52 protein-coding genes, 1 tRNA gene, 1 other RNA gene and 1 riboswitch (1 of these 55 only partly in view) are annotated in these 56197 nt (G+C 67.6%); of the genes, 33 read left to right on the top strand and 21 right to left on the bottom strand.

Annotation, left to right across the window (positions count from 1 at the left end; genetic code table 11):
- From uxaC to AB4089_RS04385, 11 genes are all read left to right on the top strand, one after another.
- Window positions 1-1257: the 3' portion of a glucuronate isomerase gene (gene uxaC / locus AB4089_RS04435; protein ID WP_441408087.1), read on the top strand. Its footprint begins 150 nt before the window's first position; 1257 of the gene's 1407 nt are visible here — the last part of the coding sequence; its start codon lies beyond the left edge, outside the window; it ends in the stop codon at window positions 1255-1257.
- 8 nt (window positions 1258-1265) lie between these two features.
- Window positions 1266-2699, top strand: coding sequence for a mannitol dehydrogenase family protein (locus AB4089_RS04430; protein ID WP_441408086.1), 1434 nt, complete (start codon window positions 1266-1268; stop codon window positions 2697-2699).
- Window positions 2700-2918: 219 nt separating this feature from the next.
- Window positions 2919-4730: a beta-glucuronidase gene (uidA, locus tag AB4089_RS04425; protein WP_441408085.1), complete on the top strand. Its 1812-nt coding sequence runs from the start codon at window positions 2919-2921 to the stop codon at window positions 4728-4730.
- 61 nt (window positions 4731-4791) lie between these two features.
- Window positions 4792-6204, top strand: a complete 1413-nt coding sequence (gene uidB / locus AB4089_RS04420; protein WP_441408084.1) for a glucuronide transporter — start codon at window positions 4792-4794, stop codon at window positions 6202-6204.
- A 31-nt stretch (window positions 6205-6235) separates the two neighbouring features.
- Window positions 6236-7465: a D-mannonate dehydratase ManD gene (manD, locus tag AB4089_RS04415; RefSeq protein WP_441408083.1), complete on the top strand. Its 1230-nt coding sequence runs from the start codon at window positions 6236-6238 to the stop codon at window positions 7463-7465.
- Window positions 7466-7472: 7 nt separating this feature from the next.
- On the top strand, window positions 7473-9806 hold the full coding sequence (locus AB4089_RS04410; RefSeq protein WP_441408361.1) for a gluconokinase, GntK/IdnK-type: 2334 nt from the start codon (window positions 7473-7475) through the stop codon (window positions 9804-9806).
- Window positions 9807-9948: 142 nt separating this feature from the next.
- Window positions 9949-11190: an FAD-dependent oxidoreductase gene (locus AB4089_RS04405; protein ID WP_441408082.1), complete on the top strand. Its 1242-nt coding sequence runs from the start codon at window positions 9949-9951 to the stop codon at window positions 11188-11190.
- 84 nt (window positions 11191-11274) lie between these two features.
- Window positions 11275-11859, top strand: coding sequence for an orotate phosphoribosyltransferase (gene pyrE, locus AB4089_RS04400; RefSeq protein WP_441408081.1), 585 nt, complete (start codon window positions 11275-11277; stop codon window positions 11857-11859).
- A 97-nt stretch (window positions 11860-11956) separates the two neighbouring features.
- Entirely contained in the window at window positions 11957-12766 is an 810-nt protein-coding gene (locus tag AB4089_RS04395; RefSeq protein ID WP_441408080.1) for a GAF and ANTAR domain-containing protein, read from the top strand.
- 95 nt (window positions 12767-12861) lie between these two features.
- Entirely contained in the window at window positions 12862-13407 is a 546-nt protein-coding gene (locus AB4089_RS04390; RefSeq protein WP_441408079.1) for a hypothetical protein, read from the top strand.
- A 120-nt stretch (window positions 13408-13527) separates the two neighbouring features.
- Window positions 13528-14556 carry a thioesterase domain-containing protein gene (locus tag AB4089_RS04385; protein ID WP_441408078.1) on the top strand — a complete coding sequence of 343 codons (1029 nt, stop codon included), beginning with the start codon at window positions 13528-13530 and terminating at the stop codon, window positions 14554-14556.
- Between the two features lie 9 nt (window positions 14557-14565).
- On the opposite strand, the gene AB4089_RS04380 is transcribed toward AB4089_RS04385, so the two are convergent.
- On the bottom strand, window positions 14566-15420 hold the full coding sequence (locus AB4089_RS04380; protein WP_441408077.1) for an HAD-IIA family hydrolase: 855 nt from the start codon (window positions 15418-15420) through the stop codon (window positions 14566-14568).
- A 96-nt stretch (window positions 15421-15516) separates the two neighbouring features.
- On the opposite strand from AB4089_RS04380, the gene AB4089_RS04375 reads away from it, so the two are divergent.
- The 4 genes from AB4089_RS04375 to AB4089_RS04360 all read left to right on the top strand — a co-directional run bounded on the left by AB4089_RS04375 (window position 15517) and on the right by AB4089_RS04360 (window position 18952).
- The gene (locus AB4089_RS04375; protein WP_441408360.1) at window positions 15517-16191 is read left to right on the top strand and encodes a TrmH family RNA methyltransferase; all 675 of its coding nucleotides are present in this window, start codon (window positions 15517-15519) and stop codon (window positions 16189-16191) included.
- Window positions 16192-16338: 147 nt separating this feature from the next.
- Window positions 16339-17271 (top strand): hypothetical protein, encoded by a 933-nt coding sequence (locus AB4089_RS04370; RefSeq protein ID WP_441408076.1) that lies wholly within the window; start codon window positions 16339-16341, stop codon window positions 17269-17271.
- A 233-nt stretch (window positions 17272-17504) separates the two neighbouring features.
- Window positions 17505-18524: a class II fructose-bisphosphate aldolase gene (gene fbaA, locus AB4089_RS04365; RefSeq protein ID WP_441408075.1), complete on the top strand. Its 1020-nt coding sequence runs from the start codon at window positions 17505-17507 to the stop codon at window positions 18522-18524.
- 2 nt (window positions 18525-18526) lie between these two features.
- Window positions 18527-18952: a DUF3151 domain-containing protein gene (locus AB4089_RS04360; protein WP_018776136.1), complete on the top strand. Its 426-nt coding sequence runs from the start codon at window positions 18527-18529 to the stop codon at window positions 18950-18952.
- A gap of 74 nt (window positions 18953-19026) precedes the next feature.
- Here AB4089_RS04360 and AB4089_RS04355 read toward each other — a convergent pair whose 3' ends face one another.
- Complete coding sequence (locus AB4089_RS04355) at window positions 19027-19659, bottom strand: uracil-DNA glycosylase (protein ID WP_441408074.1); 633 nt, start codon at window positions 19657-19659, stop codon at window positions 19027-19029.
- 183 nt (window positions 19660-19842) lie between these two features.
- Complete coding sequence (locus AB4089_RS04350) at window positions 19843-21096, bottom strand: cobalamin-independent methionine synthase II family protein (protein WP_441408073.1); 1254 nt, start codon at window positions 21094-21096, stop codon at window positions 19843-19845.
- A 12-nt stretch (window positions 21097-21108) separates the two neighbouring features.
- A riboswitch (SAM riboswitch) is annotated at window positions 21109-21229 on the bottom strand.
- Window positions 21230-21323: 94 nt separating this feature from the next.
- On the opposite strand from AB4089_RS04350, the gene AB4089_RS04345 reads away from it, so the two are divergent.
- Entirely contained in the window at window positions 21324-21659 is a 336-nt protein-coding gene (locus tag AB4089_RS04345) for a hypothetical protein (protein WP_441408072.1), read from the top strand.
- Between the two features lie 197 nt (window positions 21660-21856).
- The gene (locus AB4089_RS04340; protein WP_441408071.1) at window positions 21857-23146 is read left to right on the top strand and encodes an adenylosuccinate synthase; all 1290 of its coding nucleotides are present in this window, start codon (window positions 21857-21859) and stop codon (window positions 23144-23146) included.
- Between the two features lie 84 nt (window positions 23147-23230).
- Here the strand turns inward: AB4089_RS04340 and AB4089_RS04335 are convergent, their stop codons facing one another.
- Window positions 23231-23884, bottom strand: a complete 654-nt coding sequence (locus AB4089_RS04335; protein WP_441408070.1) for a GntR family transcriptional regulator — start codon at window positions 23882-23884, stop codon at window positions 23231-23233.
- 110 nt (window positions 23885-23994) lie between these two features.
- Between AB4089_RS04335 and AB4089_RS04330 the strand changes: the two genes are divergently transcribed.
- The 4 genes from AB4089_RS04330 to AB4089_RS04315 all read left to right on the top strand — a co-directional run bounded on the left by AB4089_RS04330 (window position 23995) and on the right by AB4089_RS04315 (window position 27485).
- On the top strand, window positions 23995-25005 hold the full coding sequence (locus AB4089_RS04330; RefSeq protein ID WP_441408069.1) for a 1-aminocyclopropane-1-carboxylate deaminase: 1011 nt from the start codon (window positions 23995-23997) through the stop codon (window positions 25003-25005).
- Between the two features lie 402 nt (window positions 25006-25407).
- Window positions 25408-25941, top strand: coding sequence for a hypothetical protein (locus tag AB4089_RS04325; RefSeq protein WP_441408068.1), 534 nt, complete (start codon window positions 25408-25410; stop codon window positions 25939-25941).
- Between the two features lie 129 nt (window positions 25942-26070).
- A complete protein-coding gene (locus AB4089_RS04320) occupies window positions 26071-26619 on the top strand; it encodes an RNA polymerase sigma factor (protein WP_441408067.1) in 549 nt (182 codons plus the stop codon).
- Window positions 26616-27485, top strand: a complete 870-nt coding sequence (locus tag AB4089_RS04315; RefSeq protein ID WP_441408066.1) for a hypothetical protein — start codon at window positions 26616-26618, stop codon at window positions 27483-27485. Before AB4089_RS04320 ends, AB4089_RS04315 begins: the two co-directional genes overlap by 4 nt.
- 67 nt (window positions 27486-27552) lie before the next feature.
- On the opposite strand, the gene AB4089_RS04310 is transcribed toward AB4089_RS04315, so the two are convergent.
- Genes AB4089_RS04310 through acs form a run of 4 tightly spaced genes read right to left on the bottom strand, consistent with a single transcriptional unit; the run spans window position 27553 to window position 32850 of the window.
- On the bottom strand, window positions 27553-28050 hold the full coding sequence (locus tag AB4089_RS04310) for a CoA-binding protein (protein WP_441408065.1): 498 nt from the start codon (window positions 28048-28050) through the stop codon (window positions 27553-27555).
- A complete protein-coding gene (locus AB4089_RS04305; protein ID WP_441408064.1) occupies window positions 28047-29423 on the bottom strand; it encodes an O-acetylhomoserine aminocarboxypropyltransferase/cysteine synthase family protein in 1377 nt (458 codons plus the stop codon). Before AB4089_RS04305 ends, AB4089_RS04310 begins: the two co-directional genes overlap by 4 nt.
- Window positions 29423-30640, bottom strand: coding sequence for a dimethylsulfone monooxygenase SfnG (sfnG, locus tag AB4089_RS04300; RefSeq protein WP_441408063.1), 1218 nt, complete (start codon window positions 30638-30640; stop codon window positions 29423-29425). Before sfnG ends, AB4089_RS04305 begins: the two co-directional genes overlap by 1 nt.
- Window positions 30637-32850, bottom strand: a complete 2214-nt coding sequence (acs, locus tag AB4089_RS04295; protein ID WP_441408062.1) for an acetate--CoA ligase — start codon at window positions 32848-32850, stop codon at window positions 30637-30639. Before acs ends, sfnG begins: the two co-directional genes overlap by 4 nt.
- 313 nt (window positions 32851-33163) lie before the next feature.
- Here acs and AB4089_RS04290 point away from each other — a divergent pair, with 313 nt between their 5' ends.
- The 7 genes from AB4089_RS04290 (at window position 33164) to AB4089_RS04260 (ending at window position 36993) form a co-directional block, all read left to right on the top strand.
- Complete coding sequence (locus tag AB4089_RS04290; RefSeq protein ID WP_441408061.1) at window positions 33164-33589, top strand: CoA-binding protein; 426 nt, start codon at window positions 33164-33166, stop codon at window positions 33587-33589.
- A gap of 157 nt (window positions 33590-33746) precedes the next feature.
- Window positions 33747-34157, top strand: coding sequence for an MmcQ/YjbR family DNA-binding protein (locus AB4089_RS04285; protein WP_441408060.1), 411 nt, complete (start codon window positions 33747-33749; stop codon window positions 34155-34157).
- The gene (locus tag AB4089_RS04280) at window positions 34154-34711 is read left to right on the top strand and encodes a DUF1990 family protein (protein WP_441408059.1); all 558 of its coding nucleotides are present in this window, start codon (window positions 34154-34156) and stop codon (window positions 34709-34711) included. The genes AB4089_RS04285 and AB4089_RS04280 overlap by 4 nt, the downstream gene beginning before the upstream one ends.
- A gap of 14 nt (window positions 34712-34725) precedes the next feature.
- Window positions 34726-35433, top strand: coding sequence for a hypothetical protein (locus AB4089_RS04275; protein WP_441408058.1), 708 nt, complete (start codon window positions 34726-34728; stop codon window positions 35431-35433).
- 30 nt (window positions 35434-35463) lie between these two features.
- Entirely contained in the window at window positions 35464-35781 is a 318-nt protein-coding gene (locus AB4089_RS04270) for a putative quinol monooxygenase (RefSeq protein WP_441408057.1), read from the top strand.
- Window positions 35782-35918: 137 nt separating this feature from the next.
- Window positions 35919-36212 (top strand): DUF503 domain-containing protein, encoded by a 294-nt coding sequence (locus AB4089_RS04265; RefSeq protein ID WP_441408056.1) that lies wholly within the window; start codon window positions 35919-35921, stop codon window positions 36210-36212.
- A 160-nt stretch (window positions 36213-36372) separates the two neighbouring features.
- On the top strand, window positions 36373-36993 hold the full coding sequence (locus tag AB4089_RS04260; RefSeq protein ID WP_441408055.1) for a hypothetical protein: 621 nt from the start codon (window positions 36373-36375) through the stop codon (window positions 36991-36993).
- A gap of 69 nt (window positions 36994-37062) precedes the next feature.
- On the opposite strand, the gene purL is transcribed toward AB4089_RS04260, so the two are convergent.
- Genes purL through purS form a run of 3 tightly spaced genes read right to left on the bottom strand, consistent with a single transcriptional unit; the run spans window position 37063 to window position 40404 of the window.
- Entirely contained in the window at window positions 37063-39396 is a 2334-nt protein-coding gene (purL, locus tag AB4089_RS04255) for a phosphoribosylformylglycinamidine synthase subunit PurL (protein ID WP_441408054.1), read from the bottom strand.
- Window positions 39393-40151 (bottom strand): phosphoribosylformylglycinamidine synthase subunit PurQ, encoded by a 759-nt coding sequence (purQ, locus tag AB4089_RS04250; protein ID WP_441408053.1) that lies wholly within the window; start codon window positions 40149-40151, stop codon window positions 39393-39395. The genes purL and purQ overlap by 4 nt, the downstream gene beginning before the upstream one ends.
- Before the next feature lies 1 nt (window position 40152).
- Window positions 40153-40404: a phosphoribosylformylglycinamidine synthase subunit PurS gene (purS, locus tag AB4089_RS04245; protein ID WP_011690410.1), complete on the bottom strand. Its 252-nt coding sequence runs from the start codon at window positions 40402-40404 to the stop codon at window positions 40153-40155.
- A 351-nt stretch (window positions 40405-40755) separates the two neighbouring features.
- Here purS and AB4089_RS04240 point away from each other — a divergent pair, with 351 nt between their 5' ends.
- Window positions 40756-40941, top strand: coding sequence for a hypothetical protein (locus AB4089_RS04240; protein WP_441408052.1), 186 nt, complete (start codon window positions 40756-40758; stop codon window positions 40939-40941).
- Between the two features lie 271 nt (window positions 40942-41212).
- Window positions 41213-44440 carry a S8 family serine peptidase gene (locus tag AB4089_RS04235; RefSeq protein WP_441408051.1) on the top strand — a complete coding sequence of 1076 codons (3228 nt, stop codon included), beginning with the start codon at window positions 41213-41215 and terminating at the stop codon, window positions 44438-44440.
- 185 nt (window positions 44441-44625) lie between these two features.
- Here AB4089_RS04235 and AB4089_RS04230 read toward each other — a convergent pair whose 3' ends face one another.
- The 4 genes from AB4089_RS04230 to AB4089_RS04215 are packed head-to-tail and all read right to left on the bottom strand — an operon-like array spanning window position 44626 to window position 47109.
- Entirely contained in the window at window positions 44626-45018 is a 393-nt protein-coding gene (locus tag AB4089_RS04230) for a serine protease inhibitor (protein WP_441408050.1), read from the bottom strand.
- On the bottom strand, window positions 45015-45986 hold the full coding sequence (locus tag AB4089_RS04225; RefSeq protein ID WP_441408049.1) for a 3-methyladenine DNA glycosylase: 972 nt from the start codon (window positions 45984-45986) through the stop codon (window positions 45015-45017). The genes AB4089_RS04230 and AB4089_RS04225 overlap by 4 nt, the downstream gene beginning before the upstream one ends.
- Before the next feature lie 4 nt (window positions 45987-45990).
- Window positions 45991-46581 (bottom strand): SSI family serine proteinase inhibitor, encoded by a 591-nt coding sequence (locus AB4089_RS04220; RefSeq protein WP_441408048.1) that lies wholly within the window; start codon window positions 46579-46581, stop codon window positions 45991-45993.
- A gap of 27 nt (window positions 46582-46608) precedes the next feature.
- Window positions 46609-47109 (bottom strand): MarR family winged helix-turn-helix transcriptional regulator, encoded by a 501-nt coding sequence (locus tag AB4089_RS04215; RefSeq protein WP_441408047.1) that lies wholly within the window; start codon window positions 47107-47109, stop codon window positions 46609-46611.
- Window positions 47110-47188: 79 nt separating this feature from the next.
- Here AB4089_RS04215 and AB4089_RS04210 point away from each other — a divergent pair, with 79 nt between their 5' ends.
- Entirely contained in the window at window positions 47189-47413 is a 225-nt protein-coding gene (locus AB4089_RS04210; RefSeq protein WP_441408046.1) for a hypothetical protein, read from the top strand.
- A 143-nt stretch (window positions 47414-47556) separates the two neighbouring features.
- Window positions 47557-47751, top strand: coding sequence for a hypothetical protein (locus AB4089_RS04205; RefSeq protein WP_441408045.1), 195 nt, complete (start codon window positions 47557-47559; stop codon window positions 47749-47751).
- Between the two features lie 140 nt (window positions 47752-47891).
- Here the strand turns inward: AB4089_RS04205 and AB4089_RS04200 are convergent, their stop codons facing one another.
- The 5 genes from AB4089_RS04200 to ffs form a co-directional block, all read right to left on the bottom strand.
- A complete protein-coding gene (locus AB4089_RS04200; protein WP_441408044.1) occupies window positions 47892-49244 on the bottom strand; it encodes an aspartate kinase in 1353 nt (450 codons plus the stop codon).
- A 639-nt stretch (window positions 49245-49883) separates the two neighbouring features.
- Window positions 49884-50462 (bottom strand): GNAT family N-acetyltransferase, encoded by a 579-nt coding sequence (locus AB4089_RS04195; RefSeq protein ID WP_441408043.1) that lies wholly within the window; start codon window positions 50460-50462, stop codon window positions 49884-49886.
- Between the two features lie 7 nt (window positions 50463-50469).
- Window positions 50470-51069 carry a recombination mediator RecR gene (gene recR, locus AB4089_RS04190; RefSeq protein WP_090579574.1) on the bottom strand — a complete coding sequence of 200 codons (600 nt, stop codon included), beginning with the start codon at window positions 51067-51069 and terminating at the stop codon, window positions 50470-50472.
- Window positions 51070-51120: 51 nt separating this feature from the next.
- On the bottom strand, window positions 51121-54189 hold the full coding sequence (locus AB4089_RS04185) for a DNA polymerase III subunit gamma and tau (protein WP_441408042.1): 3069 nt from the start codon (window positions 54187-54189) through the stop codon (window positions 51121-51123).
- 27 nt (window positions 54190-54216) lie between these two features.
- Window positions 54217-54313, bottom strand: an RNA gene (gene ffs / locus AB4089_RS04180) — signal recognition particle sRNA small type.
- Window positions 54314-54909: 596 nt separating this feature from the next.
- On the opposite strand from ffs, the gene AB4089_RS04175 reads away from it, so the two are divergent.
- Window positions 54910-54994, top strand: a tRNA-Ser gene (locus AB4089_RS04175).
- Window positions 54995-55202: 208 nt separating this feature from the next.
- On the opposite strand, the gene AB4089_RS04170 is transcribed toward AB4089_RS04175, so the two are convergent.
- Window positions 55203-56114, bottom strand: a complete 912-nt coding sequence (locus AB4089_RS04170; protein WP_441408041.1) for an oxygenase MpaB family protein — start codon at window positions 56112-56114, stop codon at window positions 55203-55205.
- Window positions 56115-56197: the final 83 nt, after the last annotated feature.

Genomic DNA, 56197 nt, shown 5'->3' with positions numbered 1-56197 from the left:
ACCCCCTTCCCGGACCCGGCAGCGCTGCTGGTCAGCCCGGACCACTACGTCACCCGGCTGATCCACGCCAGCGGCGTCCCGCTGGACCGGCTGAGGGGTTCGGCTGCCGCGGAAGCGGACTCCCGCACGGTCTGGCGCGAGTTCTGCAAAGCCTGGCCGCTGTTCGACGGGACGGCCTCCGGCTACTGGCTCCGCACCCAGTTCGACAGCGTCTTCGGCCTCCGGCAGGAGATCAGTGCCGAGACCGCCGACGCCAGCTACGACGCGATCTCCGCCAAGCTGCTGGAACCCGGCTTCCGGCCCCGCCAGCTGTTCAAGGACTTCAACATCGAGGTGCTGGCCACCACGGATGACCCCCTGGACAGCCTCGCCAGCCACCGGGCGATCGCCGAGGATCCCACGTTCCACGGCCGCGTCCTGCCCACCTTCCGCCCGGACGCCTACCTGAACATCGCGCACCCCACGTGGTCCGCGAACGTGGACCGGCTCATCGCGGCAGCGGGCGACGGCGCCACCGGCTATGCCGGCTACATCACCGCCCTGGAGAACCGGCGTCGTTACTTCGTGGAGCACGGCGCTGTCTCGGCCGACCACGGCGTCCGCACCCCCGCGACGCTCAAGCTCGACGCCGCCGACGCCGCCAGGCTGTTCGACCGCGCCCGCGCCGGCCGGGCCACGGCGCAGGACCGCGAGGACTTCGAGGCCCACATGATGTACCAGATGGCACGGATGTCCGTGGAGGACGGCCTGGTCATGACCATCCACCCGGGTTCGTTCCGCAACCACCACGAGCCCACGTTCGAGAAGTTCGGCCCGGACACCGGCCACGACATCCCGTTTGCCGTGAACTACACCGAGGCCATCCGCCCGGTGCTGCAGGACTTCGGCACCGCCAAGGACTTCCACCTGGTGCTCTTCACCATGGACGAGACCGTGTTCTCCCGCGAACTCGCGCCGCTGGCCGGCTTCTACCCCTCGGTCTACCTCGGTGCCCCGTGGTGGTTTCTGGACGCCCCGGACGCCATGCTGCGCTTCCGCTCCGCCGTGACCGAAACCGCCGGTTTCTCCCGCTCGTCCGGCTTCATCGATGACACCCGCGCGTTCTGCTCCATCCCCGCCCGCCACGACGCCTCCCGCCGGATCGAGGCCTCCTTCCTGGCACGGCTGGTCGCCGAACACCGCGTCAGCGAGGACCGCGCCCATGAACTGATCGTCGACATCGTGGACGGCTCGCCGCGGAGGGTCTTCAAGCTGTGAGCACCGAAATGACATCCGCACCCGAATCCGAGGTGGAGCCCGCCATGGACCTTCCCCAACTGAACCGCAGCCTGCGGCCCTCCGCCAAGGCACCCGTGCGGATCATCCACCTGGGACTGGGCGCCTTCCACCGCTCGCACCAGGCCTGGTACACCCACCAGGCGTCCGACGCCGCGGACTGGGGCATCGCGGCCTTCACCGGCCGCCGCCCCGACGCCGCGCTGGCGCTGGCCGAACAGGACGGGCTGTACACCGTGGTGAACCGCGCCGACGACGGCGACTCCTTCGCCGTGGTCAGCAGCATCGTCGAGGCCGTGGACGGCGCCAACGTGCAGCGCCTCGCGGACCTGGTCGCCGCACCGGCCACCGCGGTGATCACCCTCACCATCACCGAGGCGGCGTACCGGCTCCGCGCCGACGGGCAGCTTGACCGCACCGCACCCGACGTCGCCGCGGACCTGGCGCTGCTGGCATCCGGCGGCGGCAACCCGACGACGCCGCTGGGCCGGCTGGTGCTGGCACTGGCCTCCCGCCGGTCGGCAGCCGCCGGACCCCTCGCCGTCGTCTGCTGCGACAACCTTTCCAACAACGGCACCGTGGCGCACAACGCCGTAGTGGGCATGGCCGGGGCGTGGGACGCGGACCTGGCCGGATGGATCGACGCCAACGTCAGCTTCGTCGGCACCTCGGTGGACCGCATCACACCGCGGACCACCGCCGCGGACATGGCCGCCGTCCAGTCCGCCTGCGGCTACCGCGACACCTCGCCCGTGGTGGCCGAGCCCTTCTCCAACTGGGTGCTCAGTGGGGATTTTCCCGCCGGACGGCCGCGCTGGGAAGACGCCGGCGCCGTCTTCGTGGCGGAGATCGAGCCGTACGAGAACCGCAAGCTGTGGCTCCTGAACGGCGCGCACTCGCTGCTGGCCTACGCCGGCCAGCTCCGCGGCCACACCACCGTGGCCGAGGCCCTGGCGGACCCGCTGTGCCTGCGGGCTGTCGAAAAGTTCTGGGACGAGGCGGAAGCGAACCTGTCCGGGACCGAAGCCATTGCCGCGGAACTGCAGATCCTGGCCTACCGCGCCGCCCTGCTGCAGCGGTTCAGCAACGCCAGGATTGCCCACCACCTCGCACAGATCGCGATGGACGGCAGCACCAAGCTGCGGATGCGCGCGGTTCCCGTCCTGCGGGCAGAGCGCGCCGCGGGCCGGTCCGGCGCGGCCGCCGCACTCATGATCGCCGCCTGGATGGACTACGGCGCCGCCTCCGACGCGTTCCAGGACCCCCTGGCCGAGGAAGTGGCCGCAGCCAACCGGCTCGCCGGCACCCAGCGGATACGGGCCCTGCTTGCCCTGGTGGATCCGGCCCTGGCCGCTGACGGAGCCGTCGTGGACCTCATTGAAGACCTGTGCGGAACGTTCGGGGAGCGGGCTGTCTCCCTGTAGCGCCCTCCGTGCATGCACTGCTGCCCGGCTCCCGGTCACGGGGAGCCGGGCAGCAGTGTTTCCAAAACTTTCAACTAAATTTTTATGGCAACCGCTTGCCAAATGATTGCCAAGTGACTAGGATTACATCCAGACGAATGGGGCCACCGGATGGCTCGCCGGCACAGTCGGCCCAACCGGAAGGCCCGCCCCCGCAACGATGCGTAAGGAATTCCCACGATGCTCAAGCCCCAGGCCAGTGAAACCCGCGAGATCGTCAACCTCGACGGCCTGTACCGCTTCAAGGTGGACTTTGACCGCTCCGGCCACCGGGACGAATGGTTCAAGGCGCCGTTGGACTCGGCCCTGGAAATGGGCGTTCCGGCCAGCTACAACGACGTCTTCCCCGACAAGGCCGTCCGCGACCACGTGGGCTACGTCTGGTACCAGCGCGAGGTCCGCGTCCCGCGCGGCTGGGCCGGGGAGCGGATCCACGTCCGCCTCGACTCGGCAACGCACGAGGGCATGGTGTGGGTCGATGACACCCTGGTGGCCCAGCACACCGGCGGCTACATGCCGTTCAGCGCGGACATCACCGAGCACGTCACCCCCGGCCAGAGCTTCCGCCTCACGATCTCCGTCAACAACGAGCTCACCCAGGCCACCATCCCGCCCGGCACCATCACCGTCACCGGGGACGGCCGCCGCCAGCAGAGCTACCTCCACGATTTCTACAACTACGCCGGCCTGCACCGCAGCATCTGGCTGTTCAGCACCCCGGCCGTAACGGTCGATGACATCACTGTCGTCACCGGATTCGAAGGCACCACGGGCAGCGTCGACTACACGGTCGGCACCGCCGGCGGAACCGGCAGCGAATCGGTCACCGTATCGCTCCGGGACGCCGACGGCGCCGAGGTCGCCCGCGCCGAGGGCGCCACCGGCACACTGAGCATCGCCGACGTCGTGCTGTGGAAGCCCGGCGCCGCCTACCTGTACAGCCTCACCGCGGAAATCCGCGACGCCGGCCAGCTGCTGGACAGCTACACCCTGCCGGTCGGCGTCCGCACCGTCGAAATCAGCGGCAAGGAATTCCTCATCAACGGCGAACCGTTCTACTTCACCGGCTTCGGCATGCACGAGGATCACGTGGCCATTGGCAAGGGCCACAGCAACGCCCAGATGGTCAACGATTTCCAGCTCCTGGACTGGGTGGGCGCCAACTCCTTCCGCACCTCGCACTACCCCTACGCCGAGGAAGTCATGGAGTTCGCCGACCGGCACGGCATCGTGGTGATCGACGAGACCGCCGCCGTCGGGCTGCACCTGGGCTTCGGCGCCGTCTTTGGCGGCATCGCCAAGAAGACTTACGAGGAGGGCGGAGTGGACGCCAACACCGCCGCCAACCACCGGCAGGCGATCTCCGAACTCGTCGCCCGGGACAAGAACCACCCCTCCGTGGTGATCTGGTCGATCGCCAACGAACCCAACGGTTCCGAAGAGGGCGCCCGCGAATACTTCGCCCCCCTCGTGGAACTGACCCGCAGCCTGGACCCCACCCGGCCCGTCGGCTACGTCAACGTCATGTTCGACACCCCGGACAAGGAACTGCTCGGGGACCTCTTCGACGTCATCATGCTCAACCGCTACTACGGCTGGTACCTCAACAACGGCGACCTCGAAACCGCCGAGCAGGCCCTCGAGAAGGAACTGCGCGAGTGGGAAGCCAAGTACGGCAAGCCCATGATCATGACCGAGTACGGGCCGGACACCATGCCCGGCTTCCACTCCATCTATGAACAGCCCTGGAGCGAGGAATACCAGGCCGCGTTCCTGGCCATGTACCACCGGGTCTTCGACCGCGTGGACGCCATGGTGGGCGAACAGGTCTGGAACTTCGCGGACTTCCAGACCTCCAACGGCATCATGCGCGTGGACGGCAACAAGAAGGGCGTCTTCACCCGGGACAGGCGGCCCAAACCCGCCGCCTATGCCCTGCGCCAACGGTGGACGGCACTGGCTGGCACCAAGAACACCACCCCCGAGGCGTAGGCCTTAACGCACACTTTTTCGCCGGACCCAGGTCCGGCACCGGGTAAAGGAGCCCAATCACATGAAAAAGCTTTCCAAGCTCAGCATCGTCGGCTACGGCGCCGGCGATGCCGCCAACAATCTCGCCTTCACCACCGCCACGATGTTCCTCCTCGTCTACTACACAGACGTGGCCGGGATCTCGGCCGCGGCCGCCGGCACCCTGCTGCTGGTGGTGCGGATCTTCGACGCCTTCGCCGACGTCTTCGCCGGCCGCGTCGTGGACCGGACCTACAGCAAACGGTTCGGCAAGTTCCGCCCGTTCATCATGTTCGGCTCCATCCCGCTGCTCCTCCTGAGCGTCGCCACCTTCTCCGTTCCCCAGCTCGGGGAATCCGGCACCCTGCTCTACGCCTACGTCACGTACGCCGCCCTGGGCCTGGCCTACAGCCTGGTCAACATCCCCTACGGCTCGCTGGCCGGCGCCATGACCCAGGACCCGGGGGAGCGCGCCAAGCTGGGCTCCGCCCGGATGATCGGCGGGCTGCTGGTCGGCTCCGCCCTGGGCATCTTTGTGGCTCCGCTGATCAAGCCCGGCGCCGACCTGCAGGGCACGTTCACCGCCATCACCATCGCCTTCGTCGTTATCGGGGCGGGCCTGTACCTCTTCACCTTCCTGACCGCCAAGGAACGCGTCCACCGCGCAGTCCCCAACGTCACGTTCAAGCAGAGCATGGATACGCTCAAGGGCAACCGGCCGCTGCTCATGCTGTGCGTGAGCTCCTTCTTCTTCCTGACCGGCTACCTGGCCCTCACCTCCGTGCAGTTGTACTACCTCCGCGATGTCCTGGGCCGGCTGGACCTGTACCCGGTGCTGTCCATCATCCAGCTCGGTCTGACCTTCGTGCTGGCCGGATTCATGCCCAGGCTGGTCCGGACCATCGGCAAGAAGCGGGTCTACATCTTCTCCTCGCTGTTCACGGTAATTGGCGGCGCCATCATCTTCTTCACCCCCGCAAGCCAGGCCTTGGTCGGCTTCAGCGGCCTGGTGATCAGCCTCGTGGGCGTGCTCGCGGTCAACATCGTGGTGTGGGCACTGGAAGCCGACACTGTCGAGTACGGCGAGTGGAAGACCGGGGTCCGGACCGAGGGCATCACCTACGCACTGTTCTCCTTCACCCGCAAGACCGGTCAGGCCGTCGGCGGTGCCCTCGCCGCCTACGCACTGGCCCTGGGCGGCTACAAGTCCGGCGCCGTCCAGACCGCCGACGCCGTCTTCGGCATCCAGATCGCGGCCGGCCTTCTGCCGGCGGTCATGACCATCCTGGCCGTGATCGTGATGGCCAAGTACACGCTCACCGACGCCATGCACGCCCGGATCCTCACCGAGATCCAGGCCCGCCGCGGCGACGACACCGTTTCGGCTGACGCTGACGCCGGCGCCGACACCGATGCCGTTTCCGCCGACGCCGCTCCGCTGGCGCCCAGCAACTAAGACACCCCGAAAGACCAGAAAAGGACCTGTTGTGAAAATCATTGCTGCTGAAGTCTTCGTGACCAGCCCCTCCCGGAACTTCGTGACCCTGCGGATCACCACCGATGACGGTGTGACCGGGATCGGCGACGCGACCCTGAACGGGCGGGAGCTCGCGGTCGCCGCGTACCTGAAGGAGCACGTCGCGCAGCTGCTGATCGGCAAGGACCCGCACCGGATCGAGGACACCTGGCAGTTCCTGTACCGGTCCTCGTACTGGCGCCGCGGCCCGGTCACCATGGCAGCGATCGCCGCCGTCGACATGGCGCTGTGGGACATCAAGGGCAAGGTCGCCGGGATGCCGGTCTACCAGCTCCTGGGCGGGGCGTCCCGCAACGGACTGCGCGCCTACGGCCACGCCTCCGGCGCGGACCTGCCTTCCCTCTTCGACTCCGTCCGGGAGCACCTGGAACTGGGCTACAAGTCCATCCGGATCCAGACCGCGGTCCCGGGCATCAAGGCCGTCTACGGCGTCGCTGCCCAGGCCCAGGCCTCCGGTGAACGCTACGACTACGAGCCCGCCGGCCGCGGGGCGTTCCCGCAGGAAGAGGACTGGGACACCCGCGCCTACCTCCGCCATCTGCCCTCCGTATTCGAGGCCGTGCGCAACGAGTTCGGCCCGGAAATCCCGCTCCTGCACGACGGACACCACCGGATGACTCCGATCCAGGCCGCCAAGCTCGGCAAGGCGCTGGAACCCTATGACCTGTTCTGGCTCGAGGACTGCACCCCGGCGGAGAACCAGGAAGCGCTGCGGCTGGTCCGCCAGCACACCACCACCCCGCTGGCCATCGGTGAAATCTTCAACACCGTCTACGACTACCAGACCATCATCAAGGAACAGCTGATCGACTACGTCCGGGCCGCCTCCACCCACTTCGGCGGCATCAGCCCGCTGAAGAAGGTCATGGACTTCGCCGCGCAGTACCAGATCAAGTCCGGCTTCCACGGCCCCACCGACATCTCCCCGGTCGGGTTCGCCGCGCAGCTGCACGTCGGCCTGGCGATCCACAACTACGGCATCCAGGAATACATGCAGCACTCGGACAAGACCAACGAGGTCTTCGAACAGTCCATGACCTTCAAGGACGGCTACCTTCACCCGGGCGACAAGCCCGGCATCGGCGTCGAATTCAACGCCGAAGCCGCCGCCGCCTTCCCGTACCAGCAGGCCTACCTGCCCTACAACCGCCTCGTCGACGGCACCGTCCATGACTGGTAAACCGGGCATGACCAAGGACCAGGCCACGACAGGCCATCTGGAGGCCGCCGTTGCCGGCCGCCACATCGTGGTGATGGGTGTCTCTGGCTGCGGCAAGACCACCATCGGCGACCTCGTAGCGCGCGAACTCGGCGTCCGCTTCCTCGACGGCGACTCCCTCCACCCCGTGGAGAACGTCGCCAAGATGGCAGCCGGAACGCCACTGACGGACGAGGACCGCTGGCCATGGCTTGCCACCGTGGGCGCCGAACTCGCCGCCGCCGGGCCCGCCGGCCTGGTGCTGGCCTGCTCCGCGCTCAAGCGCAGCTACCGCGACGCGATCCGTGCCCAGGCGCCCGAGACCGTCTTCCTGCATCTGCACGGCAGCAGGGACGTGCTCGGCGGCAGGATCGAGGGCCGCTCCGGCCACTTCATGCCGGCCGCGCTGCTCGACTCCCAGCTCGCCACGCTCGAGCCGCTCGAAGCCGACGAGGCCGGGACCCTCGTGGACATCGCAGGCCCGGTGGAACACGTCGTCGCCGCCGCCCTCGCCGGCGTCGCGGACCGGCCCGGGGCGACTGCTGGGGCCTCGGCCCCGGCAGCAGTTCCCGTCGCCGGAACGTTCGCCGTCGACCTTCAGTCCGCGCCGTTCAACCTCGACGACGACGCCATCGCGTGGGTGGAGTCCACCATCGCCGGCATGTCGCTCGAGGAAAAGATCGGCCAGCTGTTCATCAACCACAACAACGACTACGCCCCGGAATACCTCGACGGGATCCTGGAGCAGTACCACGTAGGCGGCATGCGGTACCGGCCGGGGCCGTCGGCCGCCGTGCAGGAACACATCCGCTACGCGCAGTCCAAGACCCGGGTGCCGCTGCTGGTCGCGTCGAACCCCGAAATGGGCGGGGCCGGAAGCTGCGATGACGGGACGTTCGTCTCGACCCACCTGCAGGCGGGCTCCCACCCGGACAAGAACATCGCCCGCCAGATGGGTCGTGTCGCCGGTGTGGAGACCGCTGCGCTGGGCTGCAACTGGGCCTTCGCGCCGATCGTGGACATCCACTACAACTGGCGCAACACCGTGGTCTCCACCCGGTCCTTCGGCAACACCCCGGAGATCGTGGTGGAACGGGCCAAGGAATACTTCGACGGCATCAGCGAATCGCCCACAGTCTGCGCCATGAAGCACTTCCCCGGCGATGGCATGGACGAGCGCGACCAGCACGTGGTCACCTCCTACAACACCCTCGGCTACGAGGAGTGGAACAAGACCTACGGTCACGTGTACCGGGAGATGATCGGCCACGGCGTGCAGTCGATCATGATCGGGCACATCGGTGCACCGGACTTGTCACGGCATTTCCGGCCCGGGATGGCGGCGGCGGACATCCTGCCCGCCACCCTGGCACCGGAACTGCTCCAGGACCTGCTCCGCGGCGAGCTCGGCTTCAACGGGCTCATCCTCACCGATGCGTCCCAGATGATCGGCCTCACGCAGGCCATGAAGCGCAGCGAGCTCGTCCCGGCCACCATCGCGGCCGGCTGTGACATGTTCCTGTTCTTCCGGAACCCGGCCGAGGACTTCGGTTACATGCTGGAGGGTTACAAATCCGGGGTCATCACGGAGGCCCGCCTGCTTGACGCCCTGCGCCGGATCCTGGGCCTGAAAGCCTCGCTCGGGCTGCACAGGGCCGCGCGGGAATCCCTCGTCCCGCCGGCCGAAGCCCTGCAGCTGATCGGGAGCCCGGCCCACCGGGAGGTTGCCGCGCAGATCGCCGACAAGACCGTCACCCTGGTCAAGGACACCGCCGGCAACCTGCCCATCACGCCGCAGACCCACAAGCGCATCCGGCTCTACGGCATCTCCGGCGGGTCGGACTTCACCCGGGCGGATCCGCTGGCCTACCTGGACGTTGTCCGGGACGAGCTCGAAAAGGCCGGCTTTGAAGTCCACGTCTTCAAGACGGCCGATCAGCGCGAGGCCGCCGGCGAGACCGGGGTCAACTTCATGTCAGTCATCTCCGAGGAAGCCACCGGGGACTATGCGCAGAAGTACGACGCCGCGTTCGTATTCGCCAATGTCAAGGGCTTCGCCCAGGAAGCGGCGATCCGGATCAAGTGGTCCACGCCCATGGCGGCCGAGATTCCCTGGTACGTCACGGAAGTCCCCACCGTCTTCGTCTCGCTCAACCAGCCCAACCACCTCATTGACGTGCCGATGGTGAGGACAGCCATCCACGCCCACGCGGGCACTCCGGAGGCCATCCGGGCCGCGATCGAGAAGATCCAGGGCAAGTCGGCGTTCCAGGGCACGTTCAACGAGAACGTCTTCTGCGACTCCTTCGACACCCGGCTCTGACGCGGCGTTTCCTAACGGCCGCTGCGCAAAATATCCTGCGCTACGGGGATTCCCGTAGCGCAGGATATTTTGCGTAGCGCCAACCAGGATGCGCCGCGAATACCCCCTCCCGCGGCACCCCGGGCAGGCGTACCGTGAGGCCATGGAGAAGACCGGATGCGCGGTGGTGGGCGGCGGCCCCGCGGGGATGATGCTGGGCCTGCTGCTGGCCCGGGCCGGGGTGCGGGTGACGGTGTTGGAGAAGCACGCGGATTTCCTGCGCGACTTCCGCGGCGACACCGTGCACCCGTCCACCATCCGGCTCATTGACGAACTCGGCCTCGGCCAGGAATTTCGCCGGCTGCCGCAGAGCCGCCTGAAGAATGTTGTTTTCCCGGTCGCGGGCGGCCCGCCCGTGACCATGGGCGACTTTGATGCCCTGCCGCCGCCGTACAACTACATCGCCATGATGCCGCAATGGGATTTCCTGAACTTCCTCGCTTCCGCCGCGGCCCAGGAGCCGGGGTTCACGCTGCTCATGAGCCATACCGCCACCGGCCTGGTACGCAACGGGGGCCGCGTCCGGGGAGTCCGCTTCCGCACCCCGGACGGCACACAGGACGAACTCCTGGCCGACCTGGTGGTGGCCACCGACGGCCGCCATTCCGCGCTGCGGACCGCGGCCGGGATGGCGCCCAAAGAGTTCCCGGTGCCCTTTGACACCTGGTGGTTCCGGCTGCCCCGCTATCCCTCCGAAACGGGTGAGGTGGCGGGCCTGGTGCCGGCGTTCGGCCCCGGCGAGGCGCTGCTGGCTCTGTTCCGCACCGACTACTACCAAATGGGCTACCTCGCCGCCAAGGGCACCGACGCGCGGATCCGCGCGGAAGGCGTCGAGGGCTTCCGACGGCGGGTCGCGGCGCTCCGCCCTGACCTTGCGGACCGCGTCGACGCCATCGAATCCCTCGATGACCTCCACTGGCTGGACGTGCGGCTGAACCGGCTGCACTCGTGGCACATCAACGGAATGCTGTGCATCGGGGACGCCGCGCATGCGATGTCCCCGGCCGGCGGCGTCGGCATCAACCTCGCCATCCAGGACGCTGCGGCCGCCGCGGAGTACCTCGCCCCCGCGCTGCTCCGGGGCCGTGTGACCACGGCAGACCTGGAGAAAGTCGAACGGCGACGGCGGCTGCCCACCGTCATCGTGCAGACCGTCCAACGGATCATGCAACGCGCGATCTTCGCCCCGATCATGACCGGAAAGCGGACGAAGTTCCCGGCCGCGGCACTCTTCATCGCCCGCCGTGTTCCGGCGGTCCGGACCATCATTCCGCGCTTCATCGCCTTTGGGCCGCGCCCCGAGCACGCACCAGCCTTCGCGCGGCGAGCGGAAGCCCAACCCTAGCCCTGGCTGTACTGCGCCGGCCCTGCGCCGTCACACGGGCTCCGGCTGGGAACCAGCGGCAGCCCAGCCACTAAACTGGGACCCATGACTGCCACCCGTGACTTCGCAGCCGACGCTGCCGCTGCCCGTGCCCGCCTCCTGGAACTGATCAAGGAACTGGCCGTGGTCCGCGGCAAGGTCATCCTCTCCAGCGGCGCGGAAGCGGACTACTACATCGACCTGCGCCGCATCACCCTGCACCACGAGGCGTCCAAACTGGTGGGACAAGTCATGCTCTCGCTGCTGGAGGACGCCGGGATCGATTTCGAGTGCGCCGGCGGGCTCACCATGGGGGCAGACCCGGTGGGCACAGCCGTCATGCACGCCGCCGTCGACGCCGGCCGCCCGGTGGACGCATTCGTGGTCCGCAAGGCGCAGAAGTCCTACGGCATGGGCCGCCAGGTGGAAGGTCCCTCGGTGGAGGGACGCAAGGTCCTGGTCCTGGAAGACACGTCAACCACCGGCGGTTCCGCGCTGACCGCCGTCGAGGGCGTCCGGAAGGCCGGCGGCAACGTGGTGGCCGTCGCCGTGATCGTGGACCGTGACACGGGGGCCAAGGAAAAGATCGAAGCCGAAGCCGGTGTTCCGTACCTCTTCGCCTTCGGCAAGGACGAGCTGGGCCTGAGCTAGGCGGATCGCCTTAGCCCGGACGGGTGGACGGTGGATAGGCCGTGATTTATCATTTGTCGAATACCGTCCGTTCCATTTCACCTGGAGAACACGCGCCATGCTCCCGTCCGATAAGTCCCTGATCAGCGGTGCGAATCTGGGCGCCGAAGGCCAGGGCGCCGACGTGTCGATCGGCACGGTCGACCAGATCCAGAACCTGATCCTGGACAGCGCGGACTTCGAAGAATTCCTGAACGAACTCGCACGTTTTTCCGCACACCAGGTGGCGGGCTCCGGCGACGACGCCCTGTGCGGAATCACGCTGCTGCGGGACCGCAAGGCCGCCACGATCGGGTGGAGCAGTGACTCCGCCCGCGAAGTGGACGAGATCCAGTACTCGCTGTCCCAAGGCCCGTGCCTGACCGCGGCCAAGGAGGAACGGGAAGTCTACGTCCCGGACCTCTTCGAGGAGGACCGCTGGGGCCCCGACTACGCCGCCGCCGTCGCCTCGCACGGCCTGCGCTCGGTGCTCTCGGTGCCTTTCCACCTCCAGGGCGAAGCCCAGGCGGCGCTGAACCTCTACTCCGATGTCCCGCGCAAGTTCGACGGCGACGTAGCGGCCCGGGCCCGCGGCTACACCCGCGAAATCTCCCAGGCGCTGCGGCTGGCCGTCCGGTTCTCGCTGCACACGGACAGCGCCACCAACCTGCGGGCCACGCTCGAATCCCGGACCGTCATCGACATGGCGATCGGAATCGTCATGGCGCAGAACCGCTGCGACCAGGAAACGGCGGTCCGGATCCTCACCGACGCGTCCAGCAACGGCAACGTCAAACTGCGCGATATCGCCGCATCCCTGGTGCAGTCTGTCGGCGGAACGGTAACCCGGACGCACTACGAAGAGCCGGGCCGGCGACAGCCAGCCTGAACCGGAAGCCGCCTATGACTTGTGCGCAGCCACAGGCGGGGATACGCTGGGTGCGGTTGAGCCGTCGGCCATAGTCACCCTTCTTTGGAGTACCTATGGACCAGTCGCTGCAAGCCCACGTCAAACTCGATGTCGTTTCCGACGTCGTCCGGATCATTGTCCGGGGGAGCCTCACGCAAGCCTCCCGCCCCTCCCTGATGCACATCATCCAGCGCGTTCGCCGCATGGGGATCAACTCGCACATCCGCGTCGACCTCGGCCTGGCCGCCGTCGTCGAATCGGCGGCGCTCTCGGGCTTGCGCAACGACCTCAACGCGGTCGACGGCGGGAGCGCCGGCCAGGAAATCGCCGGCATGACCGCCCCCGGCGGCGTCTCCCTGGAACTGACCCCGCGAGGCGATGATTCCGGCGCGCTGCCCACCCTGGACATGTCCGGAGAGTTCCTGGCCTCGGTCGACCCCTCCGGCACTCGGCAGCTGACCCGGTACTCCGACGACGAACTCCTCGCCGCGAGCGACTCTGTGTTCGGCCTGCTGGATGACCCCACTGACATGGCCCGTTCGGAACTCCTGGCCACCTATGACGAGATCGGCATGGAGATCAGCCGCCGGGAGGTCGGCCGCGAAGCCGAGCCTGCCTAGCCGGTCAACGGGCGGCAACGGAGCCGACGGGAGCCCAGGCTGCTGCCCTGTGGGACTGCCGTTTGGACCGGTTTCTCTTCCCCGCCCGTGCGTGGATACGGTAGAGATGTGCCGGCCGAGATGGAACCGAACCATCCGCGAGGCCCCGGTTCTGCCGAGGCCCGCCTGCTCCGCCGCGCCGTCGAACTCAAACGCGTTTCACGTCGCACGTTCCTGATCGGCGCCGGGTCCGCGTCGCTGCTGGCGGCGGACATGCTGTTCACCCGGCGTGTTCAGACCGAGCGGCGGACCACCCGGATCATCGAAGTACCGGATGACGTCGCGGAACGGTATTTCCCCTACGCCAGCTGGATCCTGTTCCCCGGCTACAAAACGAGCTGGGAAGAGGCCCAGTGGATCCTGAACGCGCTGCGCGGGTCCCTGAACAAGCGGGGCCAGCTCGCCGCCGTCGGATATTCCAACGAGGGGCTGGACATCGACGAGGTGGTCATCGCCGTGATCGAGCACGCCCGCGCCCACAACCTCACCACGCTCTACTTCTACGGCCACAGTTTTGGCGGCATGGTGGCAACCCAGGTGGCCGCCCGGCTGCGCGAGCTGCACGGCGTGGAAGTGGCGTTCATCCTGCTCGACTCCAGCCCTGCGAGCCGGCATGACGTGCTGGACCAGAGCTGGTTCGAGGGCGTGGTGCTGCTTTACGAGAGCGGGTTCCGCTTCCCCACAGTGCTGCGCGGCGGCTACGAGCTCAGCGAGCGGATGCTGCACAAGGATGAACGCAGTTGGGGCCAGATCGTGGACCAGACGCTGGAGCAGCTCTCGCCGATCGCGCCCTCCAGCGTGCTGATCCAGTCCGAATCGGCCTACATCTACCACTTCGAGGCCAGCCGCTTCGTGGGGAAGCTCGGCGGGACAAAGATGGCGTTCATCGGCAACCCCCGGGACAAGACGGTGGACTACGAGACCGCGCGGGACACGTGGTCACTGACCTTCCAGGCCAACATGGTCTCGGATGACCTGCGTACGGACGGAGCCAGGCCGGAGCACGCGAGCCCGGGCTGGAGCCCGTTCATCTACCGGCCCATCATCGAAAAACTCCAGGACGAGCTCTTCCCGCTGCCGGGCGGCGGCGGGAAGATGACGGCGTTCTGAGGGGTTTGCCTAGATCTGGTTTTTGAGGTCCGCCACGGAATTCAGGATCTGGTTGGGCCGGAACGGGTAGGCGGCGATGTCGTCCCGGTGCGTGATGCCGCTGAGCACCAGCACCGTGTGCAGGCCCGCTTCCATGCCGGCGATGATGTCGGTGTCCATGCGGTCGCCGATCATGGCCGTGGTTTCGGAGTGCGCGTCGATCTGGTTCATCGCCGACCGGAACATCATCGGGTTGGGCTTGCCCACAATGTACGGTTCGCGGCCCGTCGCCTTGGTGATGAGCGCCGCGATGGCCCCGGTGGCGGGCATGGGGCCATCCTTGGACGGGCCGGTGGCGTCCGGGTTCGTGGCGATGAAGCGCGCCCCGGCCAGGATCAGCCGGATGGCCATGGTGATGGCCTCGAACGAGTAGGTGCGGGTCTCGCCGAGCACCACGAAGTCGGGGTTCTGGTCGGTGAGGATGAAGCCCGCCTCGTGGAGCGCCGTCGTGAGCCCCGCTTCACCGATCGTGTACGCGCGGTTCCCCGACTCCGAGCCGCGCACCTGGTCCTTGAGGAACTGGGCGGTGGCCAGCGCCGAGGTCCAGATGTTCTCCTCCGGGATTTCCAGACCGGAAGAACTCAGCCGCGCCGCGAGGTCCCGGGGCGTGAAGATCGAGTTGTTGGTCAGCACCAGGAATCGCTTGGAGGTGTCCACCCAGCGCTGGATCAGTTCTGAGGCGCCCGGGATGGGCTGGTTCTCATGGACCAGCACGCCGTCCATGTCCGTCAGCCAGCACTCGATTTCCTGGCCGCTGCGGTACATCGAAGCATAGGAACGGGTCTCTCCTGAGTCGGTCGCCTGCTCGTCGCGCTGATCTGCCATGGTGTCCTCCGCCGTAAGTGTGCCGCTACCTGGGTCCCAGTCTAATGTTGAGGCGTGACTGAACCCGAGATCCCCGGCGACGCCGGCGTAACGCCTGTGCCAGCGACATCAGCGGAGCCGGCGGTCGCGGCAGAGGCTGAGGCTGAGGCCGAACCGAAGGCGGAGGTCGGCGTCGGCCCCTGGGAAGGCGACCTTCCCCAGGGCGAGCACTGGGATCCGGACCTCCTGGCCGACGGGGACCGGCGCAATGTCGTCGACCAATACCGGTACTGGAAGCACGAGGCGATCGTGGCGGACCTGGACTCCAAGCGTCACAGTTTCCACATCGCGATTGAGAACTGGCAGCACGACATGAACATCGGCACCGTGGTCCGCACGGCCAACGCGTTCCTGGCCAAGGAAGTCCACATCATCGGACGACGCCGGTGGAACCGCCGCGGGGCCATGGTCACCGACCGGTACCAGCACGTCCGCCACCACCCCACCGTGGAGGACTTCGTGGCCTGGGCCCAGGGGGAGGGGCTGGCGATCATCGGAATCGACATCTTCCCGGACTCCGTCCCGCTGGAGACCTACGAACTGCCCAGGGACTGCGTCCTGGTCTTCGGCCAGGAGGGCCCGGGCCTGACCCCCGAGGTCCACGAGGCGGCCGTGGACACCCTGTCGATCGAGCAGTTCGGCTCCACCCGGTCCATCAACGCCGCCTCCGCCGCCGCGATCGCGATGCACGCCTGGATCCGCCGCCACGTATTCGGCCAGCTCCCGGGATAGGGTCGGTCCGCCGAAACGCACCGCGAGAACGCACTTCGCGGCAGTGTTTTCGCCTCACATTGCCGTGAAATGCAGTCTCGATGGCGCCTGCGGTAACGACCTGTGGAAAACGCTCACGGCGCCCGGCCGAAACGGTCACAATGGGCCATGCGCCGGGCACCGCTTCCCCTTCATCTGACCACCGGTTCCTTCTCGCTGCGCGCCGCCGACAAGGCCGGCGTCACCCGCACCCGCACCCAAGCCCAGGACCTCGTTACGGTCTCACGCGGGATCCGGTTGCCCATGGACGCTGCACCCTCGGGCGCCGCGGCCATGCGGGCCTACACCGAGCTGGACGACGAGTCCGTGCTCAGCCTCGGATCCGCGGCGCGGCTCTGGGCGGCCCCACTGCCGGGCCGGCTTGAGGAAGATTGGCGTATCCATCTCGCACGACGACGGGGCTTGAGCGCGCCCCGCCGGGTCAACGTCGTGGGGCATGTGTTGACGTTGTTTCCGGACGAGGTGGTGGAGCTCGACGGCGCCCGGCTCACCTCGCCCGCCAGGACGTGGCTGGACCTGGCCTCGGCACTGGGTGTGGACGAACTCGTCGCGGTGGGTGATGCTCTGGTGTGCTCCCACGGCCCCGAGTTCCCCGTGCCCCGCGAACCCCTGTGCGGCATCGAGGAGTTGCGCGCCATGGTGGCGCGACATCCCGGCTGCAGGGGCGTGCGCAAGGCCCGCGCCGCCGTCGAACTGATCCGTGTTGGGGCTGACTCGCCGCCCGAAACCCGGCTGCGCCTGGCGCTCCTTCATGCAGGCCTGCCCGAGCCGGTCCTGAACCTGGTCGTGTGGGGTGGAGCAGGCGCTCCGGTGCTCTGGCCCGATGCCGCCTATCCCGAGTGGCGCATCGCGCTCCAGTACGAGGGCGCACACCATAACGGGGAAGACCAATACCTGCGAGACATCCGGCGGGCGGACACCGCCGCGTTCTGCGGGTGGCTTGAGGTGCGGGTGTCCCGGCTGGATCTTGCCGGCGAGCATCCCGCGGCCGTCCGGAAGGTCCGGGCAGCGTTGGAGAGCCGGGGCTGGCGCGCGAGATGACAGTTCGCGGCAATGCCGGACGCGCACACTGCCGCGAACTGCAGTCTGGGCGCGCCACGGGCCGGGCCGCGGCGAGCTCACGGCGTAGGGCGGAACCGCCGGGGCGCGAGTGTTACAGGGGCACAGTGACCGGAGACACGGCCGCGGCGCAGGAATGACTAGGATGGTTCGTAGCCGACGAGGTTCCTTCCAGAATCACCAGCCCGTAGACGAAATTCACTTTAGGAGTCAGCATGCCCATTGCAACCCCAGAGATCTACTCCGAGATGATCGACCGCGCAAAGACGGGCGGCTTCGCCTTCCCAGCTGTCAATGTCACGTCCTCCCAGACCCTGAACGCCGCCCTGCGCGGCTTCGCCGAGGCCGAGTCCGACGGCATCGTCCAGGTTTCCACCGGCGGTGCTGCTTACTGGTCCGGCGCCTCCACCAAGGACATGGTTGCCGGCTCCCTGGGCTTCGCGGCCTTCGCCCGCGAGGTGGCCAAGAACTACGGCGTCAACATCGCCCTGCACACGGACCACTGCCCCAAGGACAAGCTGGACGGCTTCGTGCTTCCGCTGCTCGCCGCGTCCGAGGCCGAGGTAAAGGCCGGCCGCAACCCCCTCTTCAACTCGCACATGTGGGACGGTTCCGCCGAGACCCTGCAGGAAAACCTGCGGATCGCCCGTGAACTGCTCGAGCGCACCGCGGCCGCCAAGATGATCCTCGAAGTTGAGATCGGCACCGTCGGCGGCGAGGAAGACGGCGTCGAGAACGCCATCAACGACAAGCTCTACACCACGGTCGAGGACGCCCTGGCCACCATCGACGCGCTCGGTTCCGGCGAAAACGGCCGCTACATCACCGCGCTGACCTTCGGCAACGTGCACGGCGTCTACAAGCCCGGCGGCGTCAAGCTCCGCCCGGAGATCCTCAAGGACATCCAGGAGCAGGTGGGTGCCAAGATCGGCAAGGCCAACCCGTTCGACCTCGTGTTCCACGGCGGCTCCGGCTCCTCGGACAAGGAGATCGCCGACGCCGTCTCCTACGGCGTCATCAAGATGAACATCGACACCGACACCCAGTACGCCTACACCCGCCCGGTTGTGGACCACATGCTGCGCAACTACGACGGCGTGCTGAAGGTCGACGGCGAGGTCGGCAACAAGAAGCTCTATGACCCCCGCGTCTGGGGCGCCTCCGCCGAGGCCGGCCTGGCCGCCCGCGTGGTCGAGGCAGCCCAGCAGCTGGGCTCCACCGGCAAGACCTTCTAGCCATGTCCGATGAGTTCCGCAAGAACCTGATGGGTCCAGAGCCCACGCTCCTGCCTGCCGAGTCTGAGATCTATCAGCACCTCGCGCTCGGCCAGGAAGCCGTGGACCTCGTGGCGAAGCACCCCACGTCCTCGCTCCTGTGGGCCATCCTGGCCGAGGAGGCGTGGAACGAAGGCCGCACCATCGATTCCTACGCGTACTCGCGGGTGGGCTACCACCGCGGCCTGGACTCGCTGCGCCGCAATGGCTGGCGCGGCGTCGGGCCCATCCCGTGGGAGCACGAACCCAACCGCGGCTTCCTGCGCTCGCTCTACTCGCTGGGCCGTGCGTCCGCGGCGATCGGCGAGGCCGAGGAGCCGGAGCGGATCGAGAAGTTCCTGAAGGATTCCGATCCCGGCGCGAAGGCGGCCATCGAAGCCGAAGGCTGACCTGGGGTTGAACCAACGACGGCGGGCTCCCACCATGAGGTGGGAGCCCGTCGTCGTTGAAGCTCAGATGTGGACTAGCTGGCTTTGGCCAGGCCCGTGCGGGCCATGGCGTCCGCGTACGCGGTGCGCATTTCGGCCAGGTACTCTTCCTGGCGGGCCGGGGTGCCGGCGAACGCGCGGCCGCTGAGCGAACGGACCTTGTAGGTCTTCAGGCCGCGGCGCCAGATCATGGGCACTTCGGTCTTGAGCAGCAGGTTGGCCAGGCGGTTGGCCTCGGTGCCGTGAGCGACGATCACGGAGGCGCGTGGCACGAGGGCCAGGAACTTCAGCAGCGGCTTGAGGCCCGCGGAAATCTGGTCCGGCGTGAACTTGCCGTTGGGCTCGCCCGGGACGTGCCACGGGTGGACGTTCCACGGCATGACGAATTCGGGGCGCAGGCCCAGCTTCCACTGGATGCCGAGCATGCGGGTGGCCGCCTCGTCATCGCCGGCGGTGATGAAGCCTGACGCATCCGCGGTGCCGATGTTCGAGTACAAGCTGATGATGCGGCACTCTTCGACATCGTGCATGGGGTCCACGTAGGGGACAGCGGTGCCAGCTTTGGTTGCCTGGAGGACGTCAAGGAGCTCGTTGACGGGGGCGACGCTAGGTTCGTACCGGCGGCTCAGAAGCTCTTCGCGGAAATTTTCGGTGGCCAGGGCTGTCATATGGTGCTGGGTCTCCTGCGGGATTGGCAAAGCTGCCACACCACCGCGGAGACGCCTGATTAAGGGCATGCTGAGCAACGGTGTGGTTTGAAAATGTGGTGTGGACCGATTCCTGGTCGATCCTTATCAGTCTATCAAGCCCCGCGAAATGCAGCGCCGGGTCCGGCCTGCCGTCCGGTGCTGCTACCAGAGCCGCTTGGTGGCGCGGCGGGCCCCTTCCCCTAGGGCCTCCAGCTTGGCGTAGGCGATTTGCGGGTGCACCCGGCCGCCCAGCCCGCAATCTGTGGAGGCAATCACATTTTCCCGCCCCACGAGGTCCGCGAACCGCACGATCCGGTCGGCCACGAGGTCCGGGTGTTCCACGACGTTGGTGGCGTGCGAAACGACGCCGGGGACGATTGCCTTCCCCTCGGGAAGCGTCGTGTCTTCCCAGACCCGCCACTCGTGCTCGTGCCGGACGTTGGCGGCCTCGAAGGAGTAGCTGCCGGCATTGATCTGCAGGACCGAGCCGACGATGTCCGCGAACGGGATGTCGGTGGTGTGGGGACCGTGCCAGGAGCCCCAGCAGACATGCAGCCGGATCTGCTCCTGCGGGAGGTCGCGCAGGGCCCAGTTCGTTGCCTCGACCCGGAGCTGGATGAACTTCAGGTAGTCCGCCAGGCTCGGCTCGGGGTTGATCTGGTCCCAGCTCTCGGCCAGGGACGGGTCGTCGAGCTGGACCGTCAGGCCGGCGTCGATGATGGCCCTGTACTCCTCCCGCATGGCGTCGGCGCAGGCGTAGAGGAGTTCCTCGTCGCTCCGGTAGTACTCGTTGGCCACGCGGGCGCACGACCCGGGGGAGAGGGAGGCGACGAACCCCTCGGCGAGGCCAGCCGCGGCCAGGCCGGTCTTCAGGTTGGCGATGTCCGAGGCCACGAGCGCCTGGCCCGTGTACGTCAGCGGTCCCGCGATCTTCGGCTGGGTGACGGCCTTGCGGTGGGCCAGGATCCCGGAGGAGGGGTCGTTGTAGGCTTCATCGAACTTCTGCCGGTCCCGGCGGTCGGGGAAGGACGTCAGGACGATGTGGCCCGGTGAGGAACGGTGCACCTTGGCGTCGGCCCAGCGGTCCACGTCGGTCGGTTGCAGGCCGCCGAGCCGGGAGAACGAGTAGTTCCACCAGGCGCCGTAGTCCACGGAGCTGGACATCGTATGCCCGTACTCGCCGTCGTTGGGGATGTCGATCCCCAGATCCTTCTGGCGCTGGACGACATCCACCACCGAGGTTTCGAGCAGGTCCAGGAATTCGGGCGAGATGCCGTCGGTCTCCTTGGCCTCGTTCGCCGCGATCAGCTCGGTGGTGCGGGGCAACGAACCGGCATGGGTGACGCGGATGCGGTCGGCGTTCGGGGTAACAGCGCTCCGGGTAACGGTTCTCGGGGAGATGGCGTTCTGGGACATTGCGCTCTTTCCTTTCCATCGGTCCTGGCGGTAGCACCGTTGCCGGCCACGGCTGCCGCGGCGAAGCGGGCCGTGTCCGGCAGGGTTGCTGCGGCGTCAACGGTCCAGGTCCCTCGGCCGCTCGGGATGGTTACTCCCACTCAATTCCACACCGGCTGCTCTTGCAAGTGGCGCCCGCAAGTCATGCCCTCTATGTGTCGGCCGCGACCTGGGTGGATGATGCAGCTATGAAGAAGAACGAATCCTCCGCTGCCGCCGTCGACGCCTTCGAAGGCGTGGCCGCAGACCTGGCCGGCGCGGGAGTAGCCCTGGGCCAGACCTTTGGCGCCCGGGCCCTGATGGTCAACAAGAAGGCCATGGCCTGCCTCAACGGAGACGCGATGGCCTTCAAGCTGGGCAGGGATTCGCCGTATCACACCGGCGCCCTCGAACTCCCGGGCGCGCGGCTCTTCGATCCCTCTGGCATGGGCCGGCCCTTCAAGGACTGGGTGGAAGTGCCGGCGGCGTCGGCGGGGGCGTGGCCATCGCTCGCGGAAGCCGCCTTGGCGTTCACCGCGGGCTAGCCGCCGCGTCCACACAAGGACCCAAAACGATACGGGCCACCGATTTCGGCTAAACTTGGGTGGTAAGAGCCCCGGAACTCTGGCGTTGGTAAAGAGCACAGCGGTAGATTCGGGGCATTCTCATGAACGGCGCTGAGCTGCGGTGATCACCTGGTGCATCAACCAGAGCTCGGCCCGAACGAATGGGGGAGGATCCCATGCCAGCAATCGTGATCGTCGGAGCCCAATGGGGCGACGAAGGCAAAGGTAAGGCCACTGACCTGCTTGGTGGCCGCGTTGACTACGTCGTCAAGCCCAACGGCGGCAACAACGCCGGGCACACCGTCGTCGTAGGCGGTGAGAAGTATGAGCTCAAGCTCCTTCCGGCCGGCATCCTGAGCCCGAACGCGATTCCGATCATCGGCAACGGCTGCGTGGTGAACCTGGAAGCCCTGTTCCAGGAGATCGACGGACTGGAAGCCCGCGGCGCGGACACCTCCAAGCTGCGCGTCTCCGCCAACGCTCACCTTGTGGCGCCCTACCACCAGGTCCTGGACAAGGTCACCGAGCGGTTCCTCGGCAGCCGCGCCATCGGCACCACCGGACGCGGCATCGGCCCGGCCTACATGGACAAGGTGGCCCGCCTGGGCATCCGCGTCCAGGACGTCTTCGACGCCTCGATCCTGCGCCAGAAGGTGGAGGGCTCGCTGCGCCAAAAGAACGAGCTGCTGGTCAAGGTCTACAACCGCCGCGACATCGAGGTGGACGAGATCGTGGAGTACTTCCTGTCCTTCGCCGAGCGTCTGCGCCCGCTGGTCATCGACAGCACCTACGTGCTGAACACCGCCCTGGACGAGGGCAAGGTGGTCCTCATGGAGGGCGGCCAGGCCACCTTCCTGGACGTCGACCACGGCACCTACCCCTTCGTGACGTCCTCGAACCCGACCGCCGGCGGCGCCTCCGTGGGCTCGGGCATCGGCCCTACCCGGATCTCCCGCTCCATCGGCATCATCAAGGCGTACACCACCCGTGTGGGCGCCGGGCCGTTCCCCACGGAACTGTTCGATGAGATGGGCATGTACCTGCAGAAGACCGGCGGCGAATTCGGCGTCAACACCGGCCGTCCCCGCCGCTGCGGCTGGTACGACGCCGTCCTGGCCCGCCACGCCTCCCGCGTCAACGGCTTCACGGACTACTTCGTCACCAAGCTGGACGTCCTCACCGGCATCGAGCAGATCCCGGTCTGCGTGGCCTACGACGTCGACGGCGTGCGGCACGACGAAATGCCCATGACCCAGACCGAGTTCCACCACGCCAAGCCGATCTTCGAGTTCTTCGACGGCTGGACCGAGGACATCACCGGTGCCCGCACCCTGGAGGACCTGCCGGAAAATGCCCGGAACTACGTCCTGGCCCTGGAGAAGCTCTCCGGCACCCGGTTCTCCGCGATCGGCGTCGGCCCGGACCGCGACCAGACGATCGTGGTCAACGACCTCATCAACGACTAGCGCCTCACTGACGGGCTTACGACGGCGGCGGGCCACCCTGGACGGGGCGGCCCGCCGCCGTCGCAGTTAAGTTCCTATGCCGGGCTACTCTGCGGACGTGAAACGCAGCGACAGCCAGTTCTCCCGGCAGGCCCTGGCGGCGGCTTCGGTGTCACCCAGGCGGGCGAGCCGGATGATTTCTGCGTGCTGCGCCACCGATTCCCGGGCGGCAAAGGATCCGAAGCGCATCCGCTCCACGCGGCGCAGGACGGGGGTGGTCTGTTCCAGGAGTTCCTGGAGCACGAGGTTGCCGCCGGCCGTGACAAAGACGGCGTGGAAATCGTCATCGGCCTCGAGCGCCGACTCCACGTCGGCGTCCCGGAGGGCCCGTTCGAACCGCGCGTTGGCCTGGGTCATCGCGTCGAGGTGTTCCTTGGCCAGGACTGGGACGGCCAGGCGTGCGGCCAGTTCGTGCAGCCCGGCCACCACCTGTTGCGTGCTGAGGGTGGATGCCTGGTCATAGGGGGCCACGATGGTCGCCTTGCCGGGCAACGCGATGACCAGGCCTGCCCGTTCCAGCCGCAGCAGCGCCTCCCGGATCGGTGTCCGGCTTACGCCCAGCCAGGCCTCCAGCTCTGTGTCTTTCAGCCGTTCGCCGGGCTCGAAGGTGCCGTCCACAATCGCGTTCCGGATCGAGTCAAAGACGTTGTCCCGCAGCAGCGGCCGCTTATGGACTCCGGAGAACGGGGGTACGGGCATGCAACATATCGTATATCGCCCTTGTCCTTCCGGAGCCGATGTCGGAGAATGCAATATATTGCATTCTGCACTTTCAGAAAGCCGTTCCCACCGCGAGCGAAGGACTGTCGATGGCCATCACCGATTTTGAGCGCTACCCCCTGATGTTCGGGCCGAGCCCCGTCCACCCGCTGCCGCGGCTCAGCGCGCACCTGGGCGGCGCGAAGATCTGGGCGAAACGGGAGGACGTCAACAGCGGCCTCGCGTTTGGCGGCAACAAGACCCGCAAGCTGGAGTACTTCGTCCCGGAAGCCCTGGCGCAGGGCGCGGACACCCTGGTCTCCATTGGTGGCTACCAGTCCAACCACACCCGCCAGGTCGCCGCGGTGGCGGCGAAACTCGGCCTCAAGGCCCGCCTGGTCCAGGAAAACTGGGTCGACTGGCCGGACCCGCTGTCCGACCGCGTGGGCAACATCCTGCTCTCGCGCATCATGGGTGCCGATGTCCGGCTGGACAGCGCGGGCTTTGACATCGGCATCCGCAGCAGTTGGGAGAACGCGATCGAGGAGGTCAAGGCCGCCGGCGGGAAGCCGTACGCGATCCCCGCGGGCGGCTCCGACCACCGGCTCGGCGGACTGGGCTTCGCCAACTGGGCCTACGAGGTGCAAGAGCAGGAGCGGGAACTTGGCATCTTCTTCGACACGATCGTGGTCTGCACCGTCACCGGGTCCACCCACGCCGGAATGATCGCCGGTTTTGCCGGCCAGGACAAACCGCGCCGCGTGATCGGCATCGATGCCTCGGCCACCCTGGCGAAGACCCACGACCAGGTTGAACGCATTGCCCGGAACACGGCCGAGCTGATCGGCGTGGGCAGGGAACTCCGCGACGACGAAATCAACGTCATGGAGGGCTGGGCCGGGGACCTCTACGGAATCCCGGTGGATTCCACCCTGGAAGCCATCCGCCTGGGCGCCTCGCTCGAGGCCATGATCACCGACCCCGTCTACGAGGGCAAGTCCCTGGCCGGGCTGATCGACCTCGTGAAAAGCCGGGAGATTCCGGCAGGCAGCAACGTTCTTTATGCCCACCTGGGCGGACAGATCGCCCTCAATGCCTACAGCGGGCTGTTCCGCTCCTAAGAGCTGTTGCCCTATCACTTAGGGTCGTTTGAGTGCTTCAGAACAGCCCTAAGTGATAGCGCAACGGGTGGGTGGTAGCGGCGCACGACGGCGGCGGGTTCCCTTGCGAGGGGGCCCGCCGCCGTCGTCGTTTAGCCCCGCAAAGTCGGGCCCAAAAAAGAAAATCAAAAAACTTCCGATTGGTGCGTAACCTTTCGGGCCCGCCCAGCGATTACCTCTTTGTAAGCGCCACCGGAGCTAGGACCCCCCACCGGGCACCGGATGGCCTTCCATCGTAAGCGCCGGCCGGCGCCCGCCCCCATCGGGCGCCGGCCAGCCTTCTATGGCGAGAGCGGGCTGTCGACGGCCCCCATGCGGCTTCAGCCCGCCTTCCAACCAAAAAACAAAGGAAGTATTTCTGTCATGAAGAGTGTTAGCAAGACCACAAAGATCGCTGTCGGCGCCGCAATCCTGGCAGTCGGAGGCTTCTCCGGCATCGGACTGGCCAACGCGGCCCAGATGTCCGGCTCCCAGCAGTCCGAAGTGAACCACGCTACGCCCGCCACGCCGGCAACCCCGGCCGTGCCCGCCACTCCCAAGCTCCCGGCCAAGCCCGCTGTCCCGGCCGTGCCCGCCGTTCCGGCTGCGCCGTCCACTGACGACGTCACCAAGGGCGACGGCTCCGCCAAGGGCGACGCCGACGTCGACGGTACCAAGGGTGCCGGCGAAGGCTCCGTCGACGCAGACCAGGACGGCGCCACCGTCAAGGGCGATGCCAGCGTCAAGGGTGCTGGCGGCGAGGCACGCGCCAAGGCCAACGTAAAGGCTGCAGTTCCGGCCACACCGGCCGTCCCCGCGGTCCCGGGCGCGAACGGCGTGCCGGCAACCACGGCCGTTCCGGCGACCCCGGCCGTCCCGGCCAAGCCGTCCGTCGATCTGCCCCAGCACGACCAGTAATTCCGGCTGTTCAGCCTGGACCCGGCTAGGGTCCGCTAGGAAGGAAGGAGCCCTGATTTTGAAGGGCTCGGGGGTGCGGCCGCTAGACTTGCGGGGGCCGCACCCCAGTAGTAACGGAAGGACAGCCTCTTGGCACAGCAGCTAAGCGACGACGACTTGTCAGCCGCTTTAGCTGGTGACCCATCAGGGTTCAGTGCCGTCTACGTGGCTATTTCCCCCGCCGTCCTGGGCTACTTCCGGGCCCGGGGGGTGGACGACGCCGAGGCCCTGACCCAAGACGTTTTCGTGGACGTCCTGCCGAAACTGGCCGGCGTCAGCGGCGGCCACGCGGGTCTGCGGACATTTATTTTCTCGGTGGCCCATGCGCGGCTGGTCGACTACCGGCGGCGCGCAGAGCGCACGCCGCATCTGGCCGAATACGACCCCCTGAACGACGCGCGTTATTCGGCATCCGCCGAGGACGAGGCGCTCGGATCCCTGGGCGGCATCTCTGCCACTCTCGCGAGGCTCAATGAGGAGCAACGGGAAGTGCTGGTCCTGCGCATCGTCGCGGACCTCTCCATCGAACAGGTGGCCGGCATCATGGACAAGACCCCTGGTGCCATCAAGCAGCTTCAACGCCGCGGGCTCAGTGCCCTGCGCGAACTCGTAACCGAAAAGGACCACGCAGCATCATGACCGGCACCCGCGATCCCCAGGAGGATGGCAGCATCCAGGCGATGCTGAGCGACTCCGGCCTCGAATCTGCGGCCGAGCTCCGGAGCGCGCTGGAAGAACTCCGCGCCGTGGTCCCGGATGAGGCTCCCGCCCTCCGCGCCGATCTCGCGGCACTGCTCACTGCCGGCGCAGCCGCCCCCGCCGCCCCTGACTCAGCCGCGACGACGGCGCTGCCCGCCGTGGTGTCTGCGACGACGGCGCTGCCCACCGTGGTTTCCGCGACGACGGCGCTGCCCACCGTGGTGTCCGCGACGGATTCCGACCCTGAAGCCAGCGAAGTGCGCCCGGCAGGCGTCACCAACCTCGCCGAGCGCCGCGGCCGGAAGCGCCGGCTGGCAATCGTGGGCGGCGCCGTGATCGGTGCGATGAGCCTGGGAGCCGGCGCCGTGGCGGCATCCAGCGAGGATTTCCGGCACAGCGTTAGCCAGACCGTCGGCGTCATCTTCCAGCCCGCGGGGCACGCCACTCCGGCGCCGGAACCCGTCCAGCAATCGCCGTCCTCGGTCCCGGTCCTTCCCGCGCCCGGCCCAACGTACCGGGACGTGGCGCCCGGCGCCGCACCCACGGAGACATCAACGCCAAGCAGCCCAAGTCAGCCGGGCTCCGCGGCAGCCGGCCACACGCCCCCGGCCGCGCCGCCCGCCGTCGGCCGCGGTGGCATCCTGCCGGCACCCGGCCAAAAGCCCAGCGCGCCGGGGCTGCCGACACCGCCCGGCCTTGGCGGCGGAAACGGCGGCGGCAACGGGGGAGGCGGCGAGAAGCTGCCCCGCGTTCCCGGCCACGTCACCCCGACGCTGCCGGGCGTCCTCCCGACCGACGCCCCCTAAACCGCAGACCCTAAGTGATAGCGCAACGGCGGGTTGTTGGCCGCTGTGGCTGTAAGGCCGACTGCTGTCAGGCCAGGACCTGCCGCTTGGAGGAGATGACGCCGGTGTCGAAGCCGGCCAGGTGCAGGCCGCCGTGGAAGCGGGCATGCTCAATCTTCACGCAGCGGTCCATCACGACGTCGAGTCCGGCGGCTTCGGCTTCCTTGGCAACGTCCTCATGCCACGAGCCCAGTTGCAGCCATAGTGTCTTGGCGCCGGCCGCGATGGCCTCGTCCAGGACACCGGGCAGGTCATCGTGCTTGCGGAACACGTCCACGATGTCCGGGGTTTCGGGCAGATCCGCCAGGGACGCATACGTTGGCTGGCCCAGGATTTCCTTCACCACGGGATTCACGAAATAGAGTTTGTATCGCGTGGAGGACTGCAGGTAGGTGGCCACGAAGTAGCTCGCGCGCGACGACTTGTCCGAGGCACCCACAATCGCGATCGATTTCGCCTGCCGCAGCAGGTTCAGCCGCTCCGGCGCCGAGGGGCCGGCCCAGGTCCTGGTCTCTTCCGTGCTCATGAGCGTGCTCCGATCGTGCAGGCGGCTGCTTCATCCGGGCCGGCCGACAGGGCTTCGGCGTCGGCCCTCACGTCAGTTTCAAAGGCCGCCAGGTTGGCCGCGTCCAGCGCCTGGTCCAGGTCCCAGAGGATGTCGTCGATGTCCTCGAGGCCCACTGAGATGCGGACCAGGTCCTCGGGGACGCCGGCGGACTCCAGCTGCTCGGGGCTGAGCTGCTGGTGGGTGGTGGAACCGGGGTGGATCACCAGGGTCCGGGAATCGCCCACATTGGCCAGGTGTGAGGCCAGCTGCAGGGCTTCGATGAACTTCTGGCCCGCGGCACGGCCGCCCTTCACGCCGAAGGAGAACACCGAGCCGGGGCCCAGCGGCAGGTACTTCCTTGCCCGTTCGAAGTGCGGGTGCGAGGGCAGTCCGGAGAAGTTCACGTAGGCCACGCGCTCGTCCGCTTCCAGCCATTCGGCGACGGCCTGCGCGTTCTTCAGGTGCTCGTCCAGCCGCTGGGGGAGCGTTTCGACGCCCTGCAGCAGCTGGAAGGCCGACTGCGGCGAGAGCGCCGGGCCGATGTCACGCAGCTGCTCGCAACGCAGCTTGGTCAGGAAGCCGTATTCGCCGAAGTTCCCCCACCAGGAAACGTTTCCGTAGGAGGCAACCGGCTCGGTCATGGTGGGGAACTTGCCGTTGCCCCAGTCGAAGCGGCCGCTCTCCACGATCACGCCGCCCAGCGTGGTGCCGTGGCCGCCGAGGAATTTCGTGGCGGAGTGGATTACGATGTCCGCCCCGTGCTCGATCGGCCGCACGAGGTACGGCGTGCTCAAGGTGGCGTCGACGACGAGGGGGATGCCGGCGTCGTGCGCGACTTTGGCGAGTCCCGCCAGGTCCTGGACCTCCGAGGACGGGTTGGCCACCACCTCGACGAAGATCGCTTTGGTGTTTTCCCGGACTGCGGCGGCGTAGTCCGCCGGGTCGGTGCCCGCGACGAACGTGGTGTCCACGCCGAAGCGGCGCAGCGTGACGTCGAGCTGGGTGACCGTGCCGCCGTAGAGCTGGGAGGCGGCGACGATGTGGTCTCCGGCCTGGGTCAGCGCGGCGAAGGTGATGAACTCCGCGGCCATGCCCGAGGACGTGGCCACGGCGCCGATGCCACCCTCCAGGGACGCGATGCGCTCTTCGAACGCGGCCACGGTGGGGTTGCCGATCCGGGAATAGATGTTGCCGTACTTCTGCAGCGCGAACAGGTTCGCGGCATCCTGGGTGTCCTTGAACACGAACGACGTCGTCTGGTAGATCGGCACGGCACGCGCGCCGTGCTCGGCGTCGGGGGTGCCGCCGGCGTGCAGCGCGCGGGTGCGGAAACCGAACTTGCGGTCAGCCATCAGGCAGCCACCTCAACGTTTGCCGTCGGGGTCTGGGACAGGTCCAGCTCGGTGCCGTTCTTGCGGGCAAGGTCCGCCTCGAGTTCGCGGACGATCGGCAGGACGTCCTGGCCGAACGAGGCGACTTCCTCCTGGAAGTGCAGGTAGCCGGTGAGGAACAGGTTCACGCCGATCTTCTTGTATTCAACGATCCGCTCGGCGATCTGCTCCGGGGTGCCGATCAGCTGGGTCTTGAAGCCGTCGTTGTACTGGACCAGGTCCTCGAAGCTCGAGTCGGCCCACATGCCCTTGCCGTCCTTGGTGGAGGCCCCGGCCTCCTGCACGGCGGCGCGGAAACCCTCGACGGCGGGCCTGTGCGCCTTTTCGACGATCTCTCGGAGGGTGTCGCGGGCTTCCTTCTCCGAGTCGCGGGCGATCACGAAGCCGTTGAGGCCAAACCGCGGAGAGGATAAAGCGGCGGGCAGGGCGCCGTCGGTTCCGCGGCGGGTTTCACGCCCGCTTTGTCCTGCGGACGCCACGACCCCGGCGATGTTGTCCTTGAATCCTTCGAGGTCCTTGCCGTTGGAGAAGTACCAGTCAGCCACGCGGCCGGCGGTGGCCTGCGCCGCGGTGGAGTTGCCGCCGAAGAAGATCTCCGGGTGAGCCCGGCCCGGCACGTCCACCGGGGCGGGGCTCAGGGTGAAGTCGGTGATGTTGTAGTACTTGCCGGACTGGCTGTATTCCTGCTCGGTCCAGAGCCCGCGGAGGACCTTGATGAATTCCTCGGTGCGGACATAGCGCTCGTCGTGCTCAAGCCATTCGAGGCCGAAGTTCTCAAACTCCGCCTTGAGCCAGCCGGAGACGATGTTCACGGCGGCGCGGCCGTTGGAGATGTGGTCAGCGGTGATGATGAACTTCGCCAGCACGCCGGGGTGCCACATGCCCGGGTGGACGGCGGAAATCACCTTGAGGCGCTCGGTGGCGGCCAAAAGCGCCAGGCTGAACGAGGTCGCCTCGTGCTGCTTGTCCGCGCCGTAGGAGGCGGCGTAGCGGGTCTGGGTCAGGGCGTATTCGAAGCCGGAGTTTTCCGCGATCCGGGCCAGCTTCTTGTTGTAGTCGAAGTCCCAGGAGGTGCGCTGCTCGATGGTGGAAACCACCAGGCCGCCGGAGACGTTGGGAACCCAGTAGGCGAACTTGAGAGGTTCGGAAAGCCGGGCGACGTTGCTGATTTCAGTCATGAAAGGTCCTTTACTTCCGGGGTATTTCGGGTGCGCAGCACATCCTGGATGCCCGCGATGGATGGTTCGTTCTGGAGCGACGTGGTGTCCCCGAGCGTGGTTCCTTCGAACAACTGGGTCAGCAGCCGGCGCATGATCTTGCCGCTGCGCGTCTTGGGCACATCGGGAACGACGACGACGTCGCGCGGTTTCGCGATGGGGCCGATCTGCTTCGCGACGTGGGCCTTGAGAGCGCCGTGGATATCGGCGGTGTCCGCCGAATTCTTCAGCACCACGAATGCGACGATCGCGTGGCCGGTCTTGGCGTCCGCGACCGGGCAGACCCCGGCCTCCACCACATCCGGGTGGGAGACGAGCGCCGATTCGACCTCGATGGTGGAGAGCAGGTGTCCTGAGACGTTAAGGGTGTCGTCCACCCTCCCGAGGATCCAGATGTCGCCGTCGTCGTCATACTTGGCGCCGTCACCGGCGAGGAACCAGCCCTGTTCGGCGTATTGGCGCCAGTAGGAATCGAAGTAGCGCCGCGGGTTCCCCCAGACCGTGCGGGCCATCGCGGGGCCGGGGGAGTCCACCACGATGAAGCCCTGGACGCCCGGCGGAACCGTGTTGCCGGCCTCGTCCACGATGCGGGTGCCGACGCCGGGCAGCGGCCGGGCCGCGCAGCCGGGCTTAAACTCGGTGTCCGTCGGGGCGGGGGAGAGGATGGTGGCGCCGGTTTCGGACTGCCACCAGGTGTCCACCACCGGGGCGGTGCCGGAACCGATGTTGGCCCGGAACCAGCGCCAGGCCTCCGGGTTGATGGCCTCGCCCACCGTGCCGAGGAGGCGGATCGAGGAGAAGTCGTACGTGTCCGGGACGCCGTCCGGGAACCAGCCCATGAGGGAGCGGACCAGGGTGGGCGCCGTGTAGTACTGCGTGACGCCGTAGCGTTCGATGATTTCGAAGTGCCGGCCCGGGTGCGGGGTGTTGGGCGTGCCCTCGAAGATGACCTGCGTGACGCCGTTGGAGAGCGGGCCGTAGAGCTCGTAGGTGTGCGCGGTGACCCAGGCGAGATCGGCCGTGCACCAGTGCACGTCCTGGTCCCGGAGCGCGGGGTCGGGGTTGCTGAACAGGTGCTCGAAGCTCCAGGACGCCTGCGTGAGGTAGCCGCCGGAGGTGTGGACCAGGCCCTTGGGCTTGCCGGTGGTGCCGGAGGTGTACATGATGAACAGCGGCGTCTCGGCGTCGAACGCTTCGGCTTCGTGGACGTCGGAGGCGGTCCCGACGACGTCGTGCCACCAGAGATCGCGTCCCGCGGTCATCGGGACGGTGCCGAGGTCCTCGGCCGGGGTGGTCCGGTTGACCACCAGGACGTGCTCGATCGCGTTCTCGCCGGAGACGGCGGCGTCCGCGTTGTCATTGACCGGCACGGCGGTGCCGCGGCGGAACTGTCCGTCGGTGGTGACCAGGAGTTTGGCGCCGGTGTCCTCCACCCGGAACTTCAGGGCCTCGGCGGAGAAGCCGCCGAAAACCAGGGAGTGGACGGCGCCGATGCGGGCCACGGCGAGCGTGATGATCACGGTTTCGGGGATGACCGGGAGGTAGATGACCACGCGGTCGCCCTTGGTGATGCCCAGGTCCAGGAGGGCGTTGGCGGCTTTGGACACCTCGCGCTGGAGTTCGGCGTAAGTAACGGCGCGGCGGTCGCCGGGCTCGCCCTCGAAGTGCAGGGCCACCTTGTCCCCGCGCCCCGCCGCTACATGGCGGTCGACGCAGTTGTAGGCGACATTGAGCCTGCCGCCCTCGAACCAGGTGATCTGCGGGCCGATGCCGGCCTCGACGTCGGCCGGGACGCGCCGGTGCGCGGTGTGCCAGGGTTTGCCGTTGTATGCGGGGCTGCCGGCGGTCGGGCCGCCGGGTGCGTCCGCCCAGTCCAGGCGGAGGGCCTGTTCTTCCCAGAACGCAACCGTCTCTGCCTGGACGGTTCCTGCGGTGGCTGTGCCGCTGTGGCGGGGGGTGGTGCTGCGGTGACGCGCCGGTCCGTCTGTGGGGACGCCGTGCACTGCGCCGTCCGTGGGCTCGGTCAGGGACCATCCCGACGAGCCGCGAGAGGATCCGGGCGCGTCACGCAGCCCTGCTTCGATCGCCGTCGCGTCCGAAGAGGTTTGTGGGGTTGCCTCGGACGGAGTCCGGACAATCGTGGGCAAGGCGGAAGAATTCTCAGGGGTCATTTTTGGCACTCCATCGGTCCTGGCAGTAGCACCCTGGGTTCCTCCAGCTCCATCGAAAGAGCGGGTCGATCGAATGGTGAGGAACAGTGGCGTGGGAATGGTCGTCCCACGTCACCCGGGGTTGCTGCGGCTTCATCGATCCAGGTCTCTTGGCCGCTCGGGATGGTCCCTACCTACTAGAACGGAAAATGCAGGATTTCACAAAATCCGCTCCGCCAGCGCTGTAATATTCGTTCACCGCATCGGCATGGGCCGCGGAATCAGTCATTTATTCGATCATTGTCCGGAATGGTTGCAAGAGTAAGGTTGATGCATGGCCCACGTTAACGATCCGGCAGTCATTGACCGCCTCATGCGAACCAAAGGCACATGGGCGGTGGTCGGCCTCACCACCAATGAATGGCGCTCCGCGTACGAAGTCTCCCTGTACATCCGGGACAAAATGGGCATGGAAATCATTCCGGTCAACCTCCCCGGCGATGACGTCCACGGGGAGAAGGGATACCGCTCCCTGGCGGACATCCCGGCGGGAAAGCACCCGATCGACGTCGTGGACTGCTTCGTCAACTCCCATAAGGTGGGGGCCGTCATCGACGAGGCCATCGCCATCGGCGCCAAGGCCGTCTGGCTGCAGCTGGGCGTCTTCGACGACGCCGCAACGGACCGCGCCAGGGCCGCCGGGCTGGACGTCGTGGTGAACGAGTGCCCCGCCCGCGAAGGGTGGCGGGTGGGCATCTAGCGGCCCAAGGATCACGGATTAGCAGATTTTGCGGGCCTGCACCGTGGGCGACTACGAAGTCAACGGCACCACCCCGGAGGGCTGCACAGCATCGGCGACGCCCGGACTGCCGGGCACGCCAGGGCGAGCTCAGGCCGTAGCCGGATAGGCTCGTGCCATGGACGTTGCCACCCTCCGCGGGATCTGCCTGAGCTTCCCCGGCGCCTTTGAGGACTTTCCCTTCGGCCCGGAGACCTCCGTCTTCAAGGTGCGGGCCGCCGTCGCAGGCGGCGCGCGGCAGGACGCCAAGATGTTCGCGGCGTCCGCCATGGACCCGGAGAACTGGTCCGTGAGCCTGAAATGCGAACCGGCCCTGGCCGAACAGCTGCGGGCCATCCATCCGGAAATCACCGGCGCCTGGCACATGAACAAAAGGCACTGGAACGGGGTCCGGCTGGACGGCTCCCTGCCCGATGACATGATCAAGGACATGGTGGAGGACTCCTACGACCTCGTGGTGGCCTCACTCAGCCAAAAGCAGCGGGAGCAGCTGGGCTGGGCAGGGCTCGCCCGGGGCGGCCAGGCATGAGCGGCAACCCCGCCGGCCGCATCGCGCGGGGAACACTGAACTATCCGGGCATTGGCTCCACCGAGCACGGCCAGGCACCGGAAGGATTCCCGTGCCTGGTGTCCCGGGCGTACCTCGGCGACGGGCCGGACATATATCGGCGGGTGGCGCAGGGAATCCTTGCCTGGGAGCTGCAGAAGCGCTCCGGGCTGCGCGTCCGCACCGACTCCGACGCCGTCGTGCCCGGCGCGCGCGTGGTGAGCGGATTCGGCGTCGGGCCCTTCCGGATCAACGCACCCTGCGAGGTGGTGTGGATGCACCAGCCGGTGCCCGGCGCCGGGCCGCAAAGCGCCGGCTTCGGATACGGCACACTGCCGGGCCATCCGGAGCGCGGCGAAGAGGCGTTTGAAGTGGCGATCGACGCCGCGGGGCGGGTCTTCCTGAGCATCACGGCCTTCAGCCGGCACTCCAACTGGTTCTACACCGCCGGCGGCCTCCTGGCCCGGGCGGCGCAGCGGCACGTCACTTCCCGATACATTGAAGGGGCACGTCAACTCGCCGCAGGTGAAAGCTGATCAGGAGAACGTACATGCTGGAACAGAAAACCCTTGACCAACTGTGGAACTTCGAGGACCCGGCCGGATCCGAAACCCGGTTCCGGGCGGCAGCGGCAGATGAAAACTACGACGCCGACGAACGGGCCGAGCTCGCCACCCAGCTGGGGCGGGCCATCGGGCTGCAGGGCCGCTACGAGGAAGCCGATGCCCTGCTGGATTCAATCGATGCCGACGAGCCCACCGTGGCCGTCCGGGTCCTGCTGGAACGCGGCCGCCTGCTGAATTCCAGCGGCCATCCGGCGATGGCCGTGCCCCTCTTTGAACAGGCCGCGGAACTGGCCGACCACCTCAGCGAGGAATTCCTTGCCGTTGATGCGCTGCACATGCTGGCGATCGCCGACTCCGCCCACGCGGCCTCGTGGACGCGGAGCGCCCTGGAGTACGCCTCCACGGTCCATGATCCGCGGACCAAGCGCTGGATGGTCTCGCTGCACAACAACCTCGGCTGGACGCTGCATGAGGCCGGGCGTTTCACCGAGGCGCTGGTCGAGTTCCAGCTCGCCGAGCAGTGGGCGGAGCGCGTCGGCACGCCCCGGCAGCAGGAGTGGGCCCGTGAGGCGATCGCCGAGTGCGAGCACTCGCTCTCGGCCAGTGCCGGGGCCGCATCCGCGCCTGCCGGACCGGCCGCCGCGCCGGCTGCTGTGCCGGCGGTTGCCGCGCCCGGTGAAACAATCGACTGACCGACCGCACCCAACGAAAGGCAACGCCCCGTGATCTTCATTGTCGTCAAGTTCAAGGTAAAACCGGACTGGTCCGATCAGTGGCTGGGCCTGGTGGAGGACTTCACCCGGGCCACGCGCCAGGAGCCCGGCAACCTGTGGTTCGACTGGTCGCGCAGCGTGGAGGACCCCAACGAGTTCGTGCTCGTGGAGGCCTTCAAGGACGACGCAGCCGGTGACCACGTCAACAGCGCACACTTCAAGAAAGCCATGGAGGACATGCCGCAGGCGCTGGCCGAGACGCCGCAGATCATCAGCCGCCAGCTCGACGGCGAGGGCTGGGACCGCATGGGCGAACTCACCATCTAACCCCGCTCACCCCGTCGATTGCTCCCCACCGGCCCCCTCGCCTCGCAAGCTCGGCCAGGGAACCCTGCCGGCGTGGGCCCAGGCGCCCTTATTAAGCCTCAAAAGGGCCTCTGCGGAGCAATCGATAGGCTAAGGGCATGTGGATCGGGTGGATCGAGTTCGACATCCTTCTGGGCGACGTTCACAGCCTCAAGGAGAAGCGCTCCGTGGTGCGGCCGCTGCTGGCGGAGCTCAAGCGCCGCTTCGACGTCTCCGTGGCCGAGGTCGGGGACCACGAGCAGTACCGGCGCACGCAGCTGGGCGCCGGCCTCGTGGCGGCGGACCGGGCGCATCTCGTGGAGGTGCTCACCGCCGTCGAACGCTTCGTCGCTGCCCTGCCTGAGCTCGAACTCCTCAGCGCCCGGCAGCGGGAGCTCCGCAGCGACGACTAACCACCCCCATCCCCTCATCGGGTGCTCTCTTACCCGTTCACCCCCCCGTCGATTGCTCCGTAGCTGCCGTTTTGAGGGCTAAAAAGGGCAGCTACGGAGCAACCGATGGGTGTTGTGGATAACTTCTGCGGGCGGCGCGCCGATCTGCTCTCATGAAGCCATGAAGACCGCACGCCCGCTCCCGCAGGAATTCGAGGGCCGCCCCTTCACTGTTGTGGAGGCCGCACATGCAGGAGTGTCGCTGAAGCGGCTGCGGCACCGTTCCGTGAAGACTCTCGGCAGGGGAATCCGTGTGCAAAGCCCGACGCCGGGGCTCCCTTTGAGCGTGCGGGTGCGGCCTTTCATTGAGGTCAATGAGCGATGCGCCGCGTCGCACCTCACCGCGGCGGAGCTTGGTTCGTTTCCGGTGCGGCAACAGAAGGAGGCTCTGCCGATGTACCACGTGATCAGGGCCGAGGGCGCGGCCCATCTCAACCGACCACATGTCAAGGTTCACCGGATGAAGCTCTACGACGACGAGGTCACGTTGCTGGACGGGATTCCCAACACCACCCCGGAGCGAACCTGGCTGGACCTGGCCGAAATACTGACCGTGGACGAACTAGTGGTGGCCGGCGACAGCTGCGTCCGGGTGCCTCTGCCTGAGTTCGAGGGCAGGGATGTGCCGCTGGGCTGGACCGAGGTCCGTATTTCCAAGCGGCATATGCACGATGACGCCAGGGCCGCGGTGGCCAAGATCCGCGCTGCGCTCGTTCAGGCGGGCTGGCGGCCCGGCCGTTAACGAACGATTGCTCCGCAACTGCCGTTTTGAGGGTTCAAAAGGGCAGTTGCGGAGCAATCGATGGAAATGCTAGCCGAAGTACTTCGGCAGGGTCGCCTCGTGGGCTTCGCGGAGGGCATCGAGGTTCATGGTCTCGACGCCGTTGATCTCCAGCGTGCCGCCCTCAGCGTCCACCACGCCGATCCGGATGTGCGCGAAGCCGCGGGCGGTGCACATGTCAGTGAAGCGGATTTCCTCCGAACGGGGCACCGCGACGACGGCGCGGCCTTGGGTCTCGGAGAACAGCGCCGTGAACAGGTCCACGCCGTCGCGGTCCAGGACGTCCTGCAACGCGATCCGGGCACCCGCGCCGTAGCGCAGGGACGACTCCACGAGGGCTGCGGCGAGGCCGCCTTCGGAGAGGTCGTGCGCGGAGTCCACCATGCCGTCGCGGGAGGCGTTGATCAGGATCTGCCCCAGTTCGCGCTCGGCATCGAGGTCAACCTTGGGCGGCAGGCCGCCGAGGTGTCCGCGCATGTTGGACCATTCCGAACCATCCAGCTCTGCCGCCGTCGTGCCGAGAAGGTAGATGGCCTGGCCGTCTTCCTTCCAGCCCGACGGTGTGCGGCGGGCGACGTCGTCGAACTTGCCCAGCACAGCCACCACGGGGGAGGGGTGGATGGGGGTGGTCCCGGTCTGGTTGTACAGCGACACGTTGCCGCCGGTGACCGGGATGCCCAGCACCATGCAGGCGTCGGACAGGCCCCGGATGGCTTCGGCCAGCTGCCACATGACGTCCGGATCCTCGGGGGAGCCGAAGTTCAAGCAGTCGCTGACGGCCATCGGCACGGCGCCGGAGGTGGCGACGTTGCGGTAGGCCTCGGCCAGCGCGAGCTGCGCGCCGTGGTACGGGTCGAGGTAGGTGTAGCGGCCGTTGGCGTCCGTGGCCAGGGCCACGCCCAGGCCGGTTTCCTCGTCAACCCGGACCACACCGGCGTCGTCCGGGAACGCCATGGCGGTGTTGCCGCCGACGTACCGGTCGTACTGCTTGGTGATCCAGGACTTGTCGCACATGTTCGGCGACGCGACGAGCTCGGTGATGGCTGCGGCCAGGTCCGCGGGGGCGGAGGGGCGGCCGGTGTCCTGCACGGAGCCGGTGAAGGAGTCGGCCTGGACGGCGTCCTGCCATTCGGGGCGGGCGTACGGGCGGTCGTAGACCGGACCGTCGTGGGCCACGGTGCGCGGGTCGACGTCGACGATCACGTCGCCTTCCCACGTGATGATCAGGCGGCCGGTGTCGGTGACCTCGCCGAGCCAGGAGTACTCCACGGCCCACTTGTCCATGACGGCCTCGAACGCGGCGATGTTCTCCGGGGTGACCACGGCCATCATGCGTTCCTGCGACTCGGACATCAGGATTTCGCCCGGGGTCAGGGTGGGGTCCCGGAGCAGGACGGAGGTCAGTTCGACTTCCATGCCGCCGTCGCCATTGGAGGCGAGCTCGGACGTGGCGCAGGAGATGCCCGCGGCGCCCAGGTCCTGGATGCCCTCAACGAGGGAACCCTTGAACAGCTCCAGGCAGCACTCGATCAGGACCTTCTCGGCGAAGGGGTCGCCCACCTGGACGGCGGGGCGCTTGGACGGCTTGGTGTCATCGAAGGACTCCGAGGCCAGCACGGAGGCGCCGCCGATGCCGTCGCCGCCGGTGCGGGCACCGAACAGCACGACTTTGTTGCCCTTGCCGGAGGCGTTGGCGAGGCGGATGTCCTCGTGGCGCATTACGCCGACGGCCAGCGCGTTGACCAGCGGGTTGCCCTGGTAGACGGAGTCGAAGACCATCTCGCCGCCGATGTTGGGCAGGCCCAGGGAGTTGCCGTAGCCGCCGATGCCGGCGACCGCGCCGTGCATGACGCGGGCGGTGTCCGGGTGGTCGATGGCGCCGAAGCGCAGCGGGTCCATCACGGCCACCGGGCGGGCGCCCATGGAGATGATGTCGCGGACAATGCCGCCGATGCCGGTTGCGGCGCCCTGGTAGGGCTCCACGAACGAGGGCGAGTTGTGGGACTCGATCTTGAACGTCACGGCCCAGCCGTCGCCCAGGTTGGTGACACCGGCGTTTTCGCCGATGCCCACGAGCATGTCCTTCTTCATTTCCTCGGTCACCTTGTCGCCGAATTGGCGCAGGTGGTTTTTGGAGGACTTGTAGGAGCAGTGTTCGCTCCACATCACCGAGTACATGGCGAGCTCGGCGCCGGTGGGGCGGCGGCCCAGGACCTTCACGACTTCGTCGAACTCGTTCTGCTTCAGGCCCAGTTCGGCCCAGGGGAGTTCGGTGTCCGGCGTCTTGGCCGCGTTCTCGACCGTGTCGATGTTGAACTTACGGGCGGTCTCCGCGGGCGCCGCCACTGCGGGTGTCTCCGTCATTTGTTGCCTCCCACGATTTTGTTCAGGACAGAGGTGAAGAAACCGAGGCCCTCGGTGCCGGCGCCGAGTTCGGGGCCGAAGCCGGCCTCCACGGCGTGCTCGGGGTGCGGCATGAGGCCCACCACGTTGCCTGCGGCGTTGGAGATGCCGGCGATGTCCCGGCGGGAGCCGTTCGGGTTGAAGCCGACGTAGCGGAACACGACGCGGCCTTCTGCCTCGAGCGCGTCCAGGGTCTTCTCGTCGGCGATGTACTGGCCGTCCTGGTTCTTCAGCGGCACGGTGATTTCCTGGCCGGCGGCATAGTCCCCGGTCCAGTCCGTCGTGTTGTTTTCCACGCGCAGGACCTGGTCGCGGCACATGAATTTCAGGTGATCGTTCTTGATCATCGAGCCGGGCAGCAGGTGCGACTCGGTGAGGATCTGGAAGCCGTTGCAGATGCCGAGGACGGGAAGCCTGGCGTCAGAATTGGCGGCGTCGATGATCTTGGACATCAGCGGCGCGAAGCGGGCGATGGCGCCGGCCCGGAGGTAGTCACCGTAGGAGAAACCGCCGGGGATCACGACGGCGTCAACGTCACCCAAGGTGGAGTCGGCGTGCCAGAGTTCTACGGGGGTGGCGCCGGCGAGGCGGACCGCGCGGGCGGCGTCGCGGTCATCCAGCGTCCCGGGGAAGGTGACCACGCCGATCTTCGCACCGGCCAGCCGGGGGTTGGCCGCGACGGCGATGGCTTCGCCGATCAGGGGGAGTTCAGTCATCTCAGGCCTCAACGACCTCGACGTTGACGACGTCCTCGATGACCGGGTTGGACAGCAGGGTCTCCGCGGCGTTGCGGGCCTGGGCCAGGATCTCCTCGGTCACCTCGCCGTCAACCGTGAGTTCGAAGCGCTTGCCCTGTCGGACAGAGCTGAAAGCGGTGAAGCCCAGCCGGGGCAGCGCACCGACGATGGCCTTCCCCTGCGGGTCCAGAATCTCGGGCTTGGGCATGACGTCGACAACGATCCGGGGCATCCGGCAACTCCTGTGCGTGAGCATTGGGTAAGGGCGCAGCGGAGTGGTGCCGTCTCACGCCGATCCGCTGTGTGTTGAAGACTGTTGGTGAATACACTGCTTTGTGAACACAACGTGAAAGGGCGCTCCGCGAGCTTGCATGCCCATTCTACCGGGCGCGGTGCGTCCGGCCGCATTCGGCTCCGGGAGTGTGAACGGAGCCCCGCCGGCAGGTCTTTGACGTCGGGAAAAGCCGTCCGCGACGTCGGCAAACGCCAACGGCAAACACAGGCGACAAACGCCATCGGGGGACGGCCGCGGCCACGGCAGCGGCCTATGGTCGGTGCTGCCGCAGGTCAGTAGGATGTGCGCATGGCTGAGAAACCGAAATCCGTGGTGCTGTCTGTTGTGGCCGTTGCAGTGTTCGCCGGCCTGGCCCGGATGGTCCTGCAGAAGATCAGGGCCGACCGTGCAGCGAGGGCGACCAACGTGGCCGGTCCCGTGGACGAGAAGACCCGGGCCTGGATCAGCGACGTGGTCCGCACGCCGCGCCAATAGGCCAGGCCCCGAAGCGACGCAGTTGGTGCACACCCGTGGCGGCCGGAAGTTGCGTTTGACGCAGTTCAGCAGGCCAGCCATCGCATCGTGTCGTGGCGCGTGACAAATTTTAAATACCTTCTTGTGGTGTATGTCATATCCAGCTCTCAGTCTGTACTGTATGAATCGGCTGGTATCCGTCGGGGCAGGCCGGGCGATCGCCCGGCGTCCCGCCAGTCCGTAGGGCCCGGTGTCGCAGCCGGGCCGTTCCTTTACGAAAGGTTCATCACTCGTGACATCACCAGGAAAGAGCTTCCTTCGAAGCGGGGGACTCAGGAGGGCCGCGGCACTGACCCTGGGCTTGCCGGTTCTTCTGTCCAGCATCGCGATCGCCCCCGCCAACGCGGCCCCCGCACAAGGACCGGCCGCGGCCGGTGTGGCGCAGAAGAATGTTGATCCAAACACTTACAAGGACGGCCGCTACATTGTGGTCCTAGCGGAAAAGCCGTCCGCAACCTACGACGGCGGGACCGCCGGTATGCCGGCGACGAAGCCCGCGACCGGCAAGAAGCTCGATGCCAACAGGGCCGAGGTCAAGCAGTACAAGACGCACCTGGAGCAGAAGCAGGCCCAGGTCGCCGGCCAGCAAGGCGTCAAGATCCAGCGCCAGTTCACCGCGGCCCTCAACGGCTTCAGCGCGAAGCTGACCGCGGACCAGGCCATCAAGCTGGCCAAGGACCCCTCTGTCCTGGTGGTCGCGCCGGACACCGAGAACGCACCGGACTACTCCAGCACCGACTTCCTGAAGCTCAGCGGGCCCAACGGCACCTGGAACACGAAGTTCGGCGGCCAGGATGCGGCAGGCAAGGGCGTCGTGGTGGGTGTCATCGATACCGGCTACACCCCGTCCAGCGCCTTCTTCGCCGGCCAGGAGGTCAAGCCGCTCAGCGGTGATCCCGTGGTCGGCGTTCCCTACCGCACGGCGGACGGCAAGATCGAGATGCTTAAAGCCGACGGCGAGCTGTTCAAGGGCGAGTGCCAGGCCGGCACCGACTTCGACGGCACCGCCTGCAACTCGAAGGTCCTGAGCGCCCGCTATTTCGGCGAGGACTTCGCCGCCACGGTCCCGCCGGAAAACTGGGCCCCGGGTGAGCGGCTGTCACCGGTCGACGCCGCCAGCCACGGAACCCACACCGCCAGCACGGCTGCCGGCAACGCCAACGTCGAACCCGTGGTTGACGGCCGCAGTTTCGGCAAGACCAGCGGCATGGCGCCGGCCGCAAAGCTGGCCATCTACAAGGTCTGTTGGGAAGACAACGATCCCAACACCGGCGGCTGCTACTCCTCAGCATCCGTCGACGCCATTAACCAGGCCGTCCAGGACGGCGTGGACGTCCTGAACTACTCCATCTCCGGCGCCACGGACACCACCACCGACCCCGTATCCATGGCGTTCCTGTCGGCAGCCTCGGCCGGCGTCTTCGTGGCTGTTTCCGCCGGCAACTCCGGTCCGACGGCCGGCACCGTGAACCACGGCGCCCCGTGGCTGACCACGGTCGCCGCCACCAGCTTCTCGCAGGAGCTGCAGGGCACGGCCGAGTTCTCCGACGGCAGCAAGTACCGCGGCGCCAGCATCATGAACAGCCAGGTCACCAACGCCGGCGTCGTGCTGGCAGCCAACGTGGGAGCCGCCGGGAGCGCCAACCCGACCCTGTGCGGCAAAGGCACGCTGGACCCGGCCAAGATCGCCGGCAAGGTAGTGGTCTGTGACCGCGGCGTCGTTGACCGCGTCGAAAAGAGCGCCGAGGTCAAGCGCGGCGGCGGCGTAGGCATGATCCTGGTCAACCTCACCGCATCCTCCCTGGACACGGACAAGCACTCGGTGCCCACCGTCCACGTGAACCCGCCCGCCACCGAGGCCATCAAGGCCAAGGTCACCGCCAACCCGGCCATCACCGTGTCGCTGGTGAACAAGGACACCACGGGCCTGCCCCTCGAGGCGCAGCCGCAGATCGCCGGGTTCTCCTCCCGCGGCCCGCTGCTGGCCGCCGGCTCGGACCTCCTCAAGCCCGACGTCGCCGCCCCCGGCGTGGCCGTGCTGGCCGGCGTTTCGCCGATCGGCACCGGAGGGGACAACTTCGGATTCCTCTCCGGCACCTCCATGGCATCTCCGCATGTAGCCGGCTTCGGCGCACTGATCCTGGGCAAGAACCCCAAGTGGTCCCCGGCCGCGGTCAAGTCCGCGATGATGACCACCACGAGCGACGTCAAGAACGCCGACGGGTCGAAGAACACCGATGTCTTCGCCACCGGTGCGGGCCAGGTGGACCCGGCGCGCGTGCTGGATCCGGGCCTGGTCTACGACGCCACCACGGATGACTACCTGGCGTTCATCCAGGGCACCGGTATCGACCTCGGAATCCCGGGGATCGGCACCACCAAGCCGCGGGACATGAACCTCCCGTCCTTCGCCCTGGGCAACCTGACCGGAAAGATTGAGGTCACCCGCACGGTGACTGCCCTGACTCCTGGGGTCTACCGGGCTAAGTTCAGCGTTCCCGGCATCAAGGTCAACGTGACCCCGTCCGTGCTGAGCTTCAACGCCGCAGGCGAAAAGCGCACGTTCAAGGTCTCCTTCGAGAACCAGGGCGCACCCCTGGGCAAGTTCGCGACCGGTTCGCTGACCTGGCAGGGCGCCAACAAGAACGTGGCGTCGCCGATCGCGGTCCGTCCGCAGTCGGTCGTGGCCCTGCCCGATGTTGCCTTCACCTCCGAGGGCGGCACCGGATCCGGCGCCATCAAGGTGATCTCCGGGACCAACTCGCCCGTCCAGATGACCCTCGACGGCCTGTCGAAGGCCGACTCCACCGCCGTCGAGCTCGTCCCCGGACCGTTCACTGGCGGCACGGACGCCTCGAACGTCATCAAGACGGTCCAGGTCCCGGCAGGATCGCCGCTGGCAAAGTTCTCGGTCATTTCCGCGGACCCCAACGCTGACTTCGACATGTACGTCATGACCCCGGACGGCCCGCTGACGGTCGCAACGTCGTCAGCCAGCGAATCGGTATCCATCCCCAACCCCACGCCGGGCGAATACACGATCTACGCAAACCTGTTCGCCAGCCCGAACAACCAGGCCACCAAGGCCTCGGTGGACTCTGCCGTGCTGGGCGTGGTGGTGGGCAAGGCCTCGCTGAATCCGAACCCGCTGCGGTTGACCAACGGCACGGCAGGGACCGTCGCGCTGAACTGGCAGGGCCTGCCCACCGGTTCCTACATCGGCCGGGTCACCTTCGCCGGTGCCAGCGAGCCGACGTTCGTCTCGGTCCTAGTGACCCCGGCCGGGGCCGTCGTGGTACCGCCGACCTCGGAGGACCAGGACTGCAACGACGGTCCGGGTGACAACGCCGGTGGCGACAACGGCCACAAGGACAAAAGGGACAAGGGCAAGAAGGTGAAGAGCGAGACGGGCAAGATCCAGAACAGCGCTCAGTCCTTCACCCCGGACAACTCCATCTAGGTCAGCTTCTCAGACCGACACAGGCACCAAAAACGGCAACGGCCGGCGGTTCCCACCGCCGGCCGTTCCCGTTTAAGTTGCGGGCAGTTGGCCGCGGGGCGGCTGCCGGCGCGGGCGTCGAGGCCGGGCTTCGAGGCCGGGCGGCCGGCACCGGCAACGGCGCACCAGAGCCGGCGCAAAAAAAGTCAGATGGCGCCCGTGCTCCCCGCAGTGCCGCCGAGCAGCGGCGCCAGGGCGCGCCAGCGGGCGATTTCGCAGCCGTCGGTCCGGCTGAAGCGGCTGTTGACCTGGCGGCCAAGGTACCAGCCGGTCACGACGGCGGTCTGCGGGCCGCCGTACTGCTGAGTGCAAAGCCGCGGCGGGCCCGGTTGGGGGAAGAAGATGGCCTCGCCGTGGCGCCGGACGGCATCCAGGGCCGCCGCCGGGTCCGGCAGGGTGGAGGCGGCGGAGGGGCCGCCGTCGTCGGCTTCCAGTCGGAACATGTATTCCGGGCCGCCGGGAGCCTCGGTGAGGCAGACGGTCAGGTCCACGTTGTTGCGGTCCTGCGCGGCGTCTTGCGAGCTGGCGGTGTCGGTCATGACGGTCCCTTCGCAGTGTTGTCCGGCGCCGGATGCCGGTCCCCGGTCGCGGGGCCGGTCATGGCGGCGGCTTTGAGCAGGGGTGTCAGCTCCTGCAGCAGCCGCTCCCGGAGCTGCTGCGACTCGGCCGCGAACGCCCGCTGGTATTCAACGTACTCGGCTTTGCCGTCCGGTGTTTCAATCCGGATGGCCGGATATCCCCAGTCGGCAAGGTCGTAGGGGGAGGCCTGCATGTCCATGGCCCGGATCCGCCACGAGAGTTCGAAGCAGTCCATGACAAGTCCGCTGGGCAGCAGCGGGGAAAGCTTGTAGGCCCACTTGTACAGGTCCATGTTGGCGTGCAGGCAGCCGGGCTGCTCCAGGGTTCTCTGGTTCTCCCTGCTGGGCACCAGGGCGTTGAGCGGAACGGCGTCCGGCGTGTAGAAACGGAAGGCGTCAAAATGCGAACACCGGATCCGGTTTTCCTCCACCACCTCGTCGGTGCGCCCGGACCCCAGCCGCAGCTGCAGGTACTCGTGCCGGAGGTCGAACTTGTCCTGCCGGTAGACCATGGCCCACTCGTGCAGCCCGAAGCAGCCGAACTGCGCCGGACGCGCGGCGGTCCCGGCGAGGATGATCCCGGCGAACTGCAGTGCCTCCCGGCGGTCCCTCAGAAAGGCGCCGACGTCGACAGTCACCGCCGGCGAGTCCGCCGGCAGCCCGGCTGCGGCGCGTTCGGCGTCGTCGGCCGCCCGGTAGTGCTTCCAGCCGGTCCGCTCCGCGGCCTCGGGGCCGGAGAGCACGACGCCGGCGCCCGGGTGCCAGCGCAGCAGCTGTCCGGGCTTCTGGGTGTAGTAGGTGAAGAGGAAATCCTCCACCGGGTGCTTCCGCCCGGCGGAGCGCCGCTCGAGGTAGGGACCCGCGTAGCGGCGGACGCGCTGCTGGTGGGCGGCCTGGCGCGGCAGCCATTCTTCCTGCTGGAGATGCAAGGGCCTAGCTCTTCCCGCCGGTTGAGCCCAGGACGTCCTTGGCGGCGTTCCAGGCGGCGATTTCGCAGCCGTCCTTCAAGCTGAAGGTCGCCTGAACCGGGTGACCGTCCACGACGCCGGTGACAGTCGCCACCTGCGGGCCACCGTATTGCTGGGTGCAGGTCCGGTCCTTGCCGGCCGGAACGGGGCTGAGGATGGCCGGGTTGTTCTTGATGGCGATGCACGCCGCGGCGGCGTTGGGGTGCTGGCTTTCGGCCGCAGGAACCCCGTTCTGGCAGACGAGCGTGAAGTTGGTCGCGGCGGCGGTTTCGGACGGCTTGATCATGATGGCGAGCTCGGCGTTGCCTTGCCCGGGGCCGGACGGCAGAGGGACTGCGGAGGGTGACGGTGCCGGGGCCGTCGTTTCTGTTTCCGGCGAAGGGGAGCCGGACGGCGCCGTTGGCGAGGGGGAGGGCGACGCGGAAGGGGTGCCCGTCGTCGTGCTGGGAGAGGGGGAGGGGCTGGGCCCGCCGTTCGGTGTGCAGGCGGTCAAGCCGGCGACGGCCATCAGGACAGCCGCCAGAACAAGTGCCGGGCGGCCCGATTGCGTAAGCATCAGCAGTCCTCCTCTGTTTTGCCCAGTCTACCGCCGGTGCACTTCGTCCGGGCCCGGGCGTGTGGCGGCGATCAGGTCCATCATGGTCGCGTGCAGCTCCCCGACCTGTTCCCGCGTCAGGCCCAGCCGGGCCATCATGATGCCCGGGACGGCGGTGGCCTGCTCTCGAAGGGCGGCACCGCGGGGTGTCAGCCGGACATCGAGGGTGCGCTCGTTGCCCTCCATCCGCTGGCGGGTGATGAATCCTGCAGTTTCGAGGCGGCGCAGCAGGGGCGAGATGGTTGCAGGCTCCTGGGCCAGGGCGTCGCTGATGTCGCGGACCGACCGTGGGCTCGCTTCCCAGAGGCACAACATGACGAGGTACTGCGGGTGGGTCAGGCCGAGCTTGTCCAGGACGGGTTTGTAGGCGCCTACGACGCTGCGGGAGGCCACGGTCAGGGCGAAGCAGAGCTGCTGCTCCAAAAGGAGGTCGTCCCGCTCCGCCTGTGAGTCCTGCGCTGCTTGGGTTGTTGGGGTTCCTTCGGTCACACCGGCTCCTTCAGATGATTAGTGCACTAATGATTAGCGTACACTGGGAGCATTGTCTTGTTCCCAGGAAAGGATAGCCATGGCCAAGGAAAACGCCGTCGAGAGGTTCATGCGGGCCACCGGAAAGTTCCGGGCGGTTTTCGGCCCGGCCAACCGCAGTTCGCTCGGTCACGAGATGACCGAGACGAACCGGCGGCTGCTGGCGATGCGGCAGGCCGAGACCGAACAGTGGGAGACCTTGCACCGGCCCGACGGCAGCACCTATGTGGTGCCCCGCAACCCGGACGACAAGTCCCTGCGGTAGGCCCTTTTTCCACGGCACCCACCCGGGCCATTTCCCACGTCCGGGCGTAAAATGAGGGCACTGACACACCGCTGTGCAGCTTCCTGAATCACCCGGGACGAGGAAAGGGGGTGGGACCAGTGACACAAGCGGTCAGGCGATTCATGAACGCGACCGACAAGCTGAGGCTTCTGTTCGGACCGGCAAACCGGGGCGACACCGCGGCGCCTGTTGTCCACCGGCATGACGACTTCGAGCACGCCTCCGAAGATGACCTGGCAGGTTTCGAGGTCGAGACGGACTCGCACGGACACCACTACGCAGTCCGGAAGACGGACCTCTGGAAAGAAGAGGTCTGAGAAAGAGATGGAGAAGGGAGCGGCAGGCGCCGCTCCCTTCTCCATCTCTATGCGTCTCTTGTGCGGCCCGGGGCCCGCCCGGGTGCGCAACCGGTTTGTTTGCGCCGGCCGGTTTGTCGAGCCGGCCGCTTGGCGGCTGTTTAGCGGCCGGTGCCGCCGTAGACCGTGGCCTCGTCCTCGCTGTCGAGGTCGAACGCCCTGTGGATGGCGCGGACGGCGTCGTCGAGCAGGTCCGCGTGGGTGACCACGGAGATCCGGATCTCCGAGGTGGAGATCATGTTGATGTTGATGCCGGCCTCGGAGAGGGCCGCGAAGAAGCGTGCGGACACCCCCGGGTGGGAACGCATGCCGGCGCCGATCAGCGACAGCTTGCCGATCTTCTCGTTGTATTCGATGCTCTCGAAGCCGATCCGCTCCTGGGCGGCGTGCAGGGCCGCCAAGGCCTCGGCGCCCTCGACGATCGGGAGCGTGAAGGAGATGTCCGTCCGGCCCGTGCCGTGGGTGGAGACGTTCTGGACGATCATGTCAATGTTCGAGTGGGCATCCGCGATGACCTGGAAAATCGCTGCAGCCTTGCCGGGGATGTCCGGTACGCCGACAACCGTGACCTTGGCTTCGGAACGGTCGTGTGCAACGCCGGAGATGATTGGCTGCTCCAAGGCAACTCCCTCTTGAGTCGTAATCTTGTCATCGGCGCCGGGCAGGACCCAGGTGCCTTCATTCTGGCTGAATGAGGAACGGACGTGCAACGGTACACCGAAGCGGCGGGCATATTCGACGCAGCGCAGGTGCAGGATCTTCGCGCCGGACGCCGCCAGTTCCAGCATTTCCTCGCTGGAGATGCGGTCGATCTTCTTCGCGGACGCGACGACGCGGGGGTCGGCCGTGTAGACGCCGTCGACGTCGGTGAAAATCTCGCACACATCGGCCTCGAGCGCCGCGGCGAGGGCCACCGCCGTCGTGTCCGAACCACCGCGCCCGAGCGTGGTGATCTCGTTCGTGGTGTGGCTCATGCCCTGGAATCCGGCCACAATCGCGATGTGCCCCTTATCCAGAGCGGTGCGGATGCGGTGCGGGTCGACGGCGATGATCCGGGCCTTGCCGTGGATGCCGTCGGTGATCATGCCGGCCTGGGACCCGGTGAAGGACTGGGCCGAGGCGCCGAACTTGTTGATGGCCATGGCCAGCAGCGCCATGGAGATGCGTTCGCCGGCGGAAAGGAGCATGTCCATTTCGCGGGCGGGCGCGGAATCGGTCACCTGCCCGGCGAGGTCAAGGAGCTCGTCCGTGGTGTCGCCCATGGCGGAAACCACCACAACGACCTCGTCGCCGGCGTTCTGGGCATCCACCACCCGGCGGGCGACGCGCTTGATGCCCTCCGCGTCCGCCACCGACGAACCGCCGAATTTCTTCACGACAAGGTGCTTGGTGGTGGCGGCCGAGACGGGCAGCGTCTGCGATCCGGGCTGGACTTCGGTTGTGGGCAAACTCATTCGCGCACCCTCACTGGATCATCGGGGTTCTGGGCCAGGCAACCAAATGGCGCGACGGCGTAACTTCTTCTCCCAGTTTATCGCCGCGTCCCCTGCCCCGTTGAATTGTGACCGAATGCTAGACATGCCTTGCCGGGCTTCACCCCGGACATGCCCCGTGCTGAAGGCCGGGAGTGGACATGCCCTCCCGTTCCGCGGGACCTGCTCATTCTTGGCGGCCAGAGGTGGGCAGCAGGGCATTGTGCCCATTCCTCGGCCCGGACCCAGGACATGTCCAGTGGTTGGTGGCGAGAGTGCGGGACATGTCCAGTGGTATGGGGCGTGGTCGCGGGACATGTCCGGTGGTTTGGGGCGTGGTCGCGGGACATGTCTAGTGGTCTCGGAGGGTGGGTGTCGAGGGTGGACAATGTGTAAATCCGTGAGAGCGGAACATGCTCACTCTTGGCGGCCAGGGGTGGGCAGCAGGGCATTGTGCCCATTCCTCGGCCCGGTCGCGGGACATGTCCGGTGGTTTGAGGTGTGAGTGCGGGACATGTCCGGTGGTTTGAGGTGTGAGTGCGGGACATGTCCGGTGGTCCTGGGGGTGACCGCGGGACATGTCCATCGGCTGGGGCGGGCACGGGACATGTCCGGCAGGTGCTAGCCGCGGTCCAGCCGGTAGCGCCACGAAGGCAGTTGTTTTCCCGCCGTGTCCTGGGCAACGGGGAAATAGCGGTCCTTCCGGAAGCCCAGGCCCTCCAGCAGCCTGCGCGAAGGGAGATTCGGCTCGTAGACCCCCGCGAATATGGTCTCGCTGCCGCGCATTTGGAAAAGCCAGTCGACCAGAGCGCCGGCGGCCTCCCGGCCCAGTCCGAGCCCGTGATGATCCGGGTGCAGCACGTAGCCGAGGCTGGCCGCCTCTACGGGAATCCGCCCGGGCGCCGGGGGCTCCTGCGTGTTCCAGGTCCGGCCGTCCCCGACGACCGCACCCGTGGCCCGGAGCCGGATCGCCCAGCCGAAGTGAAACCACTCGGCAGTGGAGGCCGCCGCCACGGAAAGCGCCTGTTGGAGCCGGGCGCTGTTCTGCTCCGGGGTCAGTGGCCCGTGGGAAAGATACCGGGTGGCTTGGGCGTGACCGCGGAACTGAAGGAGGGCGCCGGCGTCGTCCGCTGTCAACGGACACAACAGCAGACGCTCGGTGAGGAGCGGGGCCGGGGCGCCGCTGCCGGAAACTGCCAAGAGCCCGTCAGCTCAGCGCGTTGCGGCGGCCCTCGAAGGCCCTGCCGAGCGTGACTTCGTCGGCGTACTCGAGGTCCCCGCCCACGGGCAGGCCCGACGCGAGCCGTGTGACCGCGATGCCGATCGACTTGAGCATTCGGGCAAGATACGTCGCCGTGGCCTCGCCCTCGAGGTTGGGGTCGGTGGCGATGATGATTTCCTGGATGGCGCCGTCGTTGAGCCGGGTGAGCAGCTCGCGGATCCGGAGCTGTTCCGGGCCGATGCCGGCGATCGGATTGATCGCGCCGCCCAGCACGTGGTACCTGCCGCGGAACGACCGGGTGCGCTCCACCGCCAGGACGTCCTTGGATTCTTCGACGACGCAGATCACCGAGGGGTCCCGGCGCGGGTCGCGGCAGATGTTGCACAGTTCCTGCTCCGTCACGTTCCCGCACACCGTGCAGAACTTGACCCGTTCCTTCACCGTGGTGATGGCGTCAACGAGCCGCTTCATGTCCTGAGGATCCGCCTCCAGGATGTGGAAGGCCAGCCGCTGGGCCGACTTGGGCCCAACCCCGGGAAGGCGTCCGAGCTCGTCGATCAGCTCTTGAACTGCGCCTTCGTACACAATGTCCTCGTTCGTTTGGAGTGGGGCCGGGGCCAGCCGGCAGGGGGTTTGCTAGAAGCGGGGCGGCAGCGGGCTTCCATCCAGGGAGCGCTCCTCCACCAGTTTCCCGCCCAGAATACGCTCGACGGCGGCGCGGCCGAAGACACCCGATTCCTCGATGGTTTCGTCGTCGGCGCTCGGGATGTCCTGAACGTACGCGGTGGCTGCGGCAGCTGCGCGGGTGGGGGCTTTCGCCCGTCCGGCCTCGGCCTCGGGGCTGTTCGACAGCCGCTGGTACAGGCTTTGCCTTCCCGCCATGGCAGCAACCTCGGGGACGGCGGACGGCGGAGCCGGAGTAGCGGCAACGGCACTGGCAGCCACGCGCGGTACGGCAGCGGCCGGAGCGGCTGACGCCGGGACCGCGTCCGCGCGGGAAGCGTGCTCGGAGGTCAGTCCGGACGGTGCGGACACGACGCCGGCGTACTCCGGGATCTGTGCCGCCGCGGGCTCGTAGGACACGGGCGCCGGCTCGGGCTCGGGTGCCGCGGGCTCTGCATCCGCCGTTGAGTACTTGCCGAGGTTCGAATCCGTGCCGACGGTCCAGACGCCCGGTGACTCCTCGACGGCGCGGGCCCATTCGTCAGCCGACGTGTCCTGGCCTGCGGTTGGCTTCCCGGCGGGGGAGCCTGCGGCCTTGGCTGCCGAGGCGGCCGGGGACCTGCGGACTGGAGCCGCTGCCGCCGGCTCGGCGCGGCGCGGTGCGGCGGCGGGTGACGGATCCCAATCCATCGGCGGTTCTTCGTCCAGCGGCGGGGCGTCCTCATCCCGCGGCGGTCCCCAGTCATCATCGGGGTCGGCATAGGAGCCGGTATCCTCCGCCAGGCTGGCCGCTTCGACAGCCGGTTCAGCCGCGCGGAGCTGGGTTTGGGCTGCAGGAGCAGGCGCCTGCACTTCCGCTGCTGGCGCGTTGGTGGCGGCAGGCTCCGCGGGCTGCGGTGCCGGAGCGGTGTCCGTGGGGCCGGGGGCAGGCTGCTTCTGGGCCGATGCCGGTGCCGCGGTCGGGACGGTGTCAGCCGTGGCGTTGGCCGCAGACTCCCGCGGCTGGGGGGCCGGGCTCAGGCCCCATGCAACGTCGGCCGACGTCGGCGAGGTTGCCTGTGTTGCCGGGGCCGCCGGGGCGTCCTGGCTAGCCGGAGCTTTTGGGTTTGGCTCAGCGCTCGCTGGGCTGTTGCTGCCGCCGGCCACGGCACGGATCTGGCAATCGATGCCGATCGTCTTGTGGATCGCCTGGCGGAGATTCTCGGCGTGGTCGGCCCGGCCGAACGCACCCGCCAACCCTGTGGTGGTGAACGCGAGGGTCAGGACGTGGTCTTCGAAATGGCCCACCTGGGCATTGGGTTCCACCAGCGCCCAGGTGCTCCGCTTGATCTTGGTGAGCGTTTGCAGGATCTCGGGCCAGGCACGCCGCAAAACTTCCACATCGGCTCCAGGACCGGAAGCAGCGGGAGCTGGGCTTGGGACAGCAACGGGCGCCGTTGCGGCCGGAGCCGGCTCGGAACGGACGGGCGCCTGCGGTGCCGGCTCGGGCGCGGCCGCCCGTGCGGGCTCGACTTCCGGGATGGCGGTTGGCGCGGCGGCCGTTGGCGGTGCCGGGGTGGCCCGGGTCTGGGCGGGCGCTGGCCTGCCGGCGGCCGCGGGTTCGTCTACGGGCCAGTCGCTGGTGCTGACCCGGGGTGCCGTGAGCGGTTCCCGGACAGGCTCGTCCCGCCGAGCGGGCGGCGCCGACACAGGGGCAGTGGCCGGCGGCTGCTCGGCCCGGGGCGGCATGGATGTGGCGGCGACGGCTGCGGCGGCAGGCGCCGGGTGCGAAGCCGTGTCGGGCATGTGCGCCGCAGGCGGCAGTGGAGAAGCGGTCTGTCCAGCGTGCTCAGGCGAGACGGCGGCAGGTGCCGGAGCTCCGACGTCGTTCCCGGCGTAGTTCAAACGCCGCTCAACGCGGTCGATCCGGGCCGCGATGCCGCGCTCGGTCTGTTCGGAGCTGGGCAGCAGGATGCGGGCGCACAGCAGTTCCAGATGCAGCCGCGGCGACGTGGCCCCGGTCATGTCCGTGAGCGCGGTATTGGTGACATCCGCGGCGCGGGAGAGTTCGGACGCTCCGAGGTTGTGCGCCTGGTTCTGCAGCCGCGCGATCTGGTCCGCCGGCATGCCGCGGAGGATGGACTGCGCGCTTTCCGGCATCGCCTGGACGATGATGAGGTCGCGGAAGCGTTCCAGCAGGTCTTCGACGAAGCGCCGGGGATCGTGCCCGGTCTGGATGACGCGGTCCACCGCGCGGAAGACGGTGGCGGAATCCGATGCGGCGACGGCTTCAACGACGTCGTCCAGCAGGGAAGCGTGCGTGTAGCCCAGGAGGGCGACCGCGAGCTCGTAGTCCAGTCCGTTGGGGCCGGCGCCGGCCATGAGTTGGTCCAGCACGGAGAGGGAGTCGCGCACGGAACCGCCGCCCGCGCGGATGACGAGCGAGAGCACGCCCGGCGCCACGGGCACGTTTTCCTGGGTGCAGAGCAGTTCCAGGTACGCCATGAGAGGCTCCGGCGGCACCAGCCGGAAGGGGTAGTGGTGCGTCCGGGAGCGGATGGTGCCGATGACCTTGTCCGGCTCCGTGGTGGCGAAGATGAACTTGATGTGTTCCGGCGGCTCTTCGACGATCTTGAGGAGCGCGTTGAACCCGGCCGAGGTGACCATGTGGGCCTCGTCGATGATGAAGATTTTGTAGCGGTCCCGGACCGGGGCGTAGGTGGCCCGCTCGCGGAGGTCGCGGGCGTCGTCCACTCCGCCGTGGCTGGCGGCGTCAATCTCGATGACATCCAAGGAACCGGAACCGCCGCGGGCAAGTTCAACGCAGCTGGGGCACTTGCCGCAAGGGGTATCGGTGGGGCCTTCGGCGCAGTTCAGGCAGCGCGCCAGGATGCGGGCCGACGTGGTTTTGCCGCAGCCGCGGGGGCCGGAAAAGAGGTAGGCGTGGTTGACGCGGTTCTTGCGCAGGGCCGTCATGAGAGGCTCGGTGACGTGCTCCTGCCCGATAACGTCCGCGAACGAATCGGGGCGGTATCGACGGTATAGGGCGGTAGTAACAGTCACAGATAAACCCTACCAATCGGCACAGACATAAAAGACCCCTCATGCACCCGCCAGAGCCCGTTTACCCTTGCTACCTTCCGGTCCTGGGGGAGTTCAACAGGATGACGCCACATGAGGGGCCGTCAGCAATATTACCTGACGTTTGGGTGTGCCTCGAATCGGCCCGGCCCTGCCCGTCTAACCCGGCGGGACATGCCCATTTTTCACGGTTAGGCCTGGGCGCATTGGGAATATGTCCACCCCTCGTGTGGGCCGAGGGGCATGTCCGGTGGAGGGAGCGTGCGGCGGGGGGACATGTCCGGTGACGGGGGAGAGCCCCAGGGGACATGCCCATTTTTAGCGGCTAGGACCGGGCGCATTGGGAATATGTCCAGTCCTCGGGTGGGCCGCGGGGCAGGTCCGCTCCGAGAGGTGTGCCGCAAGGGACATGCTCATTTTTCAAGGTTAGGACTGGGCGGATTGGGATCGTGTCCAGCCCTCTTGTGGGCCGCGGGGCATGTCCCGCGGTGGGCGTGGGGGCATGTCCGGTGGTGGGGGTACGCGGCGGGTGACATGCTCATTTTTCGCGGGCAGGGCCGGGCAGGATGGGATTATGTCCAGCGCTCGCGCCGGCTGCGGGGCATGTCCCCGGAGGGGGGGCAACGGGGACCGGGAGGGCTCAATTGGGCGATGCTGGAAAGTTCAGGTATTCTAGTATCTGCTTTTGATTCAAAAGCTACTGGAGAATTCGCCTAGCGGCCTATGGCGCACGCCTGGAACGCGTGTTGGGTTAACGCCCTCGGGGGTTCAAATCCCCCATTCTCCGCGGTTGGCCCCGGTCCTCGGACCGGGGCCTTTTTGCGTCTTGGCACCCTCGCCATGCACTAGGCCAGGCGTACTTTTGCCACCCGGCCATGGGTTCCCTACCTGCGGCCGCCCGGCCCGGACGCCCAGCCACCCCAGTTCAGGCCCCGTCCAGCCACCCCGGCCCGGACGCCCAGCCACCCCAACCCCGGCCCCGCCCGGCCACCTCCTCAGGCCCGGTAGCCCAGCCGGCGCAGGCGGGCCCGGGCGGCCTGCTCGCTCGGACCCACCCGGCCCAGGGCCAGATGCACCACCCGGAGCGTGACCCGCGTGGCCAGGGTTACCGGCAAGGGAATCGGGCCGAGCCTCGCGGTGTGCAGTCCCAGGAGCTCGCGGTACCGGGGTTCAAGGCTGGTCACGGCGGCGGCGAACAGCACCCGGTAGCCCGGCCTGAGCGCGGGGTGGAGGGGTGGGTTGCGGATGAATTCCACCGTTTCGGTGACCCGTTCGTCGCAGCGGAGCTCGCCGTCGTCGTACCAGCGGTCCAGCTGCTGCCGCATTTCCACCTCACTCAGCGGAGGGGCCTCCACACCCATCAGCCGGCCTGCCTGGGCCCACTCGCGCACATAGGCGTCAGGTCCGCCGGGAATCGGCCGTCCCCACAGCTTGTGGGCGGAGAGGAACGCATCCGTGAAGGCAATGTGGACCCAGCGGAGCAGTTCAGGATCGTTGGCCGCGTAACTGCGGCGGATGCCGTGGCCGTCCACGAATTCTCCCCGGACCGTCCGGTGGAGCCGAAGAACCCATTCCGACGCAGCCCGGGCCGCATCCGTGGAGCCATAGGAGACGGTGAAGATCCATCGGATCGTGCGCGCCAGCCGACCCAGGGGGTCTTCGCGGAAGCGGGAGTGATCGTGGACGCCGGCCAGCGCGCCGGGGTGGAGCGCCTGCATCAGCAGTGCCCGGATTCCCGCCACGATGGTGGGCATGTCCCCATGCACGGCCCAGACTGCCGAGCCTGGCAGGTGGTAACCGGCGTCATCCCCCTCGGCGAGGTGCGGCACCCACTCGGGCACCGCATCACGCGTCCCGGTGAGTGCTTCTTTGAGTTCGGCCTGCCATTCGCCGAGGACGTTGCGCATGATTCATTCTTACCCGGCTCCGGGCCGCTGGACACCTGCAATTTCGGGAGGGACTACTGGGTCGCCGCGGGCCGGTTACTGGG

Origin of the sequence: Arthrobacter sp. 2MCAF15, assembly GCF_052115605.1 — a bacterium.
In the GTDB taxonomy this organism is placed as follows: domain Bacteria; phylum Actinomycetota; class Actinomycetes; order Actinomycetales; family Micrococcaceae; genus Arthrobacter.
Note: the sequence above shows the minus strand (reverse complement) of the source record. Positions and strands in the feature narration are given on the sequence as shown.

Excerpts from the sequence above, each read along its gene's own strand:
- AB4089_RS04430 (WP_441408086.1), top strand. The coding sequence starts at position 1,266 with ATGACATCCGCACCCGAATCCGAGGTGGAGCCCGCCATGGACCTTCCC.
- uidA (WP_441408085.1), top strand. The coding sequence starts at position 2,919 with ATGCTCAAGCCCCAGGCCAGTGAAACCCGCGAGATCGTCAACCTCGAC.
- uidB (WP_441408084.1), top strand. The coding sequence starts at position 4,792 with ATGAAAAAGCTTTCCAAGCTCAGCATCGTCGGCTACGGCGCCGGCGAT.
- AB4089_RS04410 (WP_441408361.1), top strand. The coding sequence starts at position 7,473 with ATGACCAAGGACCAGGCCACGACAGGCCATCTGGAGGCCGCCGTTGCC.
- AB4089_RS04405 (WP_441408082.1), top strand. The coding sequence starts at position 9,949 with ATGGAGAAGACCGGATGCGCGGTGGTGGGCGGCGGCCCCGCGGGGATG.
- pyrE (WP_441408081.1), top strand. The coding sequence starts at position 11,275 with ATGACTGCCACCCGTGACTTCGCAGCCGACGCTGCCGCTGCCCGTGCC.
- AB4089_RS04395 (WP_441408080.1), top strand. The coding sequence starts at position 11,957 with ATGCTCCCGTCCGATAAGTCCCTGATCAGCGGTGCGAATCTGGGCGCC.
- AB4089_RS04390 (WP_441408079.1), top strand. The coding sequence starts at position 12,862 with ATGGACCAGTCGCTGCAAGCCCACGTCAAACTCGATGTCGTTTCCGAC.
- AB4089_RS04385 (WP_441408078.1), top strand. The coding sequence starts at position 13,528 with ATGGAACCGAACCATCCGCGAGGCCCCGGTTCTGCCGAGGCCCGCCTG.
- AB4089_RS04380 (WP_441408077.1), bottom strand. The coding sequence starts at position 15,420 with ATGGCAGATCAGCGCGACGAGCAGGCGACCGACTCAGGAGAGACCCGT.
- AB4089_RS04370 (WP_441408076.1), top strand. The coding sequence starts at position 16,339 with ATGCGCCGGGCACCGCTTCCCCTTCATCTGACCACCGGTTCCTTCTCG.
- fbaA (WP_441408075.1), top strand. The coding sequence starts at position 17,505 with ATGCCCATTGCAACCCCAGAGATCTACTCCGAGATGATCGACCGCGCA.
- AB4089_RS04360 (WP_018776136.1), top strand. The coding sequence starts at position 18,527 with ATGTCCGATGAGTTCCGCAAGAACCTGATGGGTCCAGAGCCCACGCTC.
- AB4089_RS04355 (WP_441408074.1), bottom strand. The coding sequence starts at position 19,659 with ATGACAGCCCTGGCCACCGAAAATTTCCGCGAAGAGCTTCTGAGCCGC.
- AB4089_RS04350 (WP_441408073.1), bottom strand. The coding sequence starts at position 21,096 with ATGTCCCAGAACGCCATCTCCCCGAGAACCGTTACCCGGAGCGCTGTT.
- AB4089_RS04345 (WP_441408072.1), top strand. The coding sequence starts at position 21,324 with ATGAAGAAGAACGAATCCTCCGCTGCCGCCGTCGACGCCTTCGAAGGC.
- AB4089_RS04340 (WP_441408071.1), top strand. The coding sequence starts at position 21,857 with ATGCCAGCAATCGTGATCGTCGGAGCCCAATGGGGCGACGAAGGCAAA.
- AB4089_RS04335 (WP_441408070.1), bottom strand. The coding sequence starts at position 23,884 with ATGCCCGTACCCCCGTTCTCCGGAGTCCATAAGCGGCCGCTGCTGCGG.
- AB4089_RS04330 (WP_441408069.1), top strand. The coding sequence starts at position 23,995 with ATGGCCATCACCGATTTTGAGCGCTACCCCCTGATGTTCGGGCCGAGC.
- AB4089_RS04325 (WP_441408068.1), top strand. The coding sequence starts at position 25,408 with ATGAAGAGTGTTAGCAAGACCACAAAGATCGCTGTCGGCGCCGCAATC.
- AB4089_RS04315 (WP_441408066.1), top strand. The coding sequence starts at position 26,616 with ATGACCGGCACCCGCGATCCCCAGGAGGATGGCAGCATCCAGGCGATG.
- AB4089_RS04310 (WP_441408065.1), bottom strand. The coding sequence starts at position 28,050 with ATGAGCACGGAAGAGACCAGGACCTGGGCCGGCCCCTCGGCGCCGGAG.
- AB4089_RS04305 (WP_441408064.1), bottom strand. The coding sequence starts at position 29,423 with ATGGCTGACCGCAAGTTCGGTTTCCGCACCCGCGCGCTGCACGCCGGC.
- sfnG (WP_441408063.1), bottom strand. The coding sequence starts at position 30,640 with ATGACTGAAATCAGCAACGTCGCCCGGCTTTCCGAACCTCTCAAGTTC.
- acs (WP_441408062.1), bottom strand. The coding sequence starts at position 32,850 with ATGACCCCTGAGAATTCTTCCGCCTTGCCCACGATTGTCCGGACTCCG.
- AB4089_RS04290 (WP_441408061.1), top strand. The coding sequence starts at position 33,164 with ATGGCCCACGTTAACGATCCGGCAGTCATTGACCGCCTCATGCGAACC.
- AB4089_RS04285 (WP_441408060.1), top strand. The coding sequence starts at position 33,747 with ATGGACGTTGCCACCCTCCGCGGGATCTGCCTGAGCTTCCCCGGCGCC.
- AB4089_RS04280 (WP_441408059.1), top strand. The coding sequence starts at position 34,154 with ATGAGCGGCAACCCCGCCGGCCGCATCGCGCGGGGAACACTGAACTAT.
- AB4089_RS04275 (WP_441408058.1), top strand. The coding sequence starts at position 34,726 with ATGCTGGAACAGAAAACCCTTGACCAACTGTGGAACTTCGAGGACCCG.
- AB4089_RS04265 (WP_441408056.1), top strand. The coding sequence starts at position 35,919 with ATGTGGATCGGGTGGATCGAGTTCGACATCCTTCTGGGCGACGTTCAC.
- AB4089_RS04260 (WP_441408055.1), top strand. The coding sequence starts at position 36,373 with ATGAAGACCGCACGCCCGCTCCCGCAGGAATTCGAGGGCCGCCCCTTC.
- purL (WP_441408054.1), bottom strand. The coding sequence starts at position 39,396 with ATGACGGAGACACCCGCAGTGGCGGCGCCCGCGGAGACCGCCCGTAAG.
- purQ (WP_441408053.1), bottom strand. The coding sequence starts at position 40,151 with ATGACTGAACTCCCCCTGATCGGCGAAGCCATCGCCGTCGCGGCCAAC.
- purS (WP_011690410.1), bottom strand. The coding sequence starts at position 40,404 with ATGCCCCGGATCGTTGTCGACGTCATGCCCAAGCCCGAGATTCTGGAC.
- AB4089_RS04240 (WP_441408052.1), top strand. The coding sequence starts at position 40,756 with ATGGCTGAGAAACCGAAATCCGTGGTGCTGTCTGTTGTGGCCGTTGCA.
- AB4089_RS04230 (WP_441408050.1), bottom strand. The coding sequence starts at position 45,018 with ATGACCGACACCGCCAGCTCGCAAGACGCCGCGCAGGACCGCAACAAC.
- AB4089_RS04220 (WP_441408048.1), bottom strand. The coding sequence starts at position 46,581 with ATGCTTACGCAATCGGGCCGCCCGGCACTTGTTCTGGCGGCTGTCCTG.
- AB4089_RS04210 (WP_441408046.1), top strand. The coding sequence starts at position 47,189 with ATGGCCAAGGAAAACGCCGTCGAGAGGTTCATGCGGGCCACCGGAAAG.
- AB4089_RS04205 (WP_441408045.1), top strand. The coding sequence starts at position 47,557 with ATGAACGCGACCGACAAGCTGAGGCTTCTGTTCGGACCGGCAAACCGG.
- AB4089_RS04200 (WP_441408044.1), bottom strand. The coding sequence starts at position 49,244 with ATGAGTTTGCCCACAACCGAAGTCCAGCCCGGATCGCAGACGCTGCCC.
- AB4089_RS04170 (WP_441408041.1), bottom strand. The coding sequence starts at position 56,114 with ATGCGCAACGTCCTCGGCGAATGGCAGGCCGAACTCAAAGAAGCACTC.